Source organism: Grimontia kaedaensis, assembly GCF_023746615.1.
GTDB lineage: Bacteria > Pseudomonadota > Gammaproteobacteria > Enterobacterales > Vibrionaceae > Enterovibrio > Enterovibrio kaedaensis.
Genome location: NZ_CP082275.1, coordinates 1323124 through 1380794 on the forward strand (window position 1 = coordinate 1323124; position 57671 = coordinate 1380794).

Consider the following 57671-nt stretch of genomic DNA (forward strand, 5'->3'; position numbering starts at 1 on the left):
GTGCGGATAATGAATGTTTGAAGTGTTAATAATGTTTACAGTTCTTGTTGATTTACGCTTAATAAAACAAGATCTGTATTAACTATCAAAAAGCGGGTAAGCCTGATTGAGCTATTGAAATAGAGAGGTTCTGGAAGACTTGGCGAAAGGTCAGAAAAAAGGGCCTTGAGGCCCTATCAATTGTTGCAGCAGTACTAAATTAGACGCTCAAAATCGGTGCCAGCGCTTGTGAGACTTCGCCTTCAGATGCGTCACGGGAAATGGTGAATGAGCGGTAGGTATCGCCACGGCCGAATGAACGGTCAATCTCGGCAAGGCAGCGGATAACCGCACCATCCAATATGAAAGAAAGCTCGATTTCCTTCTTGTTGAACATGCCGCTGTTTTTAAATTCAAGCTCTTGGTAACAGCCAGAAACAGAGGCAAAACCGTTCCCACGCAAATGTCCTTTTTCTACATCCGCTTTCACCAAGTTAAAGCCTTCACGCTCAATGGCGGCAAGCACACGTTGTACCGCGGGCAGCGGGCGAACTTCCAGATAATCACGGTCAGTTGGGTCAATGGCGAAATCAATATCCAGAACAGTCTCTACCCAGACGTGGCTCTGGTTGAGTTTTGCGCTAACCGCCGTAATTGGCGTCTCGTCATGCAGTTTTAGTTCGAACGGGACTTCTTTTTCTTCACCAGGTTGAATAGTGAAAGGGTCATTTGCCTGAATGTGACCAAGGACAAAGACCTGATAACCCACTCCAGAGTCAGACTCAACTTTGACTTCAGTGCAGAGCTTAACTGTGATGGAGTCAATTTCCTGTTCTACATCACCGCCCTTTATATGAACGGTACCACGCAGGGTTTCGCCTTGGTAGACAGATTCATTGTGGAGAATGGTGTCGACTTTTGTTGCGCCAATACCTAAAGAAGCTTTGAGTTTCTTGAACATAGTGATCCTTGATTGTTCAGTGTCATTCTCTGTTTACCGAAGATTGGCTGTCGGTGCAAGTCACAGACATAATAAAGAAAAAGTCAGGGGAGAAGGCCCTGACTTTGTCGAGTTATGCTGCGAGTGACGGCACGCCACTGTGGAAGCGGAACATATCATCTGGTGTTTGGATAAGTTCGGCTTCTTTCTCACCAATGGCTTTTACACGGTCGGAGATATCTCCGCCGGCAATGGCTGCCGCCAGCTTTAGATAATCCTGATAGTGGCGTGCTTCAGAGCGAAGTAGAGAGATATAAAACTTACGCAGTTCTTCATCCAGATACGGCGCAACTTTGGCAAAACGTTCACATGAGCGCGCTTCAATGTAAGCACCAATAATCAACTTATCGACCAATGTTGCAGGCTCATGGGTACGGACAATCGACATGAGACCGCGAGCATAACGACCAGCATTGAGCGGGCTATAAGGCATGTCGCGCTTTTCCATGATCTCGATAACCTGTTCAAAATGATGGAATTCTTCTTTGATGAGGCGAACCATTTTGTCGATTAAATCTGGGCCGTGTTCGAAACCAGCCTTTGGTTTAAGCGGAGCACTCAACCCATTCTTTTTGGCATGGAATATACCTTCCCGCATACCGCGGTAAACGAAATCTTCATAGGGCTTTGCCCACTCCAAAAGTAGCTCGCCACTCGAAGTATCAATGGCATATTTGCGAATAAGCCAGAGGGCGGTTTGGCTTGCTTTCAATTCACAATTTGCATGATCACGTAGAAGAATAGTTTCGTTTTCCGGTTTTATGGCTTCATCAATCCAGGCTTGTGGAGTTTCACAGTGCAGGAATCCGCGCACTGGCTCGAGCAGGCTTTCTAATTCAGGGCTTAGCGACATCGATTTTCTTTGGTCTTTTTAGTGCTTTGAAGGCGGCAATTATACAGCTCAGCCCTAGTGATACCAAACACGCTCTAAGCCGCTGGCACTTTGATGTTCGAAAAAGTTGAACATCAAACTCAAATCTCTCTGGTTTTATTCAGGATTGGGTTTCCCTAATCTTTATTTCTAGAGCAATCAGTGACGTGACAAAGGAGATTCAAATGATTGATATCCGTAAATCTGAACAGCGTGGCCGCGCAAGCTTTGGTTGGTTGGATAGTCGCCATACTTTCTCTTTTGGTCATTATCACGATCCTGACCAAATGGGTTTCTCAGCGCTTCGTGTCATTAACGATGATGTGGTGAAACCGTCAGCAGGATTTGATACTCATGGCCACCGTGATATGGAGATCATTAGTTATGTTCTCGACGGTGTGATTGAGCACAAGGACAGTGAAGGTAATATTCAGTCTCTTCCAGCAGGCGAATTTCAATTGATGTCTGCCGGAAAGGGGATTTACCACAGCGAATACAATGGCTCGACCGACAGTGACCTCCGCTTCTTACAAATTTGGATTCAGCCTAACAAGAGAGGTGGCACACCAAGTTATCAGCAGAAGGACTTTGGCAAAGCACCAGGCTTCACTGTGATTGCAACGCCTGACGGCCGTGACGGCACATTGAACATTAAGCAAAATGCCCGGTTATTACAGTTAATTTTGGAAAACGATAGTTCGGAAACCTTCAACCCGGAAATGGGCAGTAATGTGTATGTGCATGTCGTAGCGGGAGAGCTGTCAGTGAATGATGTTGTTCTCTCAGGTGGAGACGGTGCCAAAGTCAGCGGGCTCTACCAAGTCTGTCTGAAAAATAACGGCGCAGAAAACGTAACGGCTCTGATATTCGATTTACCTTAACGTGTGTGGGCTCGTGAAATAGAAGGTCGGCCAAAAGCTGGCCTTTTTGGGTTTTGGGAAAACATCGCAGGAAATACTCCTGACACGATCTGTCAGTAGGTGTCAGTAATCTCTTTTCAACCCATACGAAAGGAGAAAACACCATGGATAACGTTGTAGAAACTGTAAGATTCAAATTGAAAGAAGGCACTGACGTAAACGCTTTTCTGGCAGCTGCAGAAGGTACTTTGCCTTACATCAGCGGTTGTGAAGGGTTCGTCTACCGCTCGTTGAGTTTTGATGAGCAATCGCAGGAATGGACAGACATTGTTTACTGGACCAATCTTGCTAACGCACAAGCTGCCTCTAAAAACTTCATGAACGACGAAGGTGCGCAGAAGATGGTGTCGCATATTGATAGCGCTACACTTGTTATGGCGCATCAAGGCGTCAGAATGAGTGCAATGGGTGAATGTATCGAGTCTGCGTAACAGGAATTATCAATGAGTAAATCGGAGCGCTTGTTTGAGCTTCTCACTTTACTGCGTAGTAAACGTTACGCGGTCACAGCGAAGGCATTGGCAGAAGAGTTGAATGTCAGTGAGCGCACGATTTACCGTGATATCCAATCCCTGCAATTGTCCGGCGTTCCCATTGAGGGCGAAGCGGGGATTGGTTACCTGTTAGGCAAAGGATCACACCTTCCGCCTCTTATGTTTACGGAAGAAGAAATCATGGCGCTGGAGCTGGGTATGCGAATGGTTCGTGCGTGGTCAGATAGGAGTTTGGCTTCTGCTACCGATAGCGCATCTCGAAAAATTCGCTCTGTCTTACCGGAACACCTCAAAGCACAGATAGATGCACTTCCTCTGGCCGTGCCAGCGTTTCATGTAGAAACTGAGTGCGCTGTTTATGGCGAATTGCTTCGTGAAGCTACCTCTGAGAAACACAAAACAAAAATCAAATACCAAACAGGAGAAGGGAAGTACTCAGAGCGCGTTATTCACCCTCTAGGTCAGGTTTACTGGGGAAAAGTCTGGACGCTGGTGGCTTGGTGTGAGCTTCGGGATGATTATCGGAGCTTCCGCATAGACCGTATTCAGTCCATCGAAGTGTTGGGAGAACATTTCGAAGCCAGCGAGGTGAAATCTTTCCAGCACTATCTGTCGTTTTGTGAAGAAAGCTGAATTGAGTGAAAGCTTAAATACAAAAAAATTAAACCTTTCTGAAAATGCTCCCGTAAATATTCTCCGCTGATCAGCAAAACCTCGGGTTGTACCCTTACATTTAAATAAAAATAAGGAGAGATCATATGATTTCTTTTAAGGTTTTGTCGTCTTTAAAATCAATGCTGGTAACTTCTGTACTGGTACTATTTCTTGCTGCTTGCGGAGCCCAGGCTCACAATCATGGCGGGAAACAAAACATCGTTGAAATCGCTGCCGGTAACCCCGATTTCAGCACCTTGGTGGCAGCGGTGAAAGCAGCAGGTTTGGTAGAAACACTGCAAGGGCCCGGTCCTTTTACTGTGTTTGCGCCAACCAATGAAGCGTTTGCCAAGTTGCCTGCGGGAACAGTTGAAAGCCTCCTAAAACCAGAAAACAAAAACCAACTCGTCGCGATTCTCACCTATCATGTGGTGCCAGGAAAAGTGATGGCAAGCGATGTTGTAGGTCTTTCAGAAGCGAAAACCGTTCAGGGAAGCAAAGTCAAAATTGATTCGTCGAATGGCGTGAAAGTAGATAATGCCAATGTCGTAGCGACCGATATAGAGGCATCAAATGGCGTTATTCATGTTATCGACAGCGTTATTATTCCTCAGTAAACACCGAAATTAGAATGCAAAAGAAGCGGGCTGATTAGCCCGCTTCTTTTATTTTGGAAACTGATTAAGCTAGAACGTCGGTAGCGACTTTGTAGCTTGGATCTTCAATGTGGTTGATCTCAACCAGGCTGCCCGCTTTAGTCAGCAGTGCCAAACAGTCTTGTGACAGGTGGCGGAGGTGAAGCGTCTTACCTGCTTTGTTGTAGCGCTCTGCCAATGTCTCAATCGCTTCAATCGCAGAGTGGTCTGCCACTCGGGATTTGCCGAAATCGACAATCACGTCTTGTGGGTCGTTCTGAGCATCAAACAGCTCAAGGAAGTTGGCTACTGAACCAAAGAACAATGGACCGTTCACTTCGTAGACTTTCGAACCTTCCTCATTGATGTGGCTTGAAGCATAGATGTGCTTTGCATGTTCCCACGCAAACATCAGTGCAGAGACAATCACACCCACGATAACCGCAATCGCCAGGTCAGTAAGAACGGTAACAACGGTCACCAGCACGATAACGAAGAAGTCGCGTTTTGGTACACGGCTAGCCAGCTTGAACGTTGCCCATTCAAACGTACCGATAACCACCATAAACATGACACCAACCAGCGCAGCCAGCGGGATCATTTCAATCAGCGAAGAGGTGAACAGGATGAAGCAAAGCAGGGCAAGCGCAGCAACAATACCTGACAGACGACCACGACCACCTGAATTTACGTTGATCATTGATTGGCCAATCATTGCACAGCCACCCATAGCGCCGAAGACAGAACAAGTCACGTTAGCTACGCCTTGACCGACACATTCGCGGTTACCGCGGCCACGGGTGCCCGTCATTTCGTCAACAACGGTCAGAGTCAGCAGGGATTCAATCAGACCAACAGCCGCCAGAATCAGCGCATATGGCAAGATGATGTAGAGAGTTTCCAGATTGAGTGGAACAGTTGGGAACGCGAAAGTAGGCAGTGAGCCAGCCAGCGTCGCGTTCTCATCACCACTCATGGAGCGCAAGAAGTCGACAACGGTACGGGTATCGAGATCCAGCAGGACTACCGCTGCCGTCACAGACACAATCGCAACCAACGACGACGGTACTGCGGTGGTGATTTTTGGTAGGAAGTGGATGATAGCCATGGTAATCGCCACCAAGCCAAGCATCAGATAGAGTTGCTCACCTTGCAGCCATTCCATTTCACCATTAAGACCAGGAACTTGGAATTGACCAAGCTGTGCAAGGAAGATGACGATGGCCAGACCGTTAACAAAACCAATCATGACTGGGTGTGGCACCATGCGGATAAACTTACCGAGCTTAAACACACCCGCCAGAATTTGAAGCGCACCCGCTAGCATGATTGCTGCAAAAAGATATTGAATACCGTGTTCTGCAACCAGACTGACCATGACAACTGCCATGGCACCTGTTGCGCCAGAAATCATACCTGGGCGACCGCCAAGGATAGAAGTCAGCAGACCCATGATGAACGCAGCATACAGGCCAACCATTGGGTCAACGCCTGCAACGAAAGCAAACGCAACGGCTTCTGGTACCAGAGCGAGTGCAACAGTCAGACCTGACAGAATGTCGTTCTTGGCCGAGTGTTTAGGAAACTTGGGGAATTCAAACATCTTGTTCGGTTACTTCTCTAAAAGTGGGTTGTTGGCAATTCGACAAAGACGGCGATACTACCTAAAAGTGTGATTTTGTTCAATCTTGGTAACGTATTTGTGAAACTTGCAAGCACATTCGCTCTAGATAGAACAGTGTCTTATAACAACATTGATGTGCTTCAATTACCCAAACTGATTAGACGTCAAAGCGATGGCAGTTTGATGAATAAAAACCTAGATGCTCAAAAAGCAGCCTTTTGTTTGGGCAACTGCACATAAAAAAAGAGCCATGCTAAGCATGGCTCTTTCTGTACCGGACTTCTTATTGGAAGTTAGGCTTTGTCGCTGGGGCTGCAGCGCTGTTGGTTGCCGTTTGGCTACCTGCTTGGCGCGTTTCAGCTCGTTCGCTTCGGAATTCAGCAATGGCTACTTCAATCGCTGATCCAGCGCTTTCCGGTGCTGGCGCTTTTGTCATTGGAGACGTAGCACGACCGATGCGAATAGCAGGCTTAGCGGGCTTCTCTGCCTCTACAGCAGGGATTTCGCTCGCTTCCATTACACTCTTCACATTCGCCTCTTCAGCTTTTGGTGCTTCTACCTGTGCAGCAACGGCTTCGACAACTGGTTCAGCGGTAGGTGCTTCTTCTTCAGGTGCATTAACCGCAACAGGTAGCTCTTCGTTCAGGGCGTCAGCACCTTCATACTTGGCTTTCTCTTCCAACACCGTTGGCACTGAACGACGCACAATTACTTTACCCATTGCCATTTCAGGGAAGGCTACACCACCAACGGCAACTGCCTTCGGTACTGGTGCTTCCTCTGCAGCGGGGGTTTCTGTAACGGCTTCTGCCACAATAGGTGCTTTCTGAGCAGCTTTCGAAGGCCATACTTTACCCATTGCCATTTCTGGAGAAGCAACACCAGACTTCAGAACAACTTTGTTGCGCTTTTCAACGATAGAAACGGCAGTTTCCATCATATCCAGCTGCTCAAGACCTTGCTCTGTGGTTGCAGATTCATCTTCGCGATTGCTGCGACGACGACGTTGACCACTTGCGCGCAGGTGACGAGGTGAACGGCGGTTACGACGCTTCTCTTCACGTTGTTCACCATTTTCATTAGCTTCAACAGCTTCTGGTGCATCGGTGCTTGCTTCAGCTTTCGCTTCTTCTGCTACGGCTTTACCCATTTCGTGAAGTGGGTTCACCGCTGCAACTTCTACTTCTTCTGCGTTATCAGCGACACGGACTTTCTTGTTCAGCTTGCGGCGTTGACGGCGTTGTTTCACTTTCTCCGTCTTTTCCGCTTTCTCTTGCTTCTCAGCCTGAGAATCTTCTTTTACTGGCTTAGCCGCTTTCGCTTGCTGTTGACGTTGGTCTGCTTTTTCAGCCTTATCAACTTGCTTACGGTTTTGCTTCTTCGCTTGTTTTTCCTGGCGCTCGTTTGAACGTTCGCCGTTCTCTGGGCGCTCTTTACGGCGTTGTTGCTTCTTCTCACCACGTTGTTCGGTGTTCTTGCCGTTTTCATCGCGTTGATTGTTGCGAGAACCGCGACGAGTGCGGTCTTGAGAACGCTTGTGGTCACGACGGTTACGAGACTCGCGTTTTGGCTCTTCTTTCTTCTCTTCTTCCACCGGAGCGCTAGCAAACAGACCAGAGATGAAAGAAACCAGACGCGAGAACAAACCAGGCTTCGCTTCAGCAGCTTTAGGTGCTGGTTTAGCCGCTGGCGCCGGAGACGCTGGAGCAGCAAAACCTTGCAGCGCAGGCTCTTCGCGTTTTTTCACAACGCGCTCAGCAGGCGCTTCGTCCTTGCTATCGTTTTCACGCATTGCTTCCAATTGCTCAGGCAAATGGTAAGACAGAGAAGTCACTTCATCGCCACCACGGATACGAACCACTTCAAAGTGCGGCGTTTCCATGTTTGCATTTGGTACAACGATGACGCGAACGTTATGGTACTTCTCAACGTGCTGGACTGAACGACGCTTTTCATTCAGTAGATAAGAAGCAACAGGGACAGGCACTACTGCCATTACCTGAGCGGTGTTTTCCTTCAGCGCTTCTTCTTCGATCAGACGCAAGATAGACAGAGACAAGGATTCGTTATCACGAATCACACCGGTACCTGTACAACGAGGACAGATGTGGTGGCTTGCTTCTGCCAGAGAAGGGCTCAGACGCTGGCGGGACATTTCAAGCAGCCCAAAGCGGGAAATACGGCCGATTTGAACACGTGCACGGTCCATGCGGACAGCTTCACGTAGGCGGTTTTCTACTTCACGCTGGTGGCGAACAGGGGTCATATCGATGAAGTCGATAACAACCAGACCACCAAGGTCACGCAGGCGCAATTGACGTGCAATTTCGTCTGCCGCTTCGAGGTTTGTCTGCAGCGCCGTTTCTTCGATATCAGAACCCTTGGTCGCGCGAGCGGAGTTGATGTCGATAGAAGTCAGTGCTTCAGTTGGGTCGATAACAATCGAACCACCGGAAGGCAAACGCACTTCACGTTGGAATGCAGATTCAATCTGGCTTTCGATTTGGTAGTGGCTGAAAAGTGGTACTTCTCCTTCATAGCGCTTAACGCGATTCAGGAAGTCAGGACGGGTCGCCTGGATACGCTCACGAGCCTGATTGTAAACTTTCTCACTGTCGATCAGTACTTCACCGATGTCACGGCGTAGGTAATCACGGAATGCACGTGCGATAACATCGCTTTCCTGATAAATCAGGAATGGAGCCGCTTTAGATTCGGCAGCGCCCTGGATGCGTTCCCAGTTGTTGAGCAGGTAGTTTAAGTCCCACTCTAGCTCTTCAGCAGATTTGCCAACACCAGCGGTACGGACGATCAGACCCATGCCTTGAGGCAGTTTCAGACCAGACATCGCTTCTTTCAGCTGGCTACGCTCTTCACCTTCGATACGACGGGAAATACCGCCAGCACGAGGGTTGTTTGGCATCAGAACCAGGTAGCTACCCGCAAGAGAAATGAAAGTGGTCAGGGCTGCGCCTTTGTTACCACGTTCTTCTTTATCAACCTGAACAATGACTTCCTGGCCTTCTTTCAACACCTCTTTGATGTTTGGACGGCCTTGGTAGCTATAATTGTCTGGGAAGTATTCGCGGGCAATTTCTTTAAGAGGAAGGAATCCGTGGCGTTCAGAACCGTAGTCTACGAATGCTGCTTCAAGACTTGGCTCAATACGTGTAATACGGCCTTTATAGATGTTTGCTTTCTTCGATTCATGGCCAGGGCTTTCGATATCCAGATCGTATAAGCGCTGACCGTCAACCAATGCGACGCGCAACTCTTCCTTTTGAGTTGCGTTAATCAACATTCTTTTCATATCAAATTGTTCTCGATTATTTGTTGTTATTAGTTGTCGGAAACGAGAGAAAGAACGCAATGCTGCCAGGTCCCAAGTCTGACGTTAATGCAACCTCACGGCTGGGAAATCAGGGACGCTCCAGGGCACTACTTATCCACCCACTGATACGGAAATAAGATATTCAATCCGGTTTATTCAGTCGGCTATTCGCCACAAATGGCGACAGTCTCTTTGACACTGGTTATTTTTCCCGTCGTGCCAACAAACTAACGGGTGCTTTATTCCTCATGTCTTACGCCGAGTGCTGCATGATTAAGACACCTCTAACTACCAGCGGAACAGATACTACTCAGAAATAGTGCTAGTGGCGGTTAGGGGTCTGAGATAAAGCGGTAAAGATTTACTCTATTTGTCGACTTTTTAGTCGTGGTGAGCAAAAAAGCTTCAAACTTTTCTGCTTTACGGCGCAACTATAGCAGGGACACATTTTTGCAGCAAACTACTTTGATGCAATGTAGAATCTACGCCCTATGAATACTGAAAAACCTAAAGTGCAATTCATCGACATTTCAGATGACATTGCAGGCCAGCGGATCGATAACTTTCTCCGAAATAGGCTAAAAAACGTACCTAAAAGTATGATTTATCGCGTTCTCCGTAAAGGAGAGGTGCGAGTTAATAAAAAACGCATAAAACCTGAATATAAGCTTCAGGCGGGTGATGTTATTCGCTTACCACCCATCAAGATCCCAGAGACAGCGCAGGTTGAAGCACCAAGCACTAAACTGAATCGTGTTGCAGAATTGGAAAAATGTGTGATTTATGAAGACGATCACATGTTAGTGCTCAATAAACCTTCCGGAACCGCAGTTCATGGCGGGAGTGGCCTCCACTTCGGTGCCATTGAGGCAATGCGTGCATTACGCCCTGATGCCCGTTTTCTGGAATTGGTGCATAGAATCGACCGCGATACATCCGGCATCCTGCTGATTGCGAAAAAGCGCTCGGCACTGCGTCACCTTCAGGCGCAATTTCGCGAGAAGACGGTGCAGAAATACTATTTTGCATTGGCAATGGGTAACTGGAAGCCTTCGATGAAGAAGGTGACAGCACCACTTCTGAAAAACGAAGTGAACAGTATTGTTCGCGTAAACCCAAATGGTAAGCCTTCTGAAACCCGCTTTAAGGTGATGGAGCAGTTCGAGCAGGCAACTTTGGTGCAGGCGAGCCCAATTACAGGTCGTACCCACCAAATCCGTGTGCATGCACAATATGTCGGTCACCCGTTGGCATGGGATGACCGATATGGCGATCCACGATTTGATGCTTACACCAAGAAATTTGGTCTGAGCCGCCTGTTCCTGCATGCGGCCAATATTAAGTTTACCCATCCGGGCACAGAAGAACTGATGGATATCTCTGCCCCATTGGATAAACAATTAGAACGAGCACTGGAAGGTTTAAGGAAAGCGCCAAGTGTTAGCTAACTATAAGCTGGTCATTTTTGATTGGGACGGCACCGTGATGGATTCTGTCGCACGTATCGTTTCGAGCCTGGAAGAAGCAGCCCGTTTAACGGGGGGCTTACCAGAACTCTCTGGCAATGAACTCAAACAAATGATTGGGTTGAGCCTCGACAAAGGATATGAATTTCTCTATCCCGATTCACCTTCAGAAAAGCTGGATGATTGGAAACACCACTACGGGCAGCAGTTTCGTGTCGATAACGCAACGCCGATTGACTTGTATCCTTCAAGCTATACGTTCTTAGAAACGCTGCAGCAAAGAGGGCATTTGCTAGCTGTAGCAACAGGTAAATCCCGCGCAGGTTTGGATAAGGCCATTGCTGATACTGGCACTTCTGCGTTTTTCGTGGCGACACGTACTGCAGATGAAACAGCTTCAAAACCCGACCCACTGATGATTCATGAGCTCTTAGCTCAGCTTGGTGTTGAGGCAAAAGACGCTGTCATGGTGGGAGACACAACTCACGACATGCATTTGGCACAGAATGCAGGTGTTGATGCTGTTGGTATTACCTGGGGTGTTCACGAGAGGGAGACGCTAGCGGCGTATCATCCTGTTACGATTGTGGACTCTCTGGAAGCACTTCTTTAGTCGTAGACTGGAGACAAGTAAAAGTGGGGCGATAGCCCCATTTTCTGTCTAAGAGCTACAGGACTTCGATTCCTTCCTCTCGGAGCATTTCGCATAGGCGAATCAAAGGCAGGCCAACTAAGGTGTTTGGGTCTCGTCCTTCAAGCTTGTTGAACAGTGCAATCCCCAGCCCTTCGCACTTAAAGCTTCCTGCACAATCAAGTGGTTGTTCTTTTTGCACATAGCGTGTGATTTCTTCTTCATTCAAATGTCTGAAGTGAACATGAAAGGGCTCCAGATCTGTTTGTGCGTCGCCAGACTCTGCGTTCAACAAAGTTAATCCCGTATAAAAGGTGACATGCTTTCCTGACGCCGCCTTTAACTGCTCAATAGCCTTTGCTTCTGTATGAGGTTTCCCCAAAATCTTTCCATCGATCACACAAACTTGATCGGATCCTATGATGATCGATCCTGGGTGAGCATCTCGACATGCCAGCGCTTTTTCCAATGAGAGTCGTTTCACTAGATCAGTCGGAGACTCATTTTCTTTAGCAGATTCATCAATATCCGGTGAATGGGTGATGAAGGGGAGGGCTAGTTTTTTCAGTAATGCTTGACGGTATTTAGATCCTGAAGCCAGCACAATTGTTTGTTTATTCATCTAACGATGATCCTTTACCAGAATATTCGTATACGTGGGCAAGTGTAATGTTTTAAACTTGCGGAGGCGAGTGGGCTTCCGACGAGCTTTAGCTATGGGCGCCCATTCAAGATCAATAATGCTAAGTACCTGTTGAACAGAAAGTAACCTTTTTTCTTTTTCTTGGGCTTTTGAAGCGCTTGAATAGAAGTAAAGGCATAAATTTCTTTGACTCAGGCTACATTGGAGGCTAGAATTCGCGCCCTATGCAAAAGGTAAAGCTACCACTAACGGTTGACCCGTTTAGAAGTGCGCAAAAGCGACTTGACTACGATGGCATCATCGCTGTGAAGCAACTGGAGCGTATTGCTGAGGCAACTGAAGGTGTAATCAGTGATGCTGAAGTGAAGCTTTCATTTGACATTGACGCTCAAGGGCTGAAGATTGTACGCGGAAACGCCAAGGTCGACGTTAATTTAGAGTGTCAGCGTTGTTGGAAAGCCTTCCCGCATCATTGTGAAGTCGAATTTATTTACAGCCCGGTTTTCAATGAAGATCAGGTTGGCAATTTACCGGATGCTTATGAGCCGGCATTAGTCGACGAAAATGGTGAGATTAACCTGCTTCAACTTGTCGAAGATGAGTTGATTGTGGCTCTGCCACAGGTTGCCATGCACGACGAAGTAGACTGCGAAGTCGATTCCGATGGTATGGTATTCGGGGAAATCCCGCTTGCTGATGAGCGTCCGAATCCATTTGCCGTTTTGAAAAACTTAAAGCAAAGTAACGAGGAGTAGGGTCAATGGCCGTACAACAGAACCGTAAAACCCGTTCTAAGCGTGGTATGCGTCGTTCACACGATGCGCTGGGCACTTCAGCTCTGTCTGTAGATGCAACTTCTGGTGAAACTCACCTGCGTCACAACGTGACTGCTGACGGTTTCTACCGTGGCCGCAAGGTAATCAACAAGTAAGGTTGAGCCTTGACAGGTCTAACCATTGCACTTGATGCGATGGGCGGGGATTTCGGTCCTCAAGTAACAGTGCCTGCCTCCGTGCAGGCATTGTTGCATTTCCCCTCGTTAAAAGTGGTACTCGTCGGTGATCAATCCGAGATCACCCGCCAGCTCGTATCGCTGGATCAAAAAAATAATCCCCGCATTTCAATTGTTCATGCGGAATCTTCTATCGCCAATGACACACGTCCTTCGCAAGCCTTGCGTTCAAGCAAAGGTAGCTCGATGCGTATCGCACTCGAACTGGTTGCGGAAGGAAAGGCTGATGCCTGTGTCAGCGCGGGTAATACTGGCGCTTTAATGGCACTTTCCCGCTCTCTTCTTAAATTGCTTCCAGGCATTGATCGTCCTGCACTAATTTCTGAGTTACCAACAATGGGTAACCAGCAAAGCTGGCTATTGGATTTGGGGGCAAACGTCTCGGTTGATGCCGACACCTTGTTTCAGTTCGCAGTGATGGGGTCGGTACTCGCTGAAGAACAACTGGGCTATCAGCCATCAGTTGGACTGCTCAACATCGGTGAAGAAGAGATAAAAGGGAACGACTTAGTTAAACGCTGTGCGGAAATGTTGCAACAGTGCTCTGCAGTTAATTACATCGGTTATGTAGAAGGCGACCAGCTTTATACAGGGAAAGCTGATGTGATTGTCTGTGATGGATTTGTCGGCAATGTAAGCCTGAAAACCAGTGAAGGCGTCGCAAGACTGTTTTTAGAAAGCTTAAAAATGCATGTTCTAGCGAATCCTCTCAAGAAACTGGTGGCTAAATGGTTATTTGGTGGGCTGTTTAACCGGCTCAAACACCTGAACCCCGACCAGTACAATGGCGCAAGTCTGTTAGGATTGCGCGGCATTGTAGTTAAAAGCCACGGACGTGCTGATATATCCGCTTTCCAACATGCTATCGGAGAAGCGGTACACGAAGTCGAACGGCAACTACCTAATAAAATATGTGACCGTTTGGAAGCCGTACTACTCGAGAGGCATTATTAGTCTTCATGTACAGTAAGATTCTAGGCACAGGCAGTTATCTGCCTGAGCAAATCCGCACAAATGCGGATCTCGAAAAAATGGTTGATACCAGTGATGAGTGGATCACCGCGCGCACTGGTATTAAAGAACGTCGTATCGCCAGTGAGCAAGAAACCGTTGCCACTATGGGCTATCACGCTGCATGTCAGGCTATCGACATGGCAGGGATTGATAAGCAAGACATCGACCTGATTATTGTTGCTACAACAAGTGGCGAGAGCGCATTTCCCGCAGCGGCGTGTGATGTGCAGGCCATGCTGGAAATCAGCGGTTGTCCTGCTTTTGACATTGCAGCAGCGTGTTCAGGCTTTGTTTATGCGCTGAGTGTGGCTGATCAATATGTGAAGTCAGGCATGGCGCGTAATGCTCTGGTGATCGGCGCTGATCGTCTGTCTCATCTCTGTGATCCAGAAGACCGCTCAACCATCATTCTTTTTGGTGACGGTGCCGGCGCGGCGGTAATTGGTGCCAGCGAAGAGCCAGGCATCATTTCAACGCACCTGCGTGCAGATGGAAAGTTCGGCGACTTGTTGAAAGTCAAATTCCCTCAACGTGCGAAAGCGGGTAGCCCAGTTGAAGCAGATTCATGGCTTCATATGGCAGGCAACGACGTGTTCAAAGTTGCTGTAACGCAGCTGGCCAACATCGTTGCTGAAACGCTGGACGAGAATCAAATGGACAAGTCAGAAATTGACTGGTTGGTTCCTCATCAAGCGAACTACCGCATCATCAAGGCAACCGCGAAGAAACTCGCGATGTCGATGGACCAAGTTGTGATTACGCTTGACAAGCATGGCAACACGTCGGCCGCCTCCGTTCCAACTGCACTTGATGAAGCAGTTCGCGACGGACGCATTCAACGCGGCCAAACGATTTTGCTTGAAGCCTTCGGCGGTGGTTTCGCCTGGGGTTCAGCTTTGATCAAATATTGATAAGGAATACATAATGTCTAACTTTGCTGTGGTTTTCCCTGGTCAGGGTTCACAAGCCGTGGGCATGTTGGCAGAACTGGGTGAAAAGTTCGCCATCGTTAAAGAAACGTTTGCTGAAGCGTCTGAAGCGCTGGGTTATGATCTTTGGGCTTTGGTTCAAGATGGTCCAGCAGAAGATTTGAATCAAACCAACCGTACTCAACCTGCATTGCTGACGGCTTCTGTCGCCATCTGGCGCGTTTGGCAACAAGAAGGTGGCGCGCAGCCCTCAGTGATGGCGGGTCACAGCCTCGGTGAATACTCCGCGTTGGTTTGTGCCGGCGTTATCGATTTCAAAGAAGCCGTTAAGCTGGTTGAACTGCGTGGCGAACTCATGCAAGAAGCCGTTCCAGCTGGTGTTGGCGCAATGTCTGCGATCATTGGTTTAGATAACGACGCTATCGCGAAAGCGTGTGAAGAAGCGGCAGAAGGGCAGGTAGTTTCTCCGGTTAACTTCAACTCACCTGGCCAGGTCGTTATTGCAGGTAATAAAGAAGCAGTTGAGCGAGCAAATGCACTGTGTAAAGCCGCGGGTGCAAAACGTGCGCTACCGCTACCAGTGTCTGTACCTTCACACTGCGCATTGATGAAACCTGCAGCAGACAAACTGGCTGTTGCACTGGATGATCTGACATTCTCTGCACCTTCAATTCCTGTCATTAACAACGTTGACGTAGCGACTGAAACTGATCCTGCAGCGATCAAAGAAGCGTTAGTTCGTCAACTACACGGCCCAGTTCGCTGGACCGAAGGTTGCGAAAAAATGGCAAATGAAGGCATAGAACTGCTACTGGAAATGGGCCCAGGTAAAGTACTGACGGGTCTTGCTAAGCGTATCGACAAGCGTTTGAGTGCAGCGGCAGTTAACGATTCAGCTTCTCTGGAAGCAGCTAAGTAATAAATTCTGGGATTCACAGCCAGCGATAGAGCTGGCTGTTTAATAAAGGAACGAAAACTGATGAACCTGAACGGTAAAATTGCTCTTGTAACAGGTGCGAGCCGCGGAATTGGCCGTGCAATTGCTGAACTTCTGGTTGAGCGTGGAGCAACTGTTGTAGGTACTGCAACTTCTGAGAGCGGTGCCTCAGCAATTAGTGAATATCTGGGTGAAAATGGCAAAGGTTACGCACTAAATGTAACCTCTGCTGAGTCCATTGAGGCAGTACTGAAAGCAATCAAAGAAGAGTTTGGTGACATTGATATTCTGGTAAATAACGCAGGTATCACTCGCGACAACCTTCTGATGCGAATGAAAGACGACGAGTGGCAGGACATTATGGACACCAACCTGACGTCTATCTTCCGCATGTCTAAAGCAGTACTGCGTGCGATGATGAAAAAGCGTAACGGTCGCATCATCAACGTAGGCTCAGTGGTTGGCACCATGGGTAACGCCGGTCAGGCAAACTACTCTGCGGCGAAAGCGGGAGTTGTGGGCTTCACCAAATCTATGGCACGTGAAGTTGCATCACGTGGTATTACTGTAAATACTGTTGCCCCAGGTTTCATCGAAACCGATATGACAAAAGCGCTGAATGATGATCAGCGTGCAGCGACATTGGCTCAGGTACCTGCTGGTCGTCTGGGTGATCCACGTGAAATTGCGGCAACGGTCGCATTCCTTGCATCAGAAGATGCAGCTTATATCACGGGTGAAACACTGCATGTCAACGGCGGCATGTACATGATTTAAACAATAAAGTTGCACCTCTAAATGATTCAGGTCAAAATCCGATGGTTTATCAGCCAAATCGTGGTTTGACCAGCATTTCGGGTGTTGCAACTTCCACGTTATTGAATAAACTACTGCACATATCGCATCTGCGAATCTTGTAAGGAATAGTATTAATATGAGCAACATCGAAGAACGCGTAAAAAAAATCATCGTTGAGCAACTGGGCGTAGACGAAGCAGAAGTTAAAAACGAAGCATCTTTCGTTGACGATCTGGGCGCAGACTCACTGGATACCGTTGAGCTGGTAATGGCTCTGGAAGAAGAATTCGATACCGAGATTCCAGACGAGGAAGCAGAGAAGATTACTACCGTTCAGGCAGCGATTGATTACGTTGTTGGCGCGTCTGAGTAATCAGAACAAGATCCTCCCAGGCGGTCACCTTGACCGCCTGAGTTTTTTCTACCACCCCCGAAATTTCGTAATAACACCTTTCTCCGGAGAATATCATCGTGTCTAAGCGTCGTGTTGTTGTCACTGGCATGGGGATGTTATCGCCTGTAGGTAACACCGTTGAATCATCTTGGAAAGCGCTGCTGGCTGGCCAGAGCGGTATCCAGAGTATCACTCACTTCGATACCACCGATTTCGCAACCAAGTTTGCTGGTCTGGTTAATGATTTCAACAGTGAAGATTACATCTCTAAGAAAGATGCCAAAAAAATGGACCTGTTCATCCAGTACGGCATCGCAGCAAGTGTGCAAGCACTTAAAGATTCTGGTCTGGAGATCACAGAACAAAATGCAGACCGAATTGGTGTAGCCATCGGCTCTGGTATTGGTGGTCTTGGTCTGATTGAGACTAACCACCGTGCGTATGTCGAAAAAGGCCCACGCAAAATCAGCCCATTTTTTGTACCGTCGACCATTGTAAATATGATCGCCGGTCACGTTTCTATTAATTACGGTCTTCGCGGTCCAAACATCGCGATCTCGACCGCATGTACCACTGGTCTGCACAACATTGGCCACGCAGCTCGTATGATTGCATACGGCGATGCTGACGCAATGGTTGCAGGTGGTGCAGAAAAAGCATCGACTGAACTGGGTATTGGCGGCTTCGCGGCAGCGAAAGCACTGTCTACCCGTAATGATGACCCACAAGCAGCATCACGTCCTTGGGATAAAGATCGCGACGGTTTTGTTCTGGGTGACGGCGCAGGCATGATGATTCTCGAAGAATACGAGCATGCTAAAGCACGTGGCGCGAAAATTTACTGTGAGCTGGTTGGCTTCGGTATGAGTGGCGACGCTTACCACATGACTTCGCCAAGTGCGGACGGTTCAGGTGGCGCACTGGCGATGACCGCCGCTATCCGTGACGCGGGCATCTCTCCAGAAGAAGTTGGCTATGTTAACGCCCACGGCACATCAACGCCTGCTGGTGACGTTGCTGAAACCAAAGGTATTCGTTTGGCGCTTGGCGCTGCTGCGGATAAGGCGTTGGTATCTTCTACAAAGTCTATGACGGGTCACCTTCTGGGTGCCGCAGGTTCAGTTGAAGCGATCATTACTGCAATGTCTCTGGTTGACCAAGCAGTGCCGCCTACAATCAACTTGGACAACGTAGACGAAGGCTGTGACCTTGACTACGTTCCGCATGAAGCACGTCAAGTGAAGATGGATTACGCGCTGTGTAACTCATTTGGCTTCGGTGGCACCAACGGTTCACTTATCTTCAAGAAAATCTAAGTTTTTTTGTTCGCCGGATTTTTTGGCGAAGAAGGTTTTTTTGATAGAATGCAACGGCTCGGGACTTGTGACCGAGCCGTTTTTTATTGTGCAGGGAATAAGGATGATCCTCATAAATGGACAGCAAGTAGATACCGTAGCTTTCAGTGACCGGGCATTTCAGTACGGTGATGGTGTCTTCAGCACTGTCTTGGTGAAAAATGGTCAGGCTTGTGACTGGTGTCGACATAAAGCGCGCCTAGAGCAAAACGTTTCTGCGCTGCACATTGAAGGTGTGGATTGGTCATTGGTATATCAGTGGGTCGACACTGTTGCTGATTCACTTAAAGGTACTGAAAGGGCAATACTGAAAGTCATTGTGTCCAGAGGCTCTGGCGGTCGTGGTTATAGCGCGGCGGGTTGCAACAAGCCAACTGTGACGGTTTCATCTCATCCATTTCCAACACAGTATCTGTCCTGGCGGGAAACGGGCATTTCACTGTCTCTGTTGGAACAGCGTATTGGCCAATCTCCTTTAGCTGGTCTCAAACACCTTAACCGTCTAGAGCAAGTCATGCTCAAGCGAGAGGTCGAAAACTGTGGTACAGAGGATGGTGTTGCCTGTGACATGAACGGACATGTCATTGAAACCTCTGCCTCAAACATTTTTTGGCGAATTGACCAAGCCTTGTACACACCTTTACTTACTACTTCCGGTGTTGCTGGTACTATGCGGGCTCAGGTTATCTCAGTGGCCCAAGCGCTGGGTTACGCCACCAAGGAAGTGTTGGAAACGCCTGACAGTTTGCTGAAAGCAGACGAGATATTCATAACAAATGCAGTAATGGGTGTCGTGCCTGTTCACTGTCTTGAAGGGAAAAACTACCGCGACTTCGATGCTTCTAGCGCGATCGCCTTAAGGTTGGATGTGTGATTAAGAAACTTGCGCTGATTGTATTGTTTTTAGCGCTGGCGGCTGCCGGCGGCGCATACTGGGCTTATACCCAAATTGAAAATTACGTTAACAGTGATATTAAACCGACGGAAGCCTTGTTGGTGAATGTACCTGAAGGATCAAACTATCACTCGTTCACTCGCAAACTGGTGTCAGATGGCGTTATTGATGCTTCTCAATGGTCGCGTTGGGCAGCGAAAACCCATCCGGAATTGACCAAACTGAAAGCGGGCACTTTTCAGGTTCAGCCTGGTATCAGTCTTGCTGAGCTTTTTGCTTTAGTGCGTTCTGGCAAAGAACACCAGTTCACCATTACCTTTGTCGAGGGCAGTACCTTTAAAGAGTGGCGTGAGCAACTGGCGGAAACAGATTACCTGACCCATGACACTGCCGAACTGACTGAAGCACAAATAGCAGAAAAACTGGGGTTGGAAGGTGAGAAAGTAGAAGGTCTGCTTTTACCTGAGACCTATCATTATGTGGCTGGCCAAAGTGAGCTTTCCATCCTGAAACGTGCCTCGACCCAGTTACAAGCTGTACTGGATGAAGCTTGGGGTTCGCGTCAGGAAGGGTTACCCATCAAGTCGGCTTACGATTTGTTGACGCTCGCTTCTATTATCGAGAAAGAAACCGCGGTTGATAAAGAGCGTGGCAAAGTCGCTTCTGTTTTTGTTAATCGCCTAAACAAAAGAATGCGTCTGCAAACTGACCCAACGGTCATCTATGGCATGGGTGACAGCTATGACGGCAACATTCGTAAGAAAGATTTACGCACGCCAACGCCATACAACACCTACGTGATTTTTGGCTTGCCACCGACGCCAATCGCAATGCCGGGTAAAGCGTCTATCATTGCTGCAGCAAACCCTGCTGATACACCTTATTTCTATTTTGTGGCCGACGGTTATGGTGGCCACACGTTTTCCAAAACACTCGCACAGCATAACCGTGCAGTGAGAGAGTATTTAAAAGTATTAAGAAGCCAATGAGTAACGGAAAATTTATCGTCGTTGAAGGTCTTGAAGGCGCGGGTAAAACCACAGCAATCCGCAACGTTATCGAGACACTGAAAACCCAAGGTATTTCAGACATTGAAACCACCCGCGAGCCAGGTGGAACGCCACTCGCAGAGCAAATGCGTGCATTGGTAAAAGAAGGGCACCCTGATGAGCCTTTAACAGACATGGCGGAGCTGTTGCTGCTCTATGCGGCACGCATTCAATTGGTCGATAACGTCATCAGGCCCGCACTTGCTAGAGGCGCTTGCGTGGTGGGCGATCGCCATGACATGTCATCACAAGCATATCAAGGCGGTGGTCGCGGCTTTGATCTGGATCTGATGCAGAACCTGCGCGACACCGTGTTGGGTGACTTTCGTCCTGATTTTACGCTGTATCTTGACCTTGACCCTGAAATTGGCCTTCAGCGCGCGAAAGCACGTGGCGAATTGGATCGGATTGAAAAGATGAAGCTGGATTTCTTCCATCGTACCCGTGCTCGTTACCTTGAGCTGGCAGAGTCTGATGACAGCGTTGTGATTATCGATGCTTCGCAGGACATTGACGCGGTATCGGCAGATATTCGCAAGGCACTGGAGAACTGGCTGAATCATGCAGGCTAAGCTCTATCCTTGGCATCAGGAAATCTGGCAAAACTGGCAGCAATTGCTCGGTCAGGATCGCTTGCATCACGCTCTGCTTCTCAGCGCACCAAAAGGAAGTGGCAAGATTGAACTTGCCGCCATCCTGGCGAAAACCATTCTTTGTAAGAACGGGGTTACCGAGCCTTGCGGCATGTGTCATAGCTGCCAATTGTTTGATGCTGACACGCACCCAGACTTTCACTGGTTGAAACCAGAATCTGAAGGCAAACAACTGGGTGTCGATGCGGTTCGTGCAGGCAATCAATACGCGTGGGAAACCTCTCAACTAGGAGGCCAACGCGTTATTTTGATTCAAAATGCGGACCGGATGGGTGAAGCGGCTGCCAACGCTCTGCTGAAAACGCTCGAAGAGCCACCATCACACTGTCACTTCATTCTCCTATCACAATCGATGGACACCATGTTACCGACGGTTGTCAGCCGCTGTAACAAGTGGAAACCCAAGCTGCCGGAAGAAACAGTGGTGAAGCGATGGGTTGAAGGCGAGTTGTTTGAGTCTGTTCCTCTGCAAGTGCTGCGTATTAACCGCGGGGCACCGTTAGCGGCAAAAGCGTTTATTGAAGATGGCAGTGTTGGTAAACACAAAGCATTAGTTGATGCGTTTGCTGATTTTGTGAGTAAGAAGCAGGGACTTTTTTCTGTCACTGACCTTATCGTCAAGGCGCAACAGGAAGGACTGCAATGGCTGAGCTTCTTGATGCTGGATATTATCAAGGTTCAGCAAGGCTCAGAGGAAGCGATTGTCCACTGTGATGATATGAAAACTGTCCAGAACTTAGCGTCGGCCTTACCACAGGCAAAAGTCATGTCACAACTGATGGCCTTGAACCGTTTGAAAGCGGAGCTTTCAAAGCATACCGGCCTCAACAGTGAGCTCCTTATCAGCCGCTGGCTGTCGGAATTTACAGCCTCCTAAATAATGCGGGATGGTGAGCTATCCCGCTTCAAATATCGTATAATCGTCCGCTTTAGTCAGAAACCTATCGGAGAAAAAGACGTGCTAGTCGACTCGCATTGTCACCTCGACAAACTCAACTACGAAGATTTACACGCTGATGTAGGCGCAGTGGTAGAAAACGCCAAACAGCGCGGCGTAGATTATCTGCTGTCTGTGGGTGTGACGCTGAAAAGTTTCCCAAAAATGATGGAGTTGATTCGCCCGTTCGATAATGTGTTCGCGTCATGTGGTGTTCATCCGCTGGATATCGAAGAAGGTTTTGATTACGACACACTGAAAGCACTGGCTTCAGATGATCGTGTGGTCGCGATTGGTGAAACAGGCCTGGACTATCACTACCAGCCGGAACTGTCTGAAAAGCAGAAAGACGCTTTCCGTCAGCACGTTCGTTTGGCAGTGGAGTTGAACAAACCTCTGATTATCCATACCCGTATGGCACGTGAAGACACGCTGCAAATTCTCCGTGAAGAAAATGCGCAGAAAGTCGGTGGTGTTCTCCATTGCTTCACCGAAAGCTACGAAATGGCAGAAGCAGCGATTGAGCTGGGCTTCTACATTTCTATTTCTGGCATTGTTACCTTCAACAAAGCCTCTGAACTGAAAGACGTGGTGCGTCGCCTGCCGTTGGAAAGACTGCTGGTAGAAACGGACTCGCCTTATCTGGCACCAGTTCCATTCCGTGGCAAGGAAAACCAGCCTGCGTATGTGCGTGAAGTCGCTGAATATGTGGGACTGCTGAAAGGCGTATCTGGCGATGAAGTAGCCAAGGTCACCACAGAGAACTTCTTCAAGCTGTTTTCTCAGGCGAAACAGTGAGAATAAGCAAATATAAAGAAAAGCCGGGGATATAAACCCCGGCTTTTCGCATTTATGGCGCTGACGGCAAATTGGTGACGTCAATCCGGGTGGCGGATTTTGATGTAAATGCTTTCAGGTATTGGTTTATATCTTCTTGTGTTAATGCGTCGATCACGCTATCAGGGTTAACCACTGCCAAAGGATCCGCATCTGTCACCACATAATTAAATATCATGCGTGCCTGCTCTTGTGGTTGTGACAACCCATCTTGTAGTGCATGAGATAACTGCTTCGAGGTACTGCTGAACTCCTCTGGTGTCGCTCCATGTCCTATAGAGTCGGCTATCTTATCCAGCGCAGCTCGCGCCTCTTTTCGTTTTATGATGGAAGAGCTCATGACAATAAGCAGTTGTTGAGTATCTGCACCTCCAGGCCACATCACAAACGAGTAGGGAGAATAATCTAAGCTCCCCGTCTCTCGGACTTGCTCTGTCAAACGGGATGTAAGAATACGTCCTGCGATATCTGCCAGGAAATAATCTTTGGTCGTTTTCTTCTCCGCATCCCGGGCGAACATGGTAAACAGCTCCACATTGTTACCTCCGGGACCAAAAGCAATGGTGAGTTCGTCCTTTTTCGGTTCTAACTTCACTGCGTAAAGGCTTTCCGTCGGCAAGTCATTGAATGTCATGCCAGCGAGGTAAGTTCGTGCGAGTGGTTTGAATTCATCGACAGGGATATCTCCAGCGATGACATAAACAAGGCCTCGATTTGTCCTCATCAGATTGTTGTAAGCCATCCTGACGTCATTGGCACTGACTTGTTCGTAATCCTCAGGCGTTAGTATGTAGCGAACTGAATTCTCATCATAGATTTCATTTGAAACAGCCATTAGTGCTTTACCGTCAACGGAATCTAGATACTGGCGTCTATTCTTGATGAATTGCGCTTTATGGCGTTCGAACATCTCTTCATCCAGCGTGGCGTGCTGGAAGCCTTGGAACATGGAAGCAAGCACTAAAGGTAAAGAGGCTTTGGTGGAGCTACCATAAAATCCATGTAGGTTTTCCCATACCATGGGTTCTATATACGCATTCTCTTTGACCATCAGTCGGTTGTAGTCATTGAACGAGAATCCGCCAAGACCACTTTCAGAATAAGCACCCGGCATCAACAGACCCGCAGGGCCCAAAGAGGGCGGAAGCGCCGCCAGGCCACCTTTAGAACCGGCATATACATGAACATCATCGCCTGAGTTTGGCATGTGTCTCAGGTACACCGTAACGCCATTGCTGAGTTGCCATTGGGTAGTGTTGTCATCGAGATCTTGTATCGCCACGATCTCGCCGGTTTTGTCAGGCATGGGGAAGTCCGAAATAACGTCGGGCAGCACTAGTATATTACCGGTTCGCTTGAACGCCTTTTGCATATCAGCAACCAAAGCCAGCTGTTGCTGCTTTACTTGCTCAGTAGGGTAGATGTGATGTTCTAATGCAACGAGCGATTGTACATCTTTAGTCGTGAGCAATGATTTGAGTTCTTTATTGAACCAGGCTTTATCTGCGCGGTTGACGAAGACGGTCGATAATGACTTGTAGGTCTCCGGTGACAAAGTCTGCCTGCCTATCATGCGGAAAAAGACATGGTCTTCGGCATAGTTGCGTGCGGTATAGTTGTCAGCGAATGTTGACTCAAGCTTCAGGAAATCACTGGTTTGAGCTTCAACTTCCAGAGTGCTCAAACCATGATCACGTAAAGTGGCTAACTCCTCGCCAAGAAACAACATAGCTTCCTGTTGCTTTGGTGTTTCGTAAGAAACCTGAATGCTGAGAACCATGCGTTCAAACCACTGAATCAGCTGAGCATGAGTACTTTGTACAGGAGCATTGAGGTCTCTTGCGCGGTCATTCAAGCGTGTGCTGATAGCATTCGACAAAATACTTGCGGCAGCAAAATTTTCAAAGTCAGCGGCTGTCTCCATTGGGTTTGCGCCCAAATCAAAGAGCAAGGTCGTCGAGGGGAATGAAACATCATTCACCCGAACGATACTGTTTTCTCCACGGCTTAGCGGAGAGACTTTATTTACTGGAGCGTGTTGATCTGTCGCCGTCCAGGTGGCGAAGAGTGCGCTGATCTCTTTGATGGTCGAAGCTGCATCGACATCACCTGCAATGAAAATCTCACTGCGGCTCGGCGTGTAGTGTGTTTTATAGAAATCCCTTAATCGATCTTCCGAGATATTTCGGATGCTATCTTCGGTACCAAGAACATCCTCGTCGACATTGTATAGCTGTTCCGCAATCAATCGATCGATTTCAAAGTCGGTACTATTTGCGTCGCTGTGACCCTGAAAAGAAAAGCGAAACTCCCCCAATACTACACCTTGTTCCTTGTTGATCTCCTCGGGTTCCAAAGTCAGTGAAGTCGCGATTTCCCGATACCAGGCCAGAGTATCAGAGAGCTTTTCATTTGAGGGAAGGTCTACCTGATAGACGGTATGAGTGTATGAAGTAAACGCGTTGAGATGTTGACCAAAAGCCACACCTTCATCACCAAACAGCGAGACAATTTCATTCTTAGGGAAGGCTTCGCTGCCATTAAACGCCATATGTTCAAGGAAGTGGGCGTAACCTTTCTGATCTTCAGCCTCGTCTCTTGAACCTGTGCGAACCATGAAACGTGTGGATACGGCTTGGTTGGGAAGCTCCTTAATGTGAACAGTCAATCCATTCTCTAATGTCTGAGTCTGCCAGCTGATATCGGCACTGAATGGCTGATCAATCAAAGTGCTTTGACAGCCGGTGACAAGAGCCACCAACATCAAGCAAGCAAAGCGTTTTATTATTTTCATCTTTATTCCTGTCTAGCCATAACTGAAAGGAAAATATACGACATAGCAGAGAGGGGGTTGAAAGTAACCGGCTGGGTTTGCGAGCTATACATGCTGTAAATGTATGGCAATGAAATATTAACAAATACATGGATTTAAGTGAGGAATCTCACTGTAACGTGGAGAAGTGACTTAGTGCTAATTTCGTTACATTAAATAACTTAAAGTGGAACGGAATTTTGTGGAATGAAGATCAATTAATCTCAGCTCTTTCTTTATTTAAATTCTTTTCAATCAATTACTTATGGAGTATCAAAAGTGCTAACCAGACTGTTTTGTGTGTGATCTATATTTACTTTCTGAACAACAAAATCGTGTTACGTAGTCACTGCAACTGAGCAGACCTATATTACTCAGCGAATTACATAAGTTACTGGGTTGTCGAGAACTCGCATCGGTTTGAGTTCAAAAGCAACTCAACATTAATCAGGAGCGTTTTTATGTTTAAAAACCTGTTTGCGAACATGCAAAAAGTCGGTAAGGCGCTGATGCTTCCAGTATCAGTTATGCCAGTAGCCGGTATTTTGCTGGGTGTTGGTGCCGCTGACTTCTCATGGCTGCCAAGTATTGTTTCTACTATCATGATGAACGCGGGTGACGCGGTATTCGGTCATATGGGCCTTCTGTTTGCCGTTGGTGTAGCTCTGGGTTTTACTAACAACGACGGTGTTGCAGGTCTGGCAGCTATCGTTGGTTACTATATCATGGTCAACACACTGAAAGTAATGGCAGGTGTGTACGGCCTTGACGGTATTGAAACCGGCGTACTGGGCGGTATCCTTGCGGGTGGGGTTGCGGCCTGGGCATTCAACCGTTTCTTCCGCATCCAATTGCCTGACTACCTGGGCTTCTTCGCAGGTAAGCGCTCTGTGCCAATCATCACTGGCTTCTGTGCTATCGGTCTGGCACTGCTGCTTTCTGTTATCTGGCCGCCAATCGGTGCTGCTATCGCGATATTCTCTGAGTGGGCATCTGTTCAGAACCCTGAAGTTGCTTTTGGTATCTATGGTCTGGTTGAGCGTTCACTGATCCCGTTTGGTCTGCATCACATTTGGAACGCACCATTCTTCTACGAAGCAGGTCAGTGTCTCACACCAGCGGGTGAAGCGCGTACCGGTATCCTGACTTGTTACATGGTTGCTGATGATGCATCTCGTGCAGCAGGTAATGGCTTCGGTCAGCTGGCTGGCGGCTTCATGTTCAAGATGTTCGGTCTGCCAGCTGCAGCGATTGCAATGTGGCACACCGCGAAACCAGAAAACCGCGCGAAAGTGGGTGGTATCATGGTTTCAGCTGCGCTGACGTCGTTCCTGACAGGTATCACCGAACCAATTGAGTTTGCATTCCTGTTCGTTGCACCAGTTCTGTACGTTATCCACGCAATTCTGGCAGGTACTGCATTCGTATTGACTAACATGTTGGGTATGGTTCACGGTACTTCATTCTCACACGGTCTGATTGACTTTGTGGTGCTGTCTGCGAACTCTCAGAAAATGTGGCTGTTCCCAATCCTGGGTCTATGCTATGCAGTGTTCTACTACATCGTATTCCGTGTTGCTATCGTGAAGCTGGACCTGAAAACTCCTGGTCGTGAAGATGAAGATGAAACTGCGGCAGTGGCTGAGGGTTCTGAATCTGAAATGGCGAAGAACCTGGTCATGGCATTCGGTGGTAAAGAGAACATCACTGGTTTGGATGCATGTATTACACGTCTGCGCGTTGCAGTAGCAAGTGTTGATAAAGTAGACCAAGATCAACTGAAGAAACTGGGTGCGGCTGGCGTAGTGATGGCTGGTGGCGGTGTTCAGGCTATCTTCGGTACCAAGTCTGACAACCTCAAATCAGACATGGATGAGTGGATCCGCAACAACTAATAAAAAATAGCGTTCCCCCTCGCTATTAAAAAGGAGAGCTTCGGCTCTCCTTTTTCTTTGTCATCTGGACAAGTTATTCATTACAGAGCAACAAAGAACAGCATGAGTATCGGAACCAGCAAGCTCAAGATAAATCCACTGACGATAGCAATAGGCACACACTTCACTCCACCCGTGGTTTGAATGATTGGTAGTGTAAAGTCCATGGAGGTGGCACCACCGTAACCGATAGCGGTCAGAGGGTAACGGGCAATAAGCAGAGGAATAAGAATAATCGCGACAAGCTCACGGGAAAGTTCCAGCATAAATGAGGCACCACCATAAACGGGGCCAAGCGCATCACCCATCAAAATCCCCGCCAGAGAATACCAACCAAAGCCTGAAGCCATCGCCAAACCATAGTTGTATGGAAGGTCGAGAGCCCAAGCGGCGAGAAGCCCACCCAGCCAGGAGGTAATGATGACAATCAGGGCAACGCTTAGCCCTTTCTTGTTCAGAATAATTTGTTTTAGCGTCATACCGCTGTTACGAAGCTGAATACCAATTAAGAAAAGAAGAATAAGTAGAATACCTTCACTGGCAGGGTCTACCCAATCCAGAGGAATAGGAAGTACTAATCCGAGAATGAGGCCACCACCTACGACAAAAACCAGTTTGATGGACTCCATTGCCATGGCAGAAACCGGCACTTCACGTTTGTGTTGTTCGGTTTTGGTTTTCAGTACCTTGTCTAAAAGGGGTAGAGCTAAGAGGTTACAGATACCGATACAAAAGAAGAAGGTGACGGCGAGCAGCAGGATCTGGTTGAGGTTGCTTGAAAGATTATCCAGCCCTGCAAGGCTCAATCCCATCAAACCTAAGATAACAAAGACCAAACGGGATGTAGAACGGTTGATGGTTTCAAGCAAAGAAGCGCTTTTGATCGTGATGAAATAGCCAACAACCAGAGGTAGAAAAATGTAAAGCATGCCGGGAAGCATTTGCGTAAGACCCTATTGATAAGAAAGAAATCGCGATGAGATTATCAGTCGCGATCCAATAAGGTCAATCTATGTGCGGAAACTGGCGTAAAGTTTTACGGTAAGAAGGAAAGCCTGAATTAAAACCCGCAGTTGTCGATGATATTAGTGAGCTGATGACGAAAGTCCTTTTCTTCGAGATTGGAGAGTTCGTAAAGAGCTTCTGCACCAGCCAAAGTAATCTCCACTTCATGTTCGTTGATATCTTCATCTTTCGCGCGAAACATCAACAAGTGGTTGGCCATTTTAGCGATATCCAGGTAGGAAACATCCTCGTTCGCTTTCCTGATACGGCGATTGAGCGACACTTCCACAAAATCCAAGTCAAATCCCCAAGACTTCAAAATGAAACGACTGGCTTCGCGACTCACCGTAAAGAAAACATGGCTGGCAATTTCAAAATCCAGATAGTGACCTTCCTCGGTGTAGTTGTGAAATGCCTTCACAGCACTGTAGATACCAATGTCAGCGAGCAACCCTATTAACAGAGACTTTTCTACTTCGAGATTAAGGTTCTCATCATCGTAGCTGCGTACCTTCTGGCACAACAATGCCATTGTGGAACCAAATTCTCTTGATGCCGTCGCACTTTTTTTCAGTAGGGCGTTACATTCCTTGCTGAAAGGGGAGTTAGTTTTCAACGTTTGGATTGCATGAGCGGTTGCGATACCCAATACCCGCTGAATACCTAAGCGGGATACCGCCATGTTGATGTCATGACAAGGACGGTTGTTGCGTGGGCTGAAAACAGCAGAGTTTGCAGAACGAATCACTGCTGCTGTCAGAGTAGCATCATCGAGGAGCAAGGTCGCTACATCGCGGACCGTTGTATTTGGTTGGTTGCAGGCTCGTTGTAGCTTGACAACAACGTCAGGGATCGGAGGAAGCTCTAAGGTTCCATCTTTCAGAGAGCGATAAACCCGCCGAAAAAAATCAGTTTCTATGGCTTTAAGGTATTTCTCACGGTTGGGGGAGACCCAGAATAATGAAAGGTGATCCATCTTTTTAGACTCGAAAGAACGCTAAGTTAATAGTAATTGTCCCATGTTTTAATTGAAATACATCCGTTGATAAATTTGAACGAAATGCACCTTATTCTCTAGTCTGTATAGCTATTTATGCACACTGCTGGTTGATAATCTTATTAGTAGATAAAACGCAAGGTTGAACACCTGGAAGTGCCAGTTTTTGAATTAATCTAACGTTTCATTGGAAATCTCTCTGCAAAATAAGGTAACAATTTGCGAGTGTAACTACTCATTTAACATGGTATAAACATAAAAATTACATCCAATAACCGTGACGAATGTTGCAAAAACGCTACGGTTTTCGGTATTGGGTGATCTGGTGCATGGTTTTCTGTGCCCTAATGCGTCATCATTAATTCGCGTTGAGAAATTACGATATTTAAACCAGAACTTTTTTGGTTTATCTCTTGGGGAGAAAGGAGGCACACGTGTTGGAAGTTAAAAGTGGCTTTGTTGAGTACTTGTCGCAGTTTGGCGAGACTGAAAAACGTTCGATGTTTGGTGGAACTGGCTTCTTCGTAAGCGGAGCTATGTTCGCACTGGTTAAGGAAGACCGTATTTATCTGCGTGGTGGTAGTGACCTTACGCAGAATCTCATCGATAAAGAGTGCAAGAAATTCGTTCACGTTAAGAAAAGCTCTACCGCTATTGTGAATTATTATGACATCACTGATCTTTATGAAAAGGAGGATCAGGGGTTGGATGTTATGGTAAAAAAGTCCGTAGAGAATTCGGTCGCAGAAAAAGAATACCGCGACTCCAAGCTCAACAAACGTCTGCGCGATTTACCCAACTTGCGTTTGACCATTGAGCGTATGCTGAAAAAAGCGGGCGTAGAAGACGTTGATACCTTCTTCTCAATGAGTCCGGAAGAACTGTTCCGTAAAGTACAGGAAGCACACGGTTACGATGTCGATGTGAAATTACTATGGATGTTCGCCGGTGCCCAAAATGGTACTCACTGGACATTGCTGAGCGAAGAAACCAAACAACAACTACTTCGCGCAATCTAAATTAGATTCTATCTCAATGCCCATAAAGCCGCGTATAGCGGCTTTTTTAATGTCTGTCATTCTCAGTAATAACGGTCAATTCTGTTATTTCAGGCGATGAATCCCGCACTTTGAGTGGCTGAGTGTACCCACAAGGGGTTTATTGCTAAAGTCTGGGTACCACCCAAAAAGCAAAATAAAACAATGAAATTGCCTCAGCTTTCTTCTTCATTACTTGCCGGACTACACTGCTTTTCAGTAGTGGCTGAAACCATGAGCTTCACCCGTGCAGCGGAAGAACTCCATCTCACCCAAAGCGCGGTGAGCCACAGGATAAAGAAGCTTGAGCAACGTTTGGAAGTGTCACTGTTCGTGAGAAGGCCTCGCCATTTATCTCTGACAAATGAAGGGGAGCAGTTAAAGCTGGTGGTCACGGAGCAGTTCTCTGCAATTAGTTTAAAGCTACTGGAGCTCAATCGAGCCAAACCTTTTGGTGATTTCATTATTTCTGCGCCGCCAACTTTCTCACAAAAATGGTTAGTGCCTAAGCTCTCTCAGTTTGCAGAAGCCTTTCCTGATGTGACTTTGCACCTCAGAACCCGAAATGATCTGATAGATTTCAAGGCGGAAGCCTTTGACTGCGCGATTTATTTTGGTCATGGGCGTTATAACGGACTTATCAGTCATCATCTAATGGATGATGCAATTGTGCCTGTCTGCAGCCCTGAATATGCTGAGCACCATTCGCTACTAGATAATCCGGAGAAGCTTGCTCAGTGTCAGCTGTTGCATGATGCGGCTCCTTGGGCCAGCGCTAGCTTGAGTGATGAGTGGCTATATTGGGCCAATGCGAACGGCTTGGAGCTCAACGGCACCAATCATAGCTTTGATAGGGCAGACCTTGCCTTGGATGCAGCCACTTGTGGAATGGGTGTAGCCATTGGCCGTATTGCTTATATTCAAGATTACCTTATGTCTGGCAGATTGGTCGCACCCGTCGACAGACCCGTTAAGTCTCCCTACAGCTTCTATCTGGTATACAGGGAAGAGCATCAGGGGAATGCAAAGATTCTGGCATTCAAACAATGGTTAGAAAGCCAGCTCAACTAACCCGCGTCTAACTTCACATAACTTCGCATTCAAGGCTGTATGAATATCCGTTCATCGGCTCGTTAGTTCTTTACTTTTACTTGAAATGGCTCTGTGGTTTGAGCATAAAGTGACCGCTAAAGGTAAAAAAACACAGTGAAATCAGGTAATATTTGTTCAAATGAAATGTGAACTATTTTTAATCGCAATCACCATATAGCGCGACTAACAGCGCCCGATTGCTGATTTTTACGAAGCGTTATTCGCTGAGTGAGTGGGAATTAAGGGACTAATGGCCAAGAATACCAAAGAGGGCGCTCTGCAGACTGAAGCGCTTATCTACCGAACAATCGTTGATATTTTTATGGAGCAAGGCTGGGACGCGGTGACCTATGGGTCAATCGCAAAGAGGACCGGACTAAGCCGAAGCGGAATTCAACGTGTTGTGCCTACCAAAGAATCGATGGTCACGGCATTTCAGGGACAGGTACTTGCCTATGTCACCAGTCAAATCGATCCTACTGATAATGACACCATTAAGAGAACCTGGATTAAAGCACTTTCAGAAACAAAATTTGCTAACTGTATCCGATACTTGTTGGGTGCAGTGAATGGTGGTGATCAAGGCAAAGAGAAAGTGGCTTATGGCGTTTCCAAGCTGATCGAGCGATATGGACAACCTTTGGTCATCGAGCTCATCGGCCTTTCAGCAATTTATTTGTTAGATATAGAACTCGATGGGGCTAGGTAATGAAAATAACCAAACTGAAAGGATTGGCGGCAAGCGCTTCGGCTCTCGCGCTATTGGCTGGTTGTGCAATCAAACAAGTAGAAGAAGTCACGGTTTATAAAACAAAAGGTACGGTTCAATGCGAGTCTTCTGGTACGAGTATCTTCGAGAGTGAACTCCAGCTTCAAAACAGTGGTATTGAAGTCCTTTCTTCAAAATGTGGAGTGATTGAGGGAGTCGGGTTCGCCCAAATGTGTGGTGGTAAGACGGGCGATATCCTAGTCCACACCATTAATGCCCGATACGAAAATCTGGCAGAGGCCATGGGCTATAAGCCTGTCTCGGCCCTTGTCTCCGCAGATGCTCCTCAGGGCTTTAATGCGGTGGAGTGCCAGTAAAATTTATCACTGTATTCAAATGACTAGAATTCGATAACCCTCAGATTTTCTGAGGATAGAAAAAAGGCCTCTCAATTGAGAGGCCTTTTTAATGTTCGTCGCTTAGAACTTAAAGCGGGTCGTAAACATGAACTGGTCGCCATAAGCTTCATTGAAGCGAAGCTGAGAGCCAACAGAGAAAAGTTCAGTCGCGTGGAAGCGAGCATTCACAGAACCGAAAATGTCGTCATCGTCTGAGATAGACAGGTGGCCAATCTCAGCACCTACTTCCAGCTGTGGGCTTAGCCACTGACGTAGACCCAAGTTAACCTCTACACCAAACTCTGTGTCGTGGTTGTATTTTCCGCGCTGCTTCATGGTGCGCAGACCCAGTTCACCATAAACGTCAGCCCAGTTGTTCACTGGCGCATGGAAACCGATAGCAGCAGTGGTATCGAAATCAGATTCGAACTCAGTATCGACTTCGGCACGAATGTGCGCGTTAGGGTGGATGGAAGTGCTGAAACCAACACCGTAAGTGACAGGGCTAATGCCAACGCGAGCTTCGAAGTAGTCGTAACTAAAGTTGCTCATGGTGTTGTCGTTAGCAGCACTTGCAGCAGAGAAGCCAGCAGAAGTCGCGGCCGCCAGCAAAATACCGGCAATCTTGGTTTTGCGCATCAAAACGGTCTCGTGATGAAAAATATTGTGTGCGTATTCTAATAGAAGTCGCTTTTGCGAAACAACATCATAGCAACGTTATCTGGTGCTATGACCGTTATTTTGTACTTAAAAGGCTGGATTTTTGACCAGTCGTCACACTGAATGTCAGAAACTATTGATGAATCAGTTATCCGAATAGCTCAAACGGTTATTACTGATTGCCTGCATAATGCGCTCTGCATTCAGCACACTGACCCATGGCAACAGATTACTATCATTCTCGATGACGAAAGTAGTGAGTTGGTCGATCACGACCTGTTGTAATGTATCGCCACTCCACGGTTTGGCAATAAAGTAGTCGAGGCTGGCATTGTTAACAGCCTGCACGGTTTCTTCCAAGCCTGCCTGACCAGTTAGTAACAGTTTTCTGGCTCTCTGGGTTGCTGGCGAGCCACTGATTCCGGCATGATGTGGTCACAGAGAATCAATGCGAGTTCCAGGTTGTCTGCGTTAGCTTCAGCCAGAATTTCTCTGGCCTCCGCGACCGACTCCGCCGCTTCAATCACGAAATGGCTTTCAAGCGCCGCAATGTCGTTTACCACGCTATCCAGGACATCACGTTCGTCGTCTACACATAAAATAAGGTAATTACTCATTTTTCCTCCATATATGACGCGATAAGTGGGGAATAGGGAAGGGTGACAGTCATCGCCGTGAATTCGCCCGGTGAAGAGCTAACCTTAATCGAACCGCCGTGATGCTCTACGATTTGGCGACAAACAGAAAGCCCAATACCAAGTCCGAAATGGCCTTCGCGCTTGGTGGTGTAGTTCAGTTCGAAGACCTTGTCTTTGATGGCATCAGGGATACCGACACCATTATCTTTCACAGTAATTTTGACTGCCTTGCGGCTGCGATATACAGTTTCACGGGTTCTCACTTCAATCTCACCATGCTGTCCAACAGCATCAAGCGCATTGGAAATCAGATTGGTCCAAACCTGCTGAAGTGCGATGGGTTTGCAACGTATAGGTCGAAGCTCGCCATAATCTTTCACCAGTGTGATCCGCTTAATCTGATTTTCAAACATCACCAGAGTGTCTTCAATGCCTTCGTGAATGTCGACCTCATGCATGGTTTCGTCATCCTGACGGGCATAGGTTTTCAGGCTTTTCACCATATCGGCAATACGTCGGGCACACACATTGGTTGAGCGGAGCAAGCTCCCTGCTTGGTAGAACATGTCCCACTGGTTAAGCGTGTGCTGGAATTCGCCCCCCAAAGCTTTAGTCCAGAAAGCGACATCATCAGGTTTGTCCAAGCCCATATTGACGGCTTTTCTGGCGAGATTCCGATTACCTAAAAGCGGTTCAACATCTTTTGAGAGCTTACGGGCATCGGCAGTCGACATTGGGCGCGAGAGCAAAGCTTCTGCCATGATCTGATTAGCTTTTTCACGCGCCTGTGTATTGAGCTCGACGTTAATCAAGGTGCCGATATTGTCGCGCAGTGTTTCACTATTTCGCAAAATGGCAGAAACCGGATTATTCAGCTCATGGGCAACGCCAGCGACCAGTTGCCCAAGCATCGCCATCTTTTCTTTCTCAATAAGCTGCTTGTGCGCTAGTTCGAGTGATTGGAGAGTTTGCTGGAGTTTTACCTCGGTTGTAATGCTCCCTTTCAAGCGACGGTTGAAGTGGCGAAGCAGGTAATTCGAAAATAGTGGAAGTAAGTCATTTCGCGCTTGCATCACCTGAGAAAAGAGGTTTCTGTTGAGCTTTAACACCTTGGTAGGCTGAAGAGTAATGCCCGTTGAGAAGGAAACATCGCCGGTCACGAAAGACATCCCGCCAATCAGGCTGCCTTGACCTAGCCTTGCGACTTCATGCGAAGCCCCGGTCTCATCGCGCTTTAGTAGGGCGACCTCACCTTCCACAACAAACCAAAGGAACGAGTTAGGTTTGTCTTCATGGGTGAGAATATGGTCTTCGCTATAGAGTCTGCTGACGTCGTGCTCGCTGTTTTGGCCAAAATAATCGGCAATACCGTCAATCAGTTGCTTCGAAAGTTCCTCGTCTGACACACCAAGTGATGATTCGATAAAGCCATTTCGGTAAGTCGCGAGCTTCTTTTCAATGTGAGCATCAAGAAGCCGACGTTGGTCCAGCGTGTTGCAGTAGCGCAGCAAGTCATCTGTATTGAACTCCAGAACGAATTGCGTCAGTTCTTTTTTAGCGAGTTCTCTTATTTCATTTTCCGCCCAAGGTTTTGTCAGGCAATAATTCAAACGCCCTTCATTGACCGCCTGCATGATTTTTTCTAAATCAGGCTGGTCGTTAAGAAGCACGGTTCTGGCGCCATGAGATGCTGGGTGGTTATCAATGTTGATAAGAAGGGTAATCCCTTCGTCTTCACCTAGAGTATGGTCGCAAATAAAAAGGGAAACGCGGCGCTCTTCTCGATGTAGTTGCTCCAAGATCTCGCTCGCTGACGCGGCGTTATCGGCGCAGATAAGGTCGAAGGTTTCACTGAAACCAGACAATTCGCGTTCAATGCGCGCTAAAACAGAAGGGTCGTCGTCCAGACATAGGATGACATTGGAATTCATGCGCTTACCGTAAATCTACATTTTTTGTGAGTGTATCTTGTTGAGCGTCTATAAGCTGAGAAGAAGGCTGCAAACTGACACATATTTTAAGAAAATATCGTCACCTAATAGGGTTATGAGAACCAATGGGTTACACTCAGATTCAAATAATCACCAAGGTTAAACAACCCAAGTCAGTTGGAGTGAAAATGATATTTGGAAAATATGCGGCAGTGGCAGGCGCGGTAGCGATTGCTGTGTTATGGCCGTTCGCGACAGGACAAATTGGCCAATCTCAGTACGAAGCCGAGATTGAAAAAGCGAAGTCACCTTACCTGGCCATTGAAAATGTCTCTTATGATCGTGGCTACTTGTCTTCAGACGTTGTGACCAAATTTTCGCTGACTGGCTCAACCAAAGAGCAATATGAAGAAGAAGGTTTACCGACGTCATTCACTGTATTGAGTGAAGTAGGGCACGGTTTCCTCAGCATCAGCTCAATTTCTAAGCTTGAAATGACGCCTGAAGTGAAAACGCTGTCAGAGGTGCTTTGGCCGTCGGGTGAGTCTCCTATCACTCTGGTGAGTGAAACCTCTATTTTTGGTGATACTCAGTTCGACATCACTGTTCGCGCGATGGACGGTGGTGATGAAGAAGTGACCATCACTAGTTCTCCGGCGAATGTATCTGGTACCGCTGATAAAGATGGCAACATGATTTATCAACTGGAAATGCCGTCTGTCGAGCTTTCTGGCGTTGAAGGTGAGAAGTTTACTTTCAGCGAGATCACGGGCTCTGGACAAGGCAAAATGGTTGATGAAATGTGGGTTGGTCAGCAGCTTATGAATGTGAAGACCACCAGCTTGACCGACGTGACAGGCATGGCTGCAACCGTCACTAATCTTGGCATTGACGTTCAGAACGAAATGGACGCTACCAATGGTGATGTGACGACTGCCAAGCCAGAAGAGCTTCGTATCACCAGTAAAAATACCATTTCCTTTCAGAAGCTTGATGTGCCTGAAACCATGGTTCTGGATAATTTCAAGCTGGGCGTGAACTTTAAAGACCTGGATTACACCGCCATGATGGCACTGGCTGAAAAAGCTGATAGCTTAAATGCAGAGCCAACAGACGAAGAGATGATGCAACTGGCCACTTCTCTGGATGGATTAGTAGAAAGCGGCATGACTTTCGAGCTGAAGCCACTGGAAGTGGATACTCCTGAAGGCCGTGTAGACGCGAAATTTGATTTAACGGTAGAACCAGGCCTTGGCAGCGTAACCCAGAACTTCGGTGCATTGATGTCGAAACTGAAGGGCAATCTGTTGGTGAATGTACCTGCTGCCTACGTGAATGGTGTGCCTGCTGTCTCTGCCTCATTGGGTAATCTTGAACCGTATGGTTTTATCAGTGAAGCTGAAAATGGCGTAACACTTGAAGCGAAAATTGAAGGTGACCAAGCGATATCGCCAACCGGTGAGCGCATTCCAATAGGTCTTTTAATGATGATGTTTATGTAACCATACGCGTCTTGATTTACTGAAAGCCGACGATTATTCGTCGGCTTTTTTGTAATGAATTTGATGTCGATTCTCTCTTTCATTTGTGACAAAGCGTAAAAATACCTTCGCGATAACTAGTAATTTTTCCAGCTTGGTCAACACTGTTAGGAAGTAAGCGCGGAGATTTGTCCCTGCTCTATGGTCAACAGACCCTAAGGTAGACAGACCCTCATAACATCTCATACAAAAGCAAGGGGGATGCATGGAATCGATTAAAGTAAAAGATTACATGAACAAAAGACCGGTCACCTTCACCGCTTCCATGCCGCTTTCCAGGGCGTTGGAGAAGATGCTCAGTGCCAACCAGACGGGTGGCCCCGTCGTTGATGATAGAAACAAAGTGGTTGGATTCTTATCCGAACAAGACTTGATCCACAAACTGCTGAAAGCGGGTTATTACTGTCAGGACAGCAACAACGTCGCAGACTGTATGCACAGTAACGTGAAGGCTGTTCTTCCTGATGACAGCATCATCCGCCTTGCAGAAGAAATGCTCCCAGCCAAGCCAAAGGTCTATCCGGTGATTGACGAAGATGAAAGGCTGGTCGGTTGTATTTCACGACGAGATATCCTGCGTGCGATAGCAGCGCAAATTGATGACTCGTTCCATCATCCGGTTTAACTGTTGAAATAAATAGAACGTGTTGTATCAAAGAAGGTGCTTGAGGCACCTTTTTTTCGTGGCATTATAGTCTGTTAGCTCTTATACCCAAACCACCTGAAGATGCAGGATTCAACGAGTTTGAATGGCATTGTGATCGCGGCGTTCCTTTGTAGGTGTAGTAACCTTCATCAAAAAGGAATAACAATGAGCACGGCGTCAGTCAACTTGCCCAAAGGGAGAGCCTCAATGCGACCACTTCTTCGCTAAATTCCACGGAAATAGAACCACTATTCCTCGTAAAATTTACCTCGAATTGACCGCATTGATGACCTCTGAGTGCAAACATCTTCAGGTGGTTTGGGTATAGATGGCGATAAAACTACAAAGAAAACAGGACTTTTCATGCCAAACCAACCCCAGGCCAAGTTTGTTAATGGTTCTATCATGCGCCATATCACCGTGATGTCGACATCCGGTGCTGTGGGCTTGATGGCGCTGTTTTTAGTCGACTTGGCTGACATGTTCTTCATCAGCTTACTCGGACAAGTCGAGCTGGCTGCTGCCGTCGGCTTTGCCGGTACCATCATCTTTTTCTCAACGTCAGTTTCAATTGGCACCTCCATTGCGATGGGCGCGTTGGTGAGTCGTGCGCTCGGTGCAGGTCAACGTGAAGAAGCCCGTAAAATCACTGGCAGCGTCATGGTGTTTTCAGCCTTGGTCAGCATCATCACAGCAGGGATTATTCTGGCTTTTCTTGATCCGATCCTTGCGTCTATCGGCGCTGAGGGGGAAGCAGCACAGAAAGCGGCTGACTTCCTCTGGATTTTGCTCCCTGGCGCACCTTTCATGGCGATGGGTATGGCTGGAGGTGCGGCATTAAGAGGCGTGGGAGATGCAAAACGTTCTATGTCAGCAACCTTGGCAGCGGGTGCTGCCAATGCCGTGCTTGATCCTATCTTTATCTTTGCCTTGTCCATGGGTGTGGAAGGTGCCGCAATCGCCTCCTTAATATCTCGCTTCGTAATGTTTGGTGTGGCGTTCCAAGCCGTGCATCGCAAGCATGACCTGGTCACCATGCCGACGTTGGAAGATTTAAAAACGCACTTCAAAGCTATCACCAACATTGCTGGCCCAGCGATCATCACTAATACCGCCACACCTATTGGGAACGCGATTGTGACTGCGCAAATCGCGAAATTTGGCGCAGATTACGTAGCGGGTTATGCGGTGATGGGGCGTTTATTGCCCGTGTCGTTTGCGTTGATATTCTCGCTGTCAGGGGCCGTAGGCCCCATCCTTGGACAGAACTACGGTGCGCTTCGGTTTGATCGGGTTCGATTGACACTGAGTGATTCGGTAAAATTCGTGACGGCTTACTGTGTAATTGTTGCGATTATTCTTTACTTCTCTCAGGGGCTTATCATTAGTGCGTTCAGTCTGAATGGCGATGCTGCTTCTATGGTGGCATTGTTCTGTACCTACATCGCGATCACGTTCATCTTTAATGGTACTTTGTTTGTTTCTAATGCCGCGTTTAACAATCTAAACCGTCCAACATGGTCGACCATGCTCAACGTCGGCAAGGCAACATTGGGTACGATTCCGTTTGTGTATATTGGTGCTCACTATGCCGGCGCGGAAGGTGTGCTGATCGGTCAGGCTGTTGGTTCGGTGCTGTTTGGTATCGCGGGCTACTTCCTCGTTAAACGCCTGATCGACCAATTGGCAGATGACCATGAAGAGAAAGAAGAGGACATTGTTCCTGTCGAACCGAATGTTCCGGCGGCAGGGCTGACAAGCTGTCGAGAGATGATGGCGGAAGATGCTGATGAGTTGCTATCAGACGAGGATATCTCCAAGAACACATCACGCTCTTAGCTAAAACGATGACTTTACTAAAGGACGCCATTGAGCGTCCTTTTTATTTGTAAATTCGGAATGCAGACTCTTGAAAATACACCGCATTTTATTGATCTAATTCAGTAACTGATCATGACATTGCGCGCAAAATAGCCTTGGGCTGTTTCGTTGAAGAAGTCTATTCAGCCCTAGGTTACCCACGAATTCGGCAGGTTTCGAAGTGGGCGTTTTGGCTTTTAAGGGACTGCAAGCGATTATGCGCGTTCAGGCGAAATACATACTTCCAATTCTTATCCCCTTGCTGGTGTTGATTCTTCCCGCGTCAGCATTTCCATTTGAAACCCTAACCGTGATGCAACAGCGTGCGATTGCTCTGTTTTTACTGGCAGCATTGTGTTGGGTATTAGAGCCCATCCCAATTTATGCCACGTCGGTCGTGGTGATTGTGCTTGAACTCCTGTTTCTGTCAGACAAAGGATTAATCTGGTTCCGCAGCAACGCGGGTAGTGCCGAGTTTGGTAACTTGCTGCAATACCACACCATCATGGCGACGTTTGCGAGCCCCATTATCATGCTGTTTTTGGGCGGATTCTTCCTTGCGATGGCAGCGACCAAATACCGTTTAGACATCAACCTTGCGCGCGTCTTGCTGAAGCCTTTTGGCAACAGGCCACAAATGGTGATGGCGGGTTTGATGATGATCACTGCTGTCTTCTCCATGTTCATGTCTAACACCGCAACAACGGCCATGATGCTGGCGATTCTGACGCCAATCCTTGCGGTATTTAAGCCAAATGATCCGGGCAAAATTGCGTTTGCACTCTCCATTCCTGTGGCGGCAAATATTGGGGGTATCGGTACCCCAATTGGTACACCACCAAACGCCATTGCTTTGAAATATCTGACGGGGGATAACCTCATTACTTTTGGCGAGTGGATGGCATTTGGTGTGCCATTTGTCATCGTCATGCTTTTGCTGGCGTGGGTTTTACTTTGCATACTGTTTCCGTCGGATGAAAACCAAATCTCCCTTTCAATTAAAGGACGCTTCCTGAAAACGCCGAAAGCTATCACCGTATACGTGACCTTTGCGGTTACTGTGCTTCTATGGTTGATGGGGTCAAGCCATGGCATGAACTCTTACACCGTTGCGTTGATACCTGTTGCTGTCTTCTCTATGACAGGCATCATCAATAAAGAAGATCTGAAAAAGATTTCTTGGGATGTGCTCTGGCTGGTGTCAGGTGGTTTTGCATTGGGTCTGGCGCTGGATAAAACCGGACTGGCGGCGCTACTGGTGAACAGCATTCCATTTGAAAACTACGCGCCGGAAATTGTGCTCCTTGGCGCAGCAGCATTATGTTTGCTGATGGCGAATTTTATGTCTCACACAGCAACGGCAAACTTGCTCATGCCGATTATGGCAGCGCTGGGTGTTTCTATGGTTTCGCTTTCGCCACTTGGCGGTGAAACCACATTGATCCTTGTAGTGACTTTCGCCGCTTCACTAGGCATGTCTTTGCCAATCAGTACACCGCCGAATGCATTAGCGCATGCGACGGGTCATGTAAGTAGCAACCAAATGGCAAAAGTAGGTGTTATCTTGGGCGTGGTCGGTGTCGCGCTCAGTTTTGTGATGGTTTGGATACTCCGAATGGTCGAGTTCCTATAACGATAAGAGGGAAACAGATGGAAAAAGTAAACATCATTTGCGTTGATGATCAGCGTGAAGTGCTTAGTGCCGTGCTGAAAGATCTCTCTCCTCTGGCAGCCGCATTTCATATTGAAGACTGTGAATCTGCTGATGAAGCACTTGAACTGATTGATGAGTTGGATGCAGAAGGCGAGCATGTTGCATTAATCATCTCCGACCACGTGATGCCAGAGAAAACCGGTGTGGAGCTGTTAACTGAAGTGTCGCTCGATCCCCGTTTTCGTTTTACCCGCAAAGTCTTGCTGACGGGGCAGGCCACACATGCTGACACCATTGAAGCCATCAACAGTGCCAGTATCGAGCGCTATCTCGAAAAACCGTGGGATGCTGAAGAACTGCTCAGTTCGGCAAAACGGCTGGTGACACAGTATGTTTTTGACGCTGGGCTGGACTACCGCGAGTTCCCTGATGTGCTGGATACACAGGTTGTATTAGATAGATTGAAGTAATTCCTCAGATTTTGGTTGACCTTGGAGTAGGCTCCAAGGTTTACACTGAATATGAAATTTGGTTAAGGAGATAAACCTATGTGCCATTCATGTCATTCAGTGAAATGCCAAAACCCAGTGCAACACAGTACTAAACCTGAATCTAAGCTCGATACTTGCTGTTCGTCAGCGACGGTGATTGAGACCAGCTGCTCGACGACAGAGGTGACGGACGGAGATACTGACGATCCGGCGCCCCAAGGCTGTTGCAGCAGTCAAACATGCAGCAGCCAATCTCAACATTCTACTACCCCTTCTGAACCAACGCCTTCAGCGGACAGCCTCCAATGGCGTGTCACCAATATGGATTGTCCAAGCTGTGCCAATAAGCTTGAAACCGCGCTAAAAGGCATCGGTGGGGTTGAATCTGCACAAGTCCGCTTTGCGACCGAAAAACTCATCGTCACCCTTAACCAAGCTGACAGCGATTCGCTGAAAGCTAAGATTGAAGCTAAGGCCGCAAAAACAGGTTTTCCCTTGCTTGACCTGACAGGAAGTAACCCGCCCGAAACAGAATCTGGCTGGCTTGCTACCTTGAAAAAGGACGGGTTATTAATCTCTCTCATCGCGGTGATGACATTTGCCGCGATGTTGTCTCAGTGGATGCCAGACGCTGGCACTGCGTTGTTCACATTGGCGACAGTGCTCGGTCTCATCCCAATTGTGAAGAAAGCTATTACCCTTGGACGCTCCGGCTCGCCATTCTCAATTGAAACTCTGATGTCGATTGCCGCGTTCGGTGCTCTTTATCTGGGTGAAACCGTTGAAGCTGCCATGGTGTTAGTCCTGTTCCTGATTGGCGAACGGTTGGAAGGTTATGCTTCTGCAAAAGCGCGTGCAGGCATTCAAGCGCTGATGGCATTGGTACCTGAAACGGTGATCCGAATATTTGAAGATGGCAGAAAAGAGTCTGTCTCCGTGTCTTCTTTGCAGCCGGGACACATCATCGAAATTGCCCCAGGGGGCAGGTTGCCAGCCGATGCACACTTAAAAAATGACATTGCAGCCTTTGATATGAGCGCCCTGACAGGAGAGTCCATTCCCGTAGAAAGACAGCAAGGCGAAAAAGTTCTTGCAGGCTCACTAGCCGTCGATCGTCTGGTTTCTTTGGAAGTCGTGTCAAAACAAGGTGAAAGTGCCATCGACCGCATTCTGAATTTGATTGAAGATGCAGAATCGCGCCGCGCGCCCGTTGAAAGATTTATCGACCGATTCAGCCGCTGGTACACGCCACTGATGATTGTGCTTGCCGCGCTGGTGGTGGTGATCCCGCCAGTGATGTTCGGTGAAAGTTGGGATACATGGATCTATCGCGGTTTGGCACTATTGCTGATTGCCTGTCCTTGTGCGTTGGTTATTTCCACGCCTGCGGCGATGACATCTGGTCTCGCGACGGCAGCGAGGCACGGAGCGCTCATCAAAGGTGGCGCTGCGCTTGAAGCCCTGAGTAAAGTGGAATGGGTAGCTTTTGATAAAACAGGCACACTGACAGAAGGTAAGCCAGTTGTTACTGATGTACTTAGCTGGGAAAGTAATGAAAACGTGCTTCTGGCCCAAGCCGCAGCGGTAGAGCAAGGTTCTCATCATCCATTAGCAAAAGCCGTGCTTGAAGCGGCCAATACAAAAGGGGTGGCTACTCTTACCGCTGAGAATGTTCTTGCCACGGCAGGTAAAGGCGTTTCGGGTGAAGTGGAGGGTAAGCGCATTGAAGTGCTGGCCCTCGACAAATTGGATGAGCATTACTTGGTCGGTAACGAGCGACAAAAAGCCGCACAACAGATTGCTGACCAAGGCAAAACCGTCGCAATTGTGTTTGTTGATGGCATTGCAAGCGGTGCATTGGCATGGCGAGATGAATTGAGGGCAACCGCTAAAATAACAGTGAATGCGCTTAACAACGCTGGTGTCCGCTCTGTGATGCTAACCGGGGACAACCCTCATGCTGCTGCCGGATTGGCAGGAAGTTTGAACATGGAGTACAGGGCGGGATTGATGCCGGAAGGCAAAGTCGATGCTATCCATGAAATTGCGCTAAAACACTGCGTGGCGATGGTCGGAGATGGTATTAACGACGCACCCGCTATGAAGTCAGCTACCATCGGTATTGCGATGGGCGGCGGTACAGATGTGGCGTTGGAAACTGCCGACATTGCGCTCAGTCAGAACCGTATTGAACAAATCCCAGCTGTGATAGCACTTTCCCGCGCTACGATGCGCAATGTTCGACAAAACGTTGCTTTGGCGGTGGGTTTAAAAGCGGTATTTTTGGTGACCAGTGTGCTCGGCTTCACGGGGTTATGGGTTGCGGTACTCGCTGACAGCGGAGCAACGGCTATCGTGACGTTAAACGCATTGAGACTGCTGCGGTTTAAAGACAAGGGCAACGTTGGCGATAGTAACGATAGAGTCGGTGAAACTTACCGCGGTCTCAAATCTGTTTAAGTGATATTTGTCACCAATATGTGCAATGTAATGAAATGAAATTTTCATTGAAGTGACTCTCGTCACGTTAATATTCTTTGTTGGCAGTATGGTGGGAGCATAGATTTTTGCTCCCGCCAAGAGGAGCTTTTGTTATCACTGATGTCGGTCCTAAAAACGTTGACCGATGAAAGGAGCCAATAATGACCGAGCAAACTGTTTTCCACCTGGGCGTTAACCTATCTGATCTTGAGGGCGCAACCATGGCGATTATTCCGGGCGACCCAGCGCGTGTGGAGAAAATTGCAGCCCTGATGGATTCGCCTAAGTTCCTGGCTAGCCATCGAGAGTATACCTTATTCCTGGGTAAGCTGGATGGACAGTCAGTGGTGGTTTGTTCAACCGGTATTGGCGGCCCTTCAACGTCGATTGCAGTCGAAGAGTTGGCGCAACTGGGTGTTCGCACCTTCCTTCGTGTTGGTACCACAGGCGCGATTCAGCCACACATCAATGTGGGCGACATCATTGTGACCACTGGCTCAGTTCGCCTTGATGGTGCGAGCCTGCATTTCGCGCCAATGGAATTCCCTGCGGTTTCTGATTTTGATGTCACCACCGTGATGAAGCAGGCGGCAGATGAATCAGGCGCAGCCGTGCACACTGGTGTAACTGCCTCAAGCGATACTTTCTACCCAGGCCAGGAACGCTACGACACCTTCAGCGGCCGCGTTAGACGTCACTTCCAGGGATCCATGGAAGAGTGGCAAGCAATGGGCGTATTGAACTTTGAAATGGAATCAGCAACGCTATTAACCATGTGCGCAAGCTCTGGTTTGAAGGCGGGTTGTGTTGCGGGTGTTATCGTAAACCGCACACAAAAAGAAATCCCGAATCCGGAATCCATGGCAGAAACCGAAGCACGTTCTATCAAAGTGGTTGTGGAATCTGCGCGTAAATTGCTGAATGCATAACCGCTGGATTCGGTAGAGTCCAAAAAGAAAGCCGACGCAAATGCGTCGGCTTTTTGTGTGTGTTTTATAGCTGAACGAATCAGTCAAACAGACCTTTATCGTGACCGCCTGCGCGAAGGAACCACTCGTGAAGATGAGTTTTCAGATCGCCTAGTTGATCAGGGCCAATCAATGCCAAGCCCAAATCTGTTGCACGGGTGATGTCGTGGTGACGCAGAGGGCGGAAGCTAACCAGCATGGCACGCGCTTGAAGACCACCAAGAAGGTCGCGAATCGATTCCAACTTATACAAAGTGTCATCGCCGTCACTCGACATGCCTTTGGTCTTGCATTCAATGATGTGAAGTTTGTTGTTCACAACAGTCGCGACATCAAGCTCGTTACGCACTTCTTTGTCGCCGATTTGTCGGTAAACCTGCACACCCAAAGACAAATCCTGAATTGTCAGCAGCTCACGCTTAATCTCTTCAACAATGTGGTGAACATACCACTCCAGCCATTCACCGTTAGCAAACCGACGAGCCGCTTCACTTGAGAATGTCAGTACACCATTCTGGTAAGTCGAGAGGCCAGCATCGGTCAGGTCATCAATCAGCATGCCCAGTTCGCGATAGCCTTGTTGTTTGTCGCTCAGCTCAACATCCAACTTTTGCGCTTTACGACAGGTAGTCGCCAGGTAGTTGAGGGTTGCGAGACCTGGGCCTAATTCGTAGGCATTGCTTGCCCACTTATGGCCAACGGTTTCAATCGTGGTGTCCAGCACAGTGCGAATATCGTCTTCAGGCAGCTCACAGCGAGCACCAAAAATGGTCAGGTAATCGCTGATGTTTATGTGGTCTTCTACTTGTTCTTGCCCACGGCCATACGGGTATAGCCAGCAGAGCTCATCGCTGAAAGGCTCAATCACGTAAATCGGCCAGTTGTAGGTGCGGAAAATTTCGTAGGCGGTCAAAAGGCGGTGACGCAACCCACAGCTGGCGTTGAAAAACACTTCAGTCCCTTCATCTTTCAAACGGCTGGCAAGCTCTTCAATCTTCCCTTTAATGAGAGGGATATTGATATCTGAAGGGATCAGGAAAAACTCAGTTTCGAAACCTTTTGGGGTAAGAACCTGACTCAACTGCTCATACTGTGAACGTTGGCATTCAACACCAATGAAAATCACTTTTTCGGCCTTGAACTTTCGGTGCAGCAAGGCTGTGACCAATCGGACGGGGTCTTGGTCAATGATACCGACATGTGTGGCCATATATTCTCCATTAGGACACGGTAACGACGTTAATTCGCACTCATCCTTCGTTGTTCTTCAACACAATATCTGGGCTATGAACGGAATATTCAAGTAGTTAGTCCTCATATTCTTATGAAAAGTACGGTTGTTTTACGCATATGTATGAGTCAAACAAGAAAAGTTCCCAAGAATAGTCCTCGTTTCCTAATCTTAAAAGTGTCATTTGTGTCAGTAAGGAGATGGAATTGCATGAAATTCTGTCTCATTAATTCTCAATATTGAGCAATGAATGAAACTAGCTTGGTAGACATAAGACACTAGTCATCTCGCTGGTTAAACTCTATGCACAATAGTTAAAGACATGGATTCGCATAGGAAAATGCGGACAAAGTTTGGGAAAGATATATGATTGGTCATGAGTTCGATGTCGGTTTTAACGTCGACAGGGTGGATGGACAAGCGTACTTGGTTTCTGATGATGCACGGATTATCAGTCTTCGCGCGGGCATGCAAATTGCGCCAAACCAAGTCGTTCTAACAAATGAAAACAGTTCCGTTGTGGTAAGCGGCAAAGATCAGCGCTTTGCGTTCGACGGAAAATGTGCTTCCTGTTTAGTCCCTCTCGGTGACTCCGATGTTGAACAATATGCTGCTACCCACAGCGTGACTTTCAATGGCGACGCGCTGAACGAAGAAATCCCTCTCGATATCGATGTCGCTCAACTGCAACAGCTGATCTTAGAGGGCGTTGACCCAACTGAAGTCTTCGAAGAAACCGCAGCAGGCGAGGGCGGAGGCTCAGCTAATGCCGGCTTTATCGTGGTTGACTACGGTTATGCTGCCACGCTGGCTGAAGCTGGCTTTGATACCACTGGCCCACTTGGCGGATTGAACAATACCGAAGATTTTCTCGGTGCTGACGACGATGGTACCGGCAGCATTACAGGTGACGATGACGGAGATGGCGGACCAACGCCAGGACCTGGGCCAACACCAGGACCTGGGCCAACACCAGTGCCTGGGCCAACACCAGGACCTGGTCCCACACCTGTGGATATTGACGCTGAGGGTGGCCAGCGCGCCTCGCTGTCAGTCACAGAAGGTGACTTAGACGACAGCCCATATGGTTCGCCAGATACCACCAATTTCACGATTGAAGCGGGTACCGAAGCACTGGTCCCCGGTACGCTGCAAATTGCTACCACCGAATGGGTGGCTGTGCAGGCAGAGCTTGCTGAAATTACCTCTAATGGAGAGGCGGTGGTCTTTACCCGTCAAACCAGCCTTGATGCCAATGGCGTTCTCACGTTAACTCTGACAGGCGCCGTTAGTGGTGAAGACGTGGTTGAACTGGTGATCACTGCAGCGCAAAGCGGTAATGATCTCAACATCAATGCCACACTGACTCAAAATGGCCCGCTTGATCACACCACAGGTTCAGGGACTTACGTCAACATTGATGGCGACAAAATTTCGATCAATCTGCCGCTGCAAGTCGCGGATACTGGCGGCGACCTGATGCAAAGCCCAGCGCAATTGACGCTGGAAAGCAATGATGGTGCAGCGGCGATAATCGGAGAAGCGACCGTTGAACTGACTGAAGTGGCAGCATCAGCGACCGATAACACCGCCACCACCTCAGACGGTGTTGATCTGGGCAGTGACAGCATTGCCAGCGTGAACTTTGACGCAGCGGCAGCAGAAGCGCAGTTCGCCGGCATTACCAGTCATGGTCAGCCAACCGTGGTTGATACCTCAGTGTCTGGTGTGATTACGCTTTACACCGATAACGGTGGTACGCCGGAAAAAGTCCTCGAGATATCGCTCAAACCTTCCGATACTGCGGGAGAGCCTGCTGAATATACAGTCACTCAATACCATCCGTTTGACCAACATGGCGACAGTGACGGCGACGGCGATAACGACAGCACTACCTTCACCTTCCCGTTTACAGTGACAGATGCCGACGGTGATATCAGTAACGAATCGGACGTGTCGTTCAAGCTGATCGACGGTGAAGTGGCGCATGGTGGAGAGCGCACAGATGACGACGGTAATCCACTTGACCTCATCGAGCTGCAAGAACAGAACACGCCGGTGAACTCGGCAACGTCCCATTCTCAATCTGGCACTGTCACCATTGATGCTGCGACGGATAGACTCGATCCGACTTCGGTTAGGCTTGAACAACTCGATACGCTGAAAACAGAGTTGGAAGAGCTCACCAATAATGATGGCGATCCTATCGACAGCGTAGTGGTGAATGAGACCACCGATGCTGATGGCAACCCAACTTATGTTGTTGTCGCCAGTTTTAATGGTGTCACGGCGCTGGAAATTGAAATTTCCGCTCAGCAAGGTTCAGATGGTTTGGGTGTCGTTCTTGACACTCAAATCACCCAATATGTACCGTTGATTCACCCTCAGGATCCGAGCTCAGAGAACACCTCAGGCCTTGTCACGGCTGACGGTGAGCAAATTATGGTCAAAGTGCCTGTGCAGGTTGCAGACACGGATGGCGATCTGCTGGTCGATCCAACGGATCCTAATATCGAAGCGCCCCGCGTTATCAGCTTCGTAGTCGTAGATGACAACTCAACCACGTTTGGTTTCGGTACCAGTGATGGTGTGATCGTCGAAGAGAGCAGTATTGATGATGGCACTGGTTCTAACCAAGGCTCAAAAGCAAGTGGTACGCTCAATATTGACACGACAGACGAAGACGGTAATCCGCTTTCGGTGGAGATAACTAAACCCAATGGTGACGTCGTCGAAGACTACAGGTTAGATACGACGGACTATGTTAAGTACGCTGATGGTTCACCAGTACAAGCCAGCGGATTTCCCATTTTCCTTGAACAGCGCCCAGTAAGCGACGCATATCCGAAAACTTACTTCGGCACGGCTGATGATGGTTCAGGGGATAATCGTGATGTTATGAAGTTTACCTTCAATCAAGATGGCACCTTTGAATTCGAGCTACTGTCAGCGATTGATCATGCGCCAGGCGATGGCAATAACGAAGCCGTGTTTAGCCTCAAGGCATACACAGTCGATGCAGACGGCGATGAATCTCCACGAATCAACGTTCCAATCACCGTGGTTGATGACGTGCCTCACATGGAAGGTAACATTGCGCTGAATCTCGACAATGACGGTTCAGGTACCTTTACTGCGACCATTGATGTTCTGGCTCTGCAAGATCCAAGCTCGTTACCGGGAATTGAAGATCTTGCGGGAGCTGATGGCCCAACTTTGATTTCCCGTATTCACAACGGTATTGAGTGGGTAGACGTCTCATTAACCCGATCATCGACCTTCGATATTTTCTCATCAACCGATCCAAGCAAAAAGCTCGGAACGATCTCTATCGATCCAAGAAATGAACCTCTTGGTGAAGTGGTATTTACGCTTAACCCTGAGCTTGATAACCCACGCGACATTGAAAACGAACAATTCCAGTTCGAAGTGAAAGACTTCGATGGTGATACCGCCACCGGTCAGTTTACGCTTGGGCTGATTGACCAAACACCAACCCTGACCATAGCGCCAGATACAGCCGGGGATATCACAGGAACCGAAGACCAGGGCCAGGCTGACACCAACACCGAATCAGCGGGCGTAGATGGCACTGCGGGTATCCCAATCAACATGCAGCTTAACATCGGCGACAACGACCTCGGCGAAGCGTTGGAAGAGGATGGTCAACTGGTGCTGAATGGTGAAGTCACCCTCGCTACCCGTGATGATGCGGGCGATATAGGCGGCACGTTCTACTTTAACGGCACCGAAATCATGCCGGATGCTGATGGCAATATCGTCCTGAGCGCCGATATGTTTGAAGCCTCAAGCACGGACGATCCCATCACCTTCGATTTGACGGGCGTGACCTTCGTACCGGATCCGGATTACTCCTCTTACGACGGTAGCAATCTGATCCAGTTTGATGTCGAACTGGAAGTCAACGGCCATAACCCAGTTACCTCAGCGTCACCACTGGAAATTACGGTTGAAGGCGTGGCTGATGTGCCGACGCTCAGCTTGATTGGCGAGGCAGCAGATGGCATCTTTGAAGTTGACGAAGACCACGAGCGTTTTGGCCCAGACGACTTCACGCTGGCGGAACTGTTTGAAGGGGCGCTGCAAGACACTGACGGCTCTGAAACCTTGCACTATGAATTCACTCTGTCACCGGACTCGGGTCAGCTTTTAGGTGGTTTCATTTCGGGCAGTGATGGTTCTTACGTGTTGTCTGATCCCTCGCAATTAAACCGAGTACGTTTCGTTCCCGACGAGGATTTCAGTGGTGACATTACGCTCACCATCAAAGCGGTTTCTACCGAATCCTCGCCATCAAGCGTGGAAGAAGCGTCAACAGAAACCTCTCTCATTCTGCGGGTAGAACCGCAGGCAGAAGATGCGCGTTTGAGCGTACAACGTGTGTTTGATAACGAAGATGCAGGCAATCCTGACCCCGACGTGGCGGAAGGCGATGCGATTTCGCTGGCAGGCCAGATTACCCTGACCTCGCTGGGCACCGATGATGACGGTTCAGAGTCAATGTTTGTGCGCATCTTCGATTTGCCAGACGGTGCCGTGCTGCAGTTGAATGATGGTGGCACCATCACCACCTTGAACGACACAGACCGTATTTCCGTGGACGATATCGACAAGATCGAAATTGTGCCGCCAGTGAACAGCAACGAGAACTTTACCATTCAGGTAGAAGGGATCGTGGTCGATACCTCACCAGACTCCCCGGACGACGAACGTATTATTCCAGCCACCTCGCTGGATGTGATTCTTGTGGGTGTGGCAGACACACCGGAATTCAACGTAGACAATCCGGGTACGGATGCCGGTCAGTGGCAGGTTGATGAAACCACAGGCACGGTTTCTACCACGGTGCCAGAAGATGGAGTCGATGGTGATGGTTTAGTACTCCTGGATTTCTCCGTCGTTTCCGGAGAAAAGGCCTTGTCGCCAGCAGACAATTCAGAAAGCCTGTCGCTTATCGTTTCAAATATTCCGAATGGTGCGTCATTCGTGACCAAAAACGATGACGGTTCAACAACGGAAGTCGAACTGGCGTTCGTAGAGTGGATTACAGATGGTAGCTCGGGCATGTCTGTACCGACCTACTCGATTGATGTCTCCGTGTTTGAAGCCGGTGACGTGTACCTGAAACTGCCACCAAACTCGACCAAAGATATCACGATCAATGCGGAGTTGGTTGCGACAGAAAATGATGGTGATGAAACCTCAATCAATACAACCATCAACATCGAAATCAATCCTCCGATCATTGATGCAGAAGACTACGTAGACTCAACCTCCGAAGGTAAAGAGGATGAGTGGGTCACCATCAATTGGATGCCTGATCTCTCTATCAGTGGTGTGGCTGATTCAACGACACCTGATGTCGTTGAAACGGCAGTGGGTGCTGTGATTTCAGGGTTTGCCGACACGGATTCGGTTCAACTGATCAAAGGTGATGGCACCACCATTGCGTTGACGCCAACCAGCGGCACCGTGGTGATTACCGAAGCGCAGATTGCAGATGGCTACCAGCTCCAAGTGAAGCGCGAAGAGCACAGCGATGTTGATCTAACGCTTTCAACCACAGTCACGGTTCGTCAGGTCGATTTCGAAGGCGAAAGTCAGGTAGAAAAAGAAATTTCAGGCACGGTGAATGTTGATATTCAGGCGGTGGTTGAAACGGAAGATAGCGAACTTGCGTTCCGAGACAACGCGGGCAACCCGACCACTGAAATCTCTACAGATTCACTGGGCAATGTTGATCTGATCAATGCACTCCAGATTGTTAGCCCAGACACCTCCAGTACCGAGAGTTTCCTGAACGTTTATATCAGCGATTTACCTGACGGCTTCTTGGTGACTGGCGCGGTATACGATGGCCAGATGGGATGGGTGGTCAGTGACCCGAATAATTTCAGCATTGTTGCGCCCGCCAATACCCCTACTGTCCAACAGACAACCTTTACCATCTCTGCGTTGGTGATTGACGAAGGTGATGCGGGTGAAGGCGATACCAGTTTGCCTGAAACCATCGAAACCCAAATCACTCTTAACTATCAGAACGTGAATGTCGATGCCAATCAGGCCCAGGTTATTGAACAACCCGCGACGCCTGTGGTGATCGAAGGCGATGAAGATAACGCTATCTCGCTGGAAGGGCTGGGCGATGCGATCGAATGGCCTTCTGGCTCTGGTTTGACGGAAGACGTCGAATTCGATCAGGTGACGGTTGTGATCAACGGCGATGAAATTCCGGAAGGAACTGTTATCAGCGGTGCCATCTATCACTTTGAAAATGACACCTACGTTTTCACGCCGCCACGAGAGAGCAGCGGTAACCCTTATCCGTCAGGGTTTGATCTATCAACATTGACCATGACGCCGCCGGACGATTTTGCGGGTGTCATGAACATTCCGGTCAATTTTGTCAATCTGGACTCATCAAGCGGTGATACCGAAACCACCACAGTGAATGTGCAGGTCGATGTGAAACCTCTGGTTGATTTACCACCACCGGATGGTGCTGAGCAACCGGGCGACGGCTCAACAGATTTCTCTTTCAGCTTGACGGTGAACGGCACCAATGGGTTGAACGACCAAACGCCACCGCAGCCGGTAGAGCCGGGAGATACAGAGCAGTTCTACCCAGATGAAGCGCTGGAAGACGGCATTATCTCATTGAGCATTGCCGGTTCTCTGGCAGATGTAGACAGTGCCAACGGTCTGGAAGCCATCTCTTCAGCGGTATTGACCGTACCGGCATCCGTCGGTGTGTTTGTCGCGGCTGATGGCACTGAGTCATCAACGATGACAGTTACTGGCGCAGATCTGTCAGACTTCTCCTTCAAACCCGCGCCAGATTTCAGTGGAACGGTTGAGATATCTGCGGCGCTCACCATCACCGACACGGCGACAACAGGTGTCGACAGTCGCACCACATCAACCAGTTTCTCGTTTGAGGTGGTGCCGGTTCATGATGAAGTGACCTTCACGCAAGACGGTGTCGAAGTGGAAGACGACGCCACCGTAGAACTGACCATGACAGAAGATGAAGCTGGTGGGCTCTCGTTGGCCGCGCTTGGTGCATCTTTCTCCGATATTGACGGCTCTGAATCACTGTCATCGGTTTCTATTTCCAACGTGCCGGAAGGATTTACCTTTGCGGCACCTGCGGTGAACGCAGGCAGTGGCATTTGGGTCATTGCCGGAAGTAACGTGACCGATCTTTCTTCACTGTCACAGTTGCAGATCATCCCTCCGGCCAACTTCAGTGGTGAAGTCGATCTGATGATGACGGTTTACACCAAAGAAGCAGGCGCAAACTTCGTCGTTGGTCAAAGCCAGGAGCTTTCACTGACGGTGGAGCCAGAGGGCGATGGTGCCATAGCGTTTGTTGACGGCAGCGCGTCAGGTGAAGAAGACACCGAGATCGCACTGGATTTGGATATCTCTGTCAAAGACGACACAGACACCCTGTCCGCTACTCAGCCTCCGGGCGTGTCGTTCACGGAAAATGAACCAGAAACCTTGCTCATCACTGTTTCTGGCGTGCCGGAAGGCGGCCAATTAGTACTGCCAGATGGCGTCACAGGCACAGTGACACCGGAAACCTCAGACGGCGGCGACGTGGTCATCACAGTAGCAGCCACGGAGCTCACCGACCTGACCTTTGTGCCACCACAGGATGGAAACGGCACTTACACGCTGGATCTGGCGATACAGACAGTCGATAACGGCGCCGTCTCTGACGATGTGGTGAACAAACAGGTGAACGTCAGCGTCAGCGCAGTGAACGACGAGCCAGTCAACATTCTGGCTGACAGCTACGATGCGGAAGAAGACACCGTGCTCACCATCACTGACCTACAAGTCGAAGATGTGGATGCCCGTGATGGCGCCAGCATTGTCAATGTGGAGCTGGTGGTGGGAGCGGGTAACAGCTTGACCCTGAAAGGCGACACAACTGGCATTACCGTTACCGGTGATGGCACGAACACACTGGTGATTGAAGGCGATATTGATGCCATCAATGCCTTGTTGGCAGAAGGCGTGGACTACGCATTCGCCGGTGAAAATACGTCAGGTGAAGACAGCCTGACCATGACCACGCGCGACCGCGGTAACTTTGGTTCTGGCGGCCAGAAATTCGACCGCGATGAAGTGGCAATCATTGTTGCACCGAAATCGGATTTGCCAGAACTCACTGCTGCAACGCAACTGGCGTCAATGCGCGCAGCCACGGGCGCACTGGTGCCACTGCTTGGCTTGATGGCATCACTGGTTGACCCAATCGATAACGAGTTCAGCCTCACCTTCAGCGGCATGGGTACAGCGGCAGAAATCGTTGATGCAGCAGGTACGCCAGTCGGGACTAACAATGGTGACGGCACCTGGACATTCAGCCAAGCAGAGCTGGAAACCCTGACGCTGAGCGACCTTAACATTCGCTTCAGTGCACAGCCTCCGGGCGATATTACCGTCACAGCGCTTTCTGATGTGGGCGATGGGGAACCGCAGCAAGCCACACTCACCATCAACGCGAACGTGGTAGATACCGAAACCACAGGTGAACTGAACACGCCTCCGGCGGATAGCAGCGCAGATAACCTGGTGGTTGATGGCGATGCAGACACCGAAGTTCATGGTGGTGATGGAGACGACATCGTCGCAGGTGGCCTTGGCGAAGATATTCTCACCGGCGGCGCTGGTGATGATGAAATGTGGGGTGGCAAAATCGGTGGCACCGGAGATGGCGTCAAAGACACCTTCAAATGGCAGTCAGGTGACTTCGGCACCGCAGCCGCGGCAGCGACAGACACCATTAAAGACTTCGAATCGGGCATTGATGTTATCGATATCTCCGACGCGTTCGATTCCACTGGGATTGTCACCTTCACCGATCTGGCAAACCGACTGGATATCCAAACCGTCGACGGCAACACCCGTATTCAGGTATTGGACGACAGCAGCCAGCCAATCCAGAACATCATTGTTGAAGGCGTCACGCTTAATGTTCTGCTGGGTATGGATGCATCTGGCTTCACGCAAGATGAAATCCTCGAATCCATGATGATGGCAGGCCAACTGGTGGTATTCGACCCAGCGACGACGCAATTCGGTACCGAAGCGGATGAAACACTCACTGCAAGCGACGATGGCGAGCGCATTTACGCAGGCGACGGGGATGACACTGTCACGGGCGGTTTGGGCAATGACATTCTAGTCGGCGGTGATGGTGAAGACATTCTTGTTGGCGGAGAGGGCAGCGATACGCTTTCCGGAGGTCTCGGGAACGACACCATGACTGGCGGCGCAGGGGATGATACCTACACTTGGGCGGAGTCGGATGTGGATGCAGCAACCTTAACGGTAGATACCATCACTGACTTCGATGTCGGCACAGCCACCACAGGCGACAAGCTGGATATTTCCGCACTGCTGCCAGATACTGTTGACGGCTCATCAACCATTGAGCAGTTGCTGGATTACATTCGTCCGGAAGCGGGTGTTGATGGCAGCCTGACGCTCCATATATCGCAAACTGCGGGCAGCATGGAGTCGCAAGACGTTGTGTTGGATTCTGTTGGGCTGTCCGACCTTGGCCTTGCAGACGGTGCGACTACCACGCAAATCCTGACAGAGCTGGTTCAGCTTCAAACCCTCAAGCTCGATTAAGCACCTTACCTGAGATAATGGCGTTTAATTCTTGAAGCAAATACAAAAGCACTGCAATAAGCGGTGCTTTTTTATGTCGGAAATCTAAAACTTGATGTAAGTTTTAGGTTCTATTGACTGAGTCATTCAATAACTAAAGAAAACAAAAATGAAAACCCTTTACGCCCACAGGGGGATGTCAGCCATAGCCCCTGAAAATACACTGGCTGCTTTTTCACTTTGCGCCGAGCACGGCTTGAAATGGGTCGAGTGCGATGTGGATATCCTCGCCGATGGCACCATTGTGCTTTGCCACGACGATACCCTCGACCGCTGCACTGACCATTCAGGAAGTCTCTACGACTTCACCCGAGAAGATTTGGAAGATATCGACGCCGGAAGCTGGTTCGGAGACGAGTTTATCGGTGAGAAGCTGCCAACCTTTGATCAGTTCATTACCTTGATGAACATCCTCAAGCTCAACGCCAACATTGAAATCAAAGCTTGCACCAGTAGCTGGGAAAATACCGAGAAGCTTATCAGCGGCGTGATTGAAGGCATGAAAAACCTCAACAAAGACGCCAGCGTGCTGATTTCTTGCTTCAACCCACTGGTATTGGCCGAATTCAAGCGCCGTTGCCCAGACATTCCCGTCGCATGCTTGTTCGACAAAGAGATGCCGGGTGATTGGCTTGCCATTATGCAGGCCTGTCAGTCCGACACCATCCATGTCGCCGATGAAGGCCTGACCAAAGCCAAAGTTGAAGAATTCAAAGATCTTGGCTTAGAAGTGAACGTGTACACGGTAAATAGCCTGATGCGCGCCAACCAGCTCTTTAACTGGGGCGTAGACGGTGTATTCACCGACATCGGC

The 57671-nt window shown here is 48.6% G+C and carries 44 protein-coding genes and 1 pseudogene (1 of these 45 running past the window's edge); 33 read left to right on the top strand and 12 right to left on the bottom strand.

Annotated elements, in window-relative coordinates; translation table 11 throughout:
- Positions 1-199: 199 nt before the first annotated feature.
- Together K6Q96_RS06225 and miaE are read right to left on the bottom strand one after the other, a co-directional pair.
- Positions 200-940, bottom strand: coding sequence for a sporulation protein (locus K6Q96_RS06225; RefSeq protein ID WP_251878705.1), 741 nt, complete (start codon positions 938-940; stop codon positions 200-202).
- A gap of 112 nt (positions 941-1052) precedes the next feature.
- On the bottom strand, positions 1053-1832 hold the full coding sequence (gene miaE / locus K6Q96_RS06230; RefSeq protein WP_251878707.1) for a tRNA isopentenyl-2-thiomethyl-A-37 hydroxylase MiaE: 780 nt from the start codon (positions 1830-1832) through the stop codon (positions 1053-1055).
- Between the two features lie 203 nt (positions 1833-2035).
- Here miaE and K6Q96_RS06235 point away from each other — a divergent pair, with 203 nt between their 5' ends.
- From K6Q96_RS06235 to K6Q96_RS06250, 4 genes are all read left to right on the top strand, one after another.
- A complete protein-coding gene (locus tag K6Q96_RS06235; protein ID WP_251878709.1) occupies positions 2036-2731 on the top strand; it encodes a pirin family protein in 696 nt (231 codons plus the stop codon).
- A gap of 143 nt (positions 2732-2874) precedes the next feature.
- Positions 2875-3201, top strand: a complete 327-nt coding sequence (locus K6Q96_RS06240) for a hypothetical protein (protein WP_251878711.1) — start codon at positions 2875-2877, stop codon at positions 3199-3201.
- A 12-nt stretch (positions 3202-3213) separates the two neighbouring features.
- Positions 3214-3897 carry a helix-turn-helix transcriptional regulator gene (locus K6Q96_RS06245; RefSeq protein WP_251878713.1) on the top strand — a complete coding sequence of 228 codons (684 nt, stop codon included), beginning with the start codon at positions 3214-3216 and terminating at the stop codon, positions 3895-3897.
- A gap of 125 nt (positions 3898-4022) precedes the next feature.
- A complete protein-coding gene (locus tag K6Q96_RS06250) occupies positions 4023-4535 on the top strand; it encodes a fasciclin domain-containing protein (protein WP_251878715.1) in 513 nt (170 codons plus the stop codon).
- Positions 4536-4599: 64 nt separating this feature from the next.
- Here K6Q96_RS06250 and K6Q96_RS06255 read toward each other — a convergent pair whose 3' ends face one another.
- Both K6Q96_RS06255 and rne read right to left on the bottom strand, forming a co-directional pair.
- Complete coding sequence (locus K6Q96_RS06255; RefSeq protein WP_251878717.1) at positions 4600-6156, bottom strand: SulP family inorganic anion transporter; 1557 nt, start codon at positions 6154-6156, stop codon at positions 4600-4602.
- A 304-nt stretch (positions 6157-6460) separates the two neighbouring features.
- The gene (gene rne, locus K6Q96_RS06260; RefSeq protein ID WP_251879603.1) at positions 6461-9478 is read right to left on the bottom strand and encodes a ribonuclease E; all 3018 of its coding nucleotides are present in this window, start codon (positions 9476-9478) and stop codon (positions 6461-6463) included.
- Between the two features lie 521 nt (positions 9479-9999).
- On the opposite strand from rne, the gene rluC reads away from it, so the two are divergent.
- Both rluC and K6Q96_RS06270 read left to right on the top strand, forming a co-directional pair.
- The gene (rluC, locus tag K6Q96_RS06265; RefSeq protein ID WP_251878719.1) at positions 10000-10956 is read left to right on the top strand and encodes a 23S rRNA pseudouridine(955/2504/2580) synthase RluC; all 957 of its coding nucleotides are present in this window, start codon (positions 10000-10002) and stop codon (positions 10954-10956) included.
- Positions 10946-11587 carry an HAD family hydrolase gene (locus K6Q96_RS06270; RefSeq protein ID WP_251878721.1) on the top strand — a complete coding sequence of 214 codons (642 nt, stop codon included), beginning with the start codon at positions 10946-10948 and terminating at the stop codon, positions 11585-11587. Before rluC ends, K6Q96_RS06270 begins: the two co-directional genes overlap by 11 nt.
- A gap of 55 nt (positions 11588-11642) precedes the next feature.
- Here K6Q96_RS06270 and K6Q96_RS06275 read toward each other — a convergent pair whose 3' ends face one another.
- On the bottom strand, positions 11643-12227 hold the full coding sequence (locus K6Q96_RS06275; protein WP_251878723.1) for a Maf family protein: 585 nt from the start codon (positions 12225-12227) through the stop codon (positions 11643-11645).
- A 245-nt stretch (positions 12228-12472) separates the two neighbouring features.
- Here K6Q96_RS06275 and yceD point away from each other — a divergent pair, with 245 nt between their 5' ends.
- The 13 genes from yceD to K6Q96_RS06340 all read left to right on the top strand — a co-directional run bounded on the left by yceD (position 12473) and on the right by K6Q96_RS06340 (position 23019).
- Entirely contained in the window at positions 12473-13003 is a 531-nt protein-coding gene (yceD, locus tag K6Q96_RS06280; RefSeq protein ID WP_251878725.1) for a 23S rRNA accumulation protein YceD, read from the top strand.
- A gap of 5 nt (positions 13004-13008) precedes the next feature.
- Positions 13009-13179 carry a 50S ribosomal protein L32 gene (gene rpmF / locus K6Q96_RS06285; RefSeq protein ID WP_002541721.1) on the top strand — a complete coding sequence of 57 codons (171 nt, stop codon included), beginning with the start codon at positions 13009-13011 and terminating at the stop codon, positions 13177-13179.
- A gap of 9 nt (positions 13180-13188) precedes the next feature.
- The gene (gene plsX / locus K6Q96_RS06290) at positions 13189-14214 is read left to right on the top strand and encodes a phosphate acyltransferase PlsX (RefSeq protein ID WP_251878727.1); all 1026 of its coding nucleotides are present in this window, start codon (positions 13189-13191) and stop codon (positions 14212-14214) included.
- A gap of 5 nt (positions 14215-14219) precedes the next feature.
- On the top strand, positions 14220-15185 hold the full coding sequence (locus tag K6Q96_RS06295) for a beta-ketoacyl-ACP synthase III (RefSeq protein ID WP_251878729.1): 966 nt from the start codon (positions 14220-14222) through the stop codon (positions 15183-15185).
- Positions 15186-15198: 13 nt separating this feature from the next.
- Positions 15199-16122 (top strand): ACP S-malonyltransferase, encoded by a 924-nt coding sequence (gene fabD, locus K6Q96_RS06300; RefSeq protein WP_251878731.1) that lies wholly within the window; start codon positions 15199-15201, stop codon positions 16120-16122.
- Between the two features lie 60 nt (positions 16123-16182).
- Positions 16183-16917 carry a 3-oxoacyl-ACP reductase FabG gene (fabG, locus tag K6Q96_RS06305; RefSeq protein ID WP_251878733.1) on the top strand — a complete coding sequence of 245 codons (735 nt, stop codon included), beginning with the start codon at positions 16183-16185 and terminating at the stop codon, positions 16915-16917.
- A gap of 157 nt (positions 16918-17074) precedes the next feature.
- The gene (acpP, locus tag K6Q96_RS06310) at positions 17075-17311 is read left to right on the top strand and encodes an acyl carrier protein (RefSeq protein ID WP_007467184.1); all 237 of its coding nucleotides are present in this window, start codon (positions 17075-17077) and stop codon (positions 17309-17311) included.
- Positions 17312-17409: 98 nt separating this feature from the next.
- Positions 17410-18648: a beta-ketoacyl-ACP synthase II gene (gene fabF, locus K6Q96_RS06315; protein WP_251878735.1), complete on the top strand. Its 1239-nt coding sequence runs from the start codon at positions 17410-17412 to the stop codon at positions 18646-18648.
- Between the two features lie 103 nt (positions 18649-18751).
- Positions 18752-19561 (top strand): aminodeoxychorismate lyase, encoded by an 810-nt coding sequence (gene pabC, locus K6Q96_RS06320; RefSeq protein WP_251878736.1) that lies wholly within the window; start codon positions 18752-18754, stop codon positions 19559-19561.
- Positions 19558-20571 (top strand): endolytic transglycosylase MltG, encoded by a 1014-nt coding sequence (mltG, locus tag K6Q96_RS06325; RefSeq protein ID WP_251878738.1) that lies wholly within the window; start codon positions 19558-19560, stop codon positions 20569-20571. The genes pabC and mltG overlap by 4 nt, the downstream gene beginning before the upstream one ends.
- Positions 20568-21203 carry a dTMP kinase gene (gene tmk, locus K6Q96_RS06330; protein ID WP_251878740.1) on the top strand — a complete coding sequence of 212 codons (636 nt, stop codon included), beginning with the start codon at positions 20568-20570 and terminating at the stop codon, positions 21201-21203. Before mltG ends, tmk begins: the two co-directional genes overlap by 4 nt.
- Positions 21193-22161 carry a DNA polymerase III subunit delta' gene (gene holB / locus K6Q96_RS06335; RefSeq protein ID WP_251878742.1) on the top strand — a complete coding sequence of 323 codons (969 nt, stop codon included), beginning with the start codon at positions 21193-21195 and terminating at the stop codon, positions 22159-22161. The genes tmk and holB overlap by 11 nt, the downstream gene beginning before the upstream one ends.
- 81 nt (positions 22162-22242) lie before the next feature.
- Complete coding sequence (locus K6Q96_RS06340) at positions 22243-23019, top strand: TatD family hydrolase (protein ID WP_251878744.1); 777 nt, start codon at positions 22243-22245, stop codon at positions 23017-23019.
- A gap of 52 nt (positions 23020-23071) precedes the next feature.
- On the opposite strand, the gene K6Q96_RS06345 is transcribed toward K6Q96_RS06340, so the two are convergent.
- Complete coding sequence (locus K6Q96_RS06345; RefSeq protein ID WP_251878746.1) at positions 23072-25852, bottom strand: M16 family metallopeptidase; 2781 nt, start codon at positions 25850-25852, stop codon at positions 23072-23074.
- A 479-nt stretch (positions 25853-26331) separates the two neighbouring features.
- Between K6Q96_RS06345 and ptsG the strand changes: the two genes are divergently transcribed.
- Positions 26332-27765 (top strand): PTS glucose transporter subunit IIBC, encoded by a 1434-nt coding sequence (ptsG, locus tag K6Q96_RS06350; RefSeq protein ID WP_251878748.1) that lies wholly within the window; start codon positions 26332-26334, stop codon positions 27763-27765.
- 80 nt (positions 27766-27845) lie between these two features.
- Here ptsG and K6Q96_RS06355 read toward each other — a convergent pair whose 3' ends face one another.
- Both K6Q96_RS06355 and K6Q96_RS06360 read right to left on the bottom strand, forming a co-directional pair.
- On the bottom strand, positions 27846-28745 hold the full coding sequence (locus K6Q96_RS06355; RefSeq protein WP_251878750.1) for a LysO family transporter: 900 nt from the start codon (positions 28743-28745) through the stop codon (positions 27846-27848).
- A 119-nt stretch (positions 28746-28864) separates the two neighbouring features.
- On the bottom strand, positions 28865-29785 hold the full coding sequence (locus K6Q96_RS06360) for an HDOD domain-containing protein (protein ID WP_251878752.1): 921 nt from the start codon (positions 29783-29785) through the stop codon (positions 28865-28867).
- 455 nt (positions 29786-30240) lie between these two features.
- On the opposite strand from K6Q96_RS06360, the gene K6Q96_RS06365 reads away from it, so the two are divergent.
- The 4 genes from K6Q96_RS06365 (at position 30241) to K6Q96_RS06380 (ending at position 33021) form a co-directional block, all read left to right on the top strand.
- Entirely contained in the window at positions 30241-30825 is a 585-nt protein-coding gene (locus tag K6Q96_RS06365) for a TfoX/Sxy family DNA transformation protein (RefSeq protein WP_251878754.1), read from the top strand.
- Between the two features lie 141 nt (positions 30826-30966).
- Complete coding sequence (gene dsdC, locus K6Q96_RS06370) at positions 30967-31914, top strand: DNA-binding transcriptional regulator DsdC (RefSeq protein WP_256481832.1); 948 nt, start codon at positions 30967-30969, stop codon at positions 31912-31914.
- 271 nt (positions 31915-32185) lie between these two features.
- Positions 32186-32644, top strand: a complete 459-nt coding sequence (locus K6Q96_RS06375; protein ID WP_251878758.1) for a TetR/AcrR family transcriptional regulator — start codon at positions 32186-32188, stop codon at positions 32642-32644.
- Entirely contained in the window at positions 32644-33021 is a 378-nt protein-coding gene (locus tag K6Q96_RS06380) for a hypothetical protein (RefSeq protein WP_251878760.1), read from the top strand. The genes K6Q96_RS06375 and K6Q96_RS06380 overlap by 1 nt, the downstream gene beginning before the upstream one ends.
- A 102-nt stretch (positions 33022-33123) precedes the next feature.
- On the opposite strand, the gene K6Q96_RS06385 is transcribed toward K6Q96_RS06380, so the two are convergent.
- From K6Q96_RS06385 to K6Q96_RS06395, 3 genes and pseudogenes are all read right to left on the bottom strand, one after another.
- On the bottom strand, positions 33124-33681 hold the full coding sequence (locus K6Q96_RS06385) for an outer membrane beta-barrel protein (protein WP_251878762.1): 558 nt from the start codon (positions 33679-33681) through the stop codon (positions 33124-33126).
- A 165-nt stretch (positions 33682-33846) separates the two neighbouring features.
- A pseudogene (locus K6Q96_RS06390) lies at positions 33847-34319 on the bottom strand (response regulator).
- Entirely contained in the window at positions 34316-36271 is a 1956-nt protein-coding gene (locus K6Q96_RS06395) for an ATP-binding protein (protein WP_251878764.1), read from the bottom strand. The pseudogene K6Q96_RS06390 and the gene K6Q96_RS06395 overlap by 4 nt, the downstream one beginning before the upstream one ends.
- A gap of 188 nt (positions 36272-36459) precedes the next feature.
- Between K6Q96_RS06395 and K6Q96_RS06400 the strand changes: the two genes are divergently transcribed.
- The 7 genes from K6Q96_RS06400 (at position 36460) to udp (ending at position 45873) form a co-directional block, all read left to right on the top strand.
- Entirely contained in the window at positions 36460-37773 is a 1314-nt protein-coding gene (locus K6Q96_RS06400; RefSeq protein ID WP_251878766.1) for a DUF945 family protein, read from the top strand.
- Positions 37774-38017: 244 nt separating this feature from the next.
- Positions 38018-38437 carry a CBS domain-containing protein gene (locus tag K6Q96_RS06405; protein WP_251878768.1) on the top strand — a complete coding sequence of 140 codons (420 nt, stop codon included), beginning with the start codon at positions 38018-38020 and terminating at the stop codon, positions 38435-38437.
- A 384-nt stretch (positions 38438-38821) separates the two neighbouring features.
- A complete protein-coding gene (locus K6Q96_RS06410; RefSeq protein ID WP_251878770.1) occupies positions 38822-40297 on the top strand; it encodes an MATE family efflux transporter in 1476 nt (491 codons plus the stop codon).
- Positions 40298-40535: 238 nt separating this feature from the next.
- Positions 40536-41951 (top strand): SLC13 family permease, encoded by a 1416-nt coding sequence (locus K6Q96_RS06415; protein ID WP_251879605.1) that lies wholly within the window; start codon positions 40536-40538, stop codon positions 41949-41951.
- Between the two features lie 17 nt (positions 41952-41968).
- Positions 41969-42442, top strand: coding sequence for a response regulator (locus K6Q96_RS06420; protein WP_251878772.1), 474 nt, complete (start codon positions 41969-41971; stop codon positions 42440-42442).
- Between the two features lie 78 nt (positions 42443-42520).
- Positions 42521-44923: a zinc/cadmium/mercury/lead-transporting ATPase gene (locus K6Q96_RS06425; RefSeq protein ID WP_251878774.1), complete on the top strand. Its 2403-nt coding sequence runs from the start codon at positions 42521-42523 to the stop codon at positions 44921-44923.
- Between the two features lie 182 nt (positions 44924-45105).
- Positions 45106-45873: a uridine phosphorylase gene (gene udp / locus K6Q96_RS06430; protein ID WP_251878776.1), complete on the top strand. Its 768-nt coding sequence runs from the start codon at positions 45106-45108 to the stop codon at positions 45871-45873.
- Between the two features lie 79 nt (positions 45874-45952).
- Here udp and K6Q96_RS06435 read toward each other — a convergent pair whose 3' ends face one another.
- Positions 45953-47122: a Card1-like endonuclease domain-containing protein gene (locus K6Q96_RS06435; RefSeq protein ID WP_251878778.1), complete on the bottom strand. Its 1170-nt coding sequence runs from the start codon at positions 47120-47122 to the stop codon at positions 45953-45955.
- Positions 47123-47509: 387 nt separating this feature from the next.
- Between K6Q96_RS06435 and K6Q96_RS06440 the strand changes: the two genes are divergently transcribed.
- Complete coding sequence (locus tag K6Q96_RS06440; RefSeq protein WP_251878779.1) at positions 47510-56818, top strand: retention module-containing protein; 9309 nt, start codon at positions 47510-47512, stop codon at positions 56816-56818.
- Between the two features lie 148 nt (positions 56819-56966).
- Positions 56967-57671: the 5' portion of a glycerophosphoryl diester phosphodiesterase gene (locus K6Q96_RS06445; RefSeq protein WP_251878781.1), read on the top strand. 33 nt of this gene lie beyond the right edge of the window; only the first 705 of its 738 coding nucleotides appear in the window; it begins with the start codon at positions 56967-56969; the stop codon falls past the right edge of the window.

Coding starts and splice junctions, on each gene's coding strand:
- K6Q96_RS06225 (WP_251878705.1), bottom strand. CDS start 940: ATGTTCAAGAAACTCAAAGCTTCTTTAGGTATTGGCGCAACAAAAGTC.
- miaE (WP_251878707.1), bottom strand. CDS start 1,832: ATGTCGCTAAGCCCTGAATTAGAAAGCCTGCTCGAGCCAGTGCGCGGA.
- K6Q96_RS06235 (WP_251878709.1), top strand. CDS start 2,036: ATGATTGATATCCGTAAATCTGAACAGCGTGGCCGCGCAAGCTTTGGT.
- K6Q96_RS06240 (WP_251878711.1), top strand. CDS start 2,875: ATGGATAACGTTGTAGAAACTGTAAGATTCAAATTGAAAGAAGGCACT.
- K6Q96_RS06245 (WP_251878713.1), top strand. CDS start 3,214: ATGAGTAAATCGGAGCGCTTGTTTGAGCTTCTCACTTTACTGCGTAGT.
- K6Q96_RS06250 (WP_251878715.1), top strand. CDS start 4,023: ATGATTTCTTTTAAGGTTTTGTCGTCTTTAAAATCAATGCTGGTAACT.
- K6Q96_RS06255 (WP_251878717.1), bottom strand. CDS start 6,156: ATGTTTGAATTCCCCAAGTTTCCTAAACACTCGGCCAAGAACGACATT.
- rne (WP_251879603.1), bottom strand. CDS start 9,478: ATGTTGATTAACGCAACTCAAAAGGAAGAGTTGCGCGTCGCATTGGTT.
- rluC (WP_251878719.1), top strand. CDS start 10,000: ATGAATACTGAAAAACCTAAAGTGCAATTCATCGACATTTCAGATGAC.
- K6Q96_RS06275 (WP_251878723.1), bottom strand. CDS start 12,227: ATGAATAAACAAACAATTGTGCTGGCTTCAGGATCTAAATACCGTCAA.
- yceD (WP_251878725.1), top strand. CDS start 12,473: ATGCAAAAGGTAAAGCTACCACTAACGGTTGACCCGTTTAGAAGTGCG.
- rpmF (WP_002541721.1), top strand. CDS start 13,009: ATGGCCGTACAACAGAACCGTAAAACCCGTTCTAAGCGTGGTATGCGT.
- K6Q96_RS06295 (WP_251878729.1), top strand. CDS start 14,220: ATGTACAGTAAGATTCTAGGCACAGGCAGTTATCTGCCTGAGCAAATC.
- fabD (WP_251878731.1), top strand. CDS start 15,199: ATGTCTAACTTTGCTGTGGTTTTCCCTGGTCAGGGTTCACAAGCCGTG.
- fabG (WP_251878733.1), top strand. CDS start 16,183: ATGAACCTGAACGGTAAAATTGCTCTTGTAACAGGTGCGAGCCGCGGA.
- acpP (WP_007467184.1), top strand. CDS start 17,075: ATGAGCAACATCGAAGAACGCGTAAAAAAAATCATCGTTGAGCAACTG.
- pabC (WP_251878736.1), top strand. CDS start 18,752: ATGATCCTCATAAATGGACAGCAAGTAGATACCGTAGCTTTCAGTGAC.
- tmk (WP_251878740.1), top strand. CDS start 20,568: ATGAGTAACGGAAAATTTATCGTCGTTGAAGGTCTTGAAGGCGCGGGT.
- holB (WP_251878742.1), top strand. CDS start 21,193: ATGCAGGCTAAGCTCTATCCTTGGCATCAGGAAATCTGGCAAAACTGG.
- K6Q96_RS06345 (WP_251878746.1), bottom strand. CDS start 25,852: ATGAAAATAATAAAACGCTTTGCTTGCTTGATGTTGGTGGCTCTTGTC.
- ptsG (WP_251878748.1), top strand. CDS start 26,332: ATGTTTAAAAACCTGTTTGCGAACATGCAAAAAGTCGGTAAGGCGCTG.
- K6Q96_RS06355 (WP_251878750.1), bottom strand. CDS start 28,745: ATGCTTCCCGGCATGCTTTACATTTTTCTACCTCTGGTTGTTGGCTAT.
- K6Q96_RS06360 (WP_251878752.1), bottom strand. CDS start 29,785: ATGGATCACCTTTCATTATTCTGGGTCTCCCCCAACCGTGAGAAATAC.
- K6Q96_RS06375 (WP_251878758.1), top strand. CDS start 32,186: ATGGCCAAGAATACCAAAGAGGGCGCTCTGCAGACTGAAGCGCTTATC.
- K6Q96_RS06380 (WP_251878760.1), top strand. CDS start 32,644: ATGAAAATAACCAAACTGAAAGGATTGGCGGCAAGCGCTTCGGCTCTC.
- K6Q96_RS06385 (WP_251878762.1), bottom strand. CDS start 33,681: ATGCGCAAAACCAAGATTGCCGGTATTTTGCTGGCGGCCGCGACTTCT.
- K6Q96_RS06395 (WP_251878764.1), bottom strand. CDS start 36,271: ATGAATTCCAATGTCATCCTATGTCTGGACGACGACCCTTCTGTTTTA.
- K6Q96_RS06400 (WP_251878766.1), top strand. CDS start 36,460: ATGATATTTGGAAAATATGCGGCAGTGGCAGGCGCGGTAGCGATTGCT.
- K6Q96_RS06405 (WP_251878768.1), top strand. CDS start 38,018: ATGGAATCGATTAAAGTAAAAGATTACATGAACAAAAGACCGGTCACC.
- K6Q96_RS06410 (WP_251878770.1), top strand. CDS start 38,822: ATGCCAAACCAACCCCAGGCCAAGTTTGTTAATGGTTCTATCATGCGC.
- K6Q96_RS06415 (WP_251879605.1), top strand. CDS start 40,536: ATGCGCGTTCAGGCGAAATACATACTTCCAATTCTTATCCCCTTGCTG.
- K6Q96_RS06420 (WP_251878772.1), top strand. CDS start 41,969: ATGGAAAAAGTAAACATCATTTGCGTTGATGATCAGCGTGAAGTGCTT.
- K6Q96_RS06425 (WP_251878774.1), top strand. CDS start 42,521: ATGTGCCATTCATGTCATTCAGTGAAATGCCAAAACCCAGTGCAACAC.
- udp (WP_251878776.1), top strand. CDS start 45,106: ATGACCGAGCAAACTGTTTTCCACCTGGGCGTTAACCTATCTGATCTT.
- K6Q96_RS06435 (WP_251878778.1), bottom strand. CDS start 47,122: ATGGCCACACATGTCGGTATCATTGACCAAGACCCCGTCCGATTGGTC.
- K6Q96_RS06440 (WP_251878779.1), top strand. CDS start 47,510: ATGATTGGTCATGAGTTCGATGTCGGTTTTAACGTCGACAGGGTGGAT.